Below are 57,671 nucleotides of genomic sequence, written 5' to 3' on the forward strand. Positions count from 1 at the left end.
TCGAATCGCTGCCTTGTCAACCGTTTATTTTGACTTCGGTTTTAAACCGAAAAACTGCCAATAAATTCAAATGGTTGCCTTTCAATTCCTGGTCCGCCTCGGTGGCGTTCCCCTCGAAAGAGATGCGCATTCTACAGAGCCCTGAGAATGTGTCAACGAGGTTAATCAATTAATTTTACTCTGTTTCGGTTACCCCCTATAACGCTGATCAAACCGCAATCAGAACGTTCATTTTTCAGGCCGAAATTACGCCGACTCGCCTGCCGAGCGGCGCGATTTTCTAAACAGTGCAAAAACCGGCCCCGACAACGCATAGATAAGGAACCCGCTAAACAGGACTGTTGCCGGATCAAGCGCGACAACCACAAACATCAGCACCACCAGGAGTATTGCAGCGAACGGCACCCGCCCCCGCATATCCAAGTCCTTGAAACTCTTATAGAGAATGTTGCTGACCATCAACACACCACAACCGCCAACGACGATGATCGTCATGAGGGTTAGCCAACTGGCCGGCTCCATCGCATGAAAACACCACACTAACCCGGCAACACACGCTGCAGCCGCAGGACTGGGCAGCCCCACGAAAAACTTCTTGTCCATGGAGCCGATCTGGGTGTTGAATCGTGCCAACCGCAAAGCAGCTCCCGCCACATAGATAAAGGTAATAGCCCAACCAACCTGACCAAGACTGTTCAGCGACCAGAAGAACGCCACCATACCCGGAGCCACACCAAAGGCGACCATATCCGCGAGACTGTCGTATTCCTCGCCGAACTTACTCTGAGTATTGGTCAACCTGGCAACCCGACCGTCAAGCCCATCCAGGATCATGGATACAAAGATCGCAATCGCGGCATTGTCGAATACGCCGTTTGCGGCGGAAACGATCGCGTAGAAGCCAGAGAACAGGGAAGCCGTTGTCAGCGCATTAGGCAGCAGGTATATCCCCTTGCGACGAACCGGCGCCCCCTCTACCAACTCTTCCTCGACAACTTCGCCGGACTCAATATCATGTTCATGACCAGAGGCGTCTGACCGTCCCCGAACATCTTTCTTTTCAGCCTGTGTTTCGGCCTGCTTCTTTTCATCAGTCATTCCAATCACTCCGGAAAGCATTTAGGCGGAGTATATACGAAAAACGCGGCCACCCGGGCCGCGTTTTCCAAACCAGTCCGAGGTACCGGATCAGTTTTTGTCTTTGTCCACGATCTTGTTCGCGGAGATCCAGGGCATCATGGAGCGCAGTTTTTCGCCAACGGTCTCAATCTGATGCTCGGCATTAATGCGGCGACGGGCCGTCATGGACGGGTAGTTGCTGCTGCCTTCCTGAATAAACATCTTGGCGTATTCACCGGTCTGGATGCGCTTCAAGGCATTGCGCATAGCTTCGCGGGATTGCTCGTTGATGATCTCCGGACCAGTCACGTACTCACCATACTCCGCGTTGTTGGAGATGGAGTAGTTCATGTTGGCAATACCGCCCTCGTACATCAGGTCAACAATCAGCTTCAGCTCGTGCAGACACTCGAAGTACGCCATTTCAGGCTCGTAACCGGCATCCACGAGTGTTTCGAAGGCCGCCTTTACCAGCTCAACGGTACCACCACAGAGAACAGCCTGCTCACCAAACAGATCGGTTTCAGTCTCATCCTTGAAGGTGGTTTCGATGATGCCGGTGCGGCCGCCACCGATACCGCTGGCGTACGAGAGCGCCAGGTTCTTGGCGTTGCCGGAAGCATCCTGGAAGATGGCAATCAGATCAGGGATACCGCCGCCACGGGTAAATTCGGTGCGCACAGTGTGGCCCGGCGCTTTCGGGGCAATCATGATCACATCCAGATCTTTGCGCGGCACGATCTGGTTGTAGTGGATCGCAAAACCGTGGGCAAACGCCAGAGTGGCGCCCTGCTTCAGATTCGGCTCGATCTCTGCGTTATACAGTTGGGCCTGGAACTCGTCCGGCGTCAGAACCATAACGACATCCGCTGCGGCAACTGCTGCGGGAACGTCACTGGTTTTGAGGCCATAGGCTTCCGCCTTGGCAATGGAAGAAGAACCTGGGCGCAGACCAACCGTTACATCCACACCGGACTCTTTCAGGTTGCATGCATGCGCGTGCCCCTGTGAGCCAAAACCGATGATGGCAACTTTCTTGCCCTGAATGATGGAAAGATCACAATCCTTATCGTAATAAACCTGCATGGAAAACCTCTATAATATTGTATTGGCCTTTTGGGGGCCGTCATTGTACAGAATGATGTCAGTGCCTGTTACAGGCTTAATACCTTTTCACCACGGGCGATGCCCGAAACCCCGCTGCGAACAACCTCAAGCACGCCCGAGGTACCCACCGCCTGAATAAAGCCGTCCAGTTTTTCACTGGCACCGGCCAACTGAACGGTATAGACCGAGCTGGTAACATCCACGATCTGGCCACGGAAGATATCAACCGTACGCTTGATCTCGGCACGCTGGGACCCAGTGGCCTTGAGCTTGACCAGCATCAGCTCACGCTCGATGTGGGAGCCTTCCGTCAGATCCACCAGCTTGACCACTTCAATCAGCTTGTTGAGCTGCTTGGTGATCTGCTCGATGACTTTGTCCGAGCCTGTGGTTGTTACCGTCAGGCGCGACAGGGTTTCGTCCTCGGTCGGCGCCACCGTCAACGTTTCAATGTTGTAGTTACGCTGCGAGAACAGACCAACAACACGGGACAGTGCACCGGGCTCGTTTTCAAGCAAAACAGAAATGATTCGACGCATGATCAGACCCTCTCCGTCTTGCTGAGCCACATGTCCTTCATTGAACCACGGGCCACCTGCATCGGGTAGACGTGTTCAAAACGGTCCACGTAGATATCAACGAAAACCAGCCGGTCTTTCATCGCCAGCACTTCTTTGAGCTTTGGCACCAGATCTTCCTTTCGGTCGATTCGGACACCAACGTGACCATAGGCCTCTGCCAGTTTGATGAAGTCCGGCAGGGACTCCATGTAGGACTGGGAGTGACGGGACTCGTAGTTCATGTCCTGCCACTGCTTGACCATACCAAGGGCCTGGTTATTCAGATTGATGATCTTTACTGGAATATCGTACTGACTACAGGTCGACAGCTCCTGGATATTCATCTGGATACTGCCTTCACCGGTAATGCAAAGCACCTCGTCATCGGGGAAGTTCAACTTGACCCCCATAGCCGCTGGCAGGCCGAAGCCCATGGTGCCAAGGCCGCCGGAGTTGATCCAGCGATTGGGTTTATCAAACTTGTAGTACTGGGCTGCAAACATCTGGTGCTGACCCACATCGGAGGTCACAAAGGCTTCACCATTGGTAAGCTTCCAGAGCGCCTCCACCACTTCCTGAGGCTTGATGACATCCGGGCTGGTCTCGTAACGCATGCCATGGAATGCCCGCCACTCTTCAATCTGCTTCCACCAGGCAGCAATTGCATCGGCGTCAGGCTTTTCCTTGCTCTCTTTGACGAGAGTGATCATTTCCTTAAGCACCGCATCCACCGGGCCAACAATGGGAACATCCGCATCAATGGTTTTGGAGATGGAGGCCGGGTCGATATCGATATGGACAATGCGGGCACCGGGACAGAATTTTTCTGTCGCGTTGGTCACCCGGTCATCGAATCGCGCCCCCACACAGAGGATAAGATCCGAATGATGCATGGCCATGTTGGATTCGTAGGTGCCATGCATACCCAGCCAGCCGATGTGCTGAGTATCGGAGGCCGGATAACACCCAATGCCCATCAGAGTGTTGGTAATCGGATAACCCAACATCCTGACCAACTCGGTCAGCTGATCCGTGGCTTTGCCGAGGATGACACCGCCGCCCGCATAAATAATGGGACGCTTGGCTGCCATGAGCATATCGACGGCTTTCTTGATCTGCCCAGCGTGGCCACGAATGGCCGGATTGTACGAACGGAGCTTGACCTTCTTGGGAAAGACATACTCGTAGCGCTCGTTTGGCGTTGTCATATCTTTCGGGATATCAACAACAACCGGTCCGGGACGACCTGTCGAGGCAATGTAATAGGCCTTGCGAACGATCTCGGGGATCTCTTCCGGATGACGGACACTCAGGTTGTGTTTCACGACAGGACGGGAGACACCGATCATATCGGTCTCCTGGAATGCATCTTCACCAATCAGAGTCGATGCAACCTGACCGCACAGGACCACCATCGGGATGGAATCCATGAAGGCAGTGGCAATGCCAGTGATGGTGTTGGTGGCTCCAGGACCCGAGGTTACCAGAACGGTGCCCGGTAATCCGGTAGCACGGGCATAACCGTCGGCCATGTGGACCGCAGCCTGCTCGTGACGCACCAGAATGTGCTTGACTTTGTCCTGCCTGAACAGCGCGTCATAAATATGCAACGCTGCACCACCCGGATAGCCATATATGTATTCGACCCCCTCATCTTGCAGGGACCGGATCAGCATATCGGCGCCAGACAATAACTCCACGATGTTCTACCCTCTTCTACGAGTGAATGAGCCGGGAAACGTCCCGGTTGCCTGGATGTCCGGACATCATGCTTCTTGTGAAAGCTGAACCGGATACTCCGCCACACCAGCTATTAAGAGGTTGTCTCCTGGCCAGCCGCCCTCCTGAGGGTTGCGGAGAACGGCCAATCAACGGGTTGCACGTAAGCAACAACCAGTCCGCGACCTGCGCGGGGCATTCAGTGTGGTAATTAACGGGGGATACTCGCTCGGGATTGCCTGCCGTATTGACCCCAGTCTTCAGGCAATCGGTAATTTTGACAGCGCTAAACTCCCTGTCAATAGCGGCGGCTGTTTTCTCTGCCCGTACCCACCGAAGGTCTGCCATACTTTGTGCAACTATTTGAACCAGATTGAAGAAACTTGCCTTTACAAATGGCATGATAAACATAGGCTAACATAGAGACGGGGCCGCTACGGGCGGAACTTCGACAAGGCTAACGCGGAATGAGCAACGGCATGAACAGAAAAACCCTCACCCTGGCAGTACTTCTGGCTGCGACACCATCAATGGCTTTCGCGGCTTCCGTGTATAAATGGACCGACGAAGACGGGGTTACGCACTTTGGCGATCGGCAGCCAACCGGACAGCAGGCGGAGTCCGTCAATATTCGCACCGGCAAATCCTCCGGAGGCAACCGGATGAGCCCGCAGGAACAATTGGAACAGCTCGAAACCCAGAAAGCCAAAGAAAGCGAGAAGCGCCAGGAAAGCGCCGTAGAGGAAGCGCGGCGCAAACAACGGGAAGCCAACTGCGAAACCGCACGCACCAATCTTAAGCTAATTCAGCAGAACAGCAGGATCCGTATAGAAGAGGAAGGGGAACTGCGGTATCTGACCCCCGAAGAAATCGAGGAGCAGAAACAGCAGTTTGAGAAAATCGCAGAGGAAAACTGCGGCGAACCTGCCGAAGGTTAATGCAAGAGACACTCTGGTTGGATCCGGACGAGGGAGAGCACAATGCTCCGCCTCGTCGCTCCTGACATTACGCTTTCAAGAACTCCAAACCATGATCTTTGACCGACCCACGAATGGTATCACCGGGCAGGAAGTCCCCTTGCAATAACCTCTGGGCCAGCGGATTCTCAATCATCCGCTGAATGGCCCGCTTCAATGGACGAGCACCGTAAACGGGGTCGTAGCCAACTTCCGCCAGCAACTCCATCGCTGCGTCGTCCAGCATCAACGACATATCCTGCTCTTTCAGGCGCTTGCCCAGAGCATTAATCTGAATCCGGGCAATGCCCTGAATCTGGCTTTCAGCCAGCGGATGAAACACCACCACCTCATCCACCCGGTTAATGAACTCTGGCCTGAAGTGAGTACCCACTACGTCCATAACGTCCTTCTTCATGGACTCGTAGTTTTCCTCACCCGCTTTCTGCTGAATGATGTCCGACCCCAGGTTTGAGGTCATCACGATGACGGTATTGCGAAAATCCACCGTTCTACCCTGACCATCTGTCAGGCGCCCATCCTCAAGAACCTGCAACAGAATATTAAATACGTCCGGGTGCGCCTTCTCAACTTCATCCAACAACAACACTGAGTAGGGCCGGCGGCGGACGGCCTCGGTCAGGTAGCCACCCTCTTCATAACCAACGTATCCCGGAGGGGCACCGATCAGCCGAGCGACGGAATGCTTCTCCATGAACTCAGACATGTCGATTCGAACCATGGCCTCCTCGGTATCAAAGAGGAACGACGCCAGGGCTTTGCAGAGCTCAGTCTTACCCACACCGGTCGGCCCCAGGAACAGGAAAGAACCATTAGGGCGGTGAGGGTCTGACAGTCCTGCACGGGACCGACGAACCGCGTTGGACACGGCCTCAACGGCTTCGTCCTGACCGATGACACGCCCATGGAGGGCTTCCTCCATTCGCATCAGCTTGTCGCGTTCGCCCTCGAGCATCTTCGAAACCGGAATACCCGTCCACTTGGACACCACTTCGGCGATTTCCTCATCGGTCACGCGGTTACGCAGCAGCTTCATCTCCATCATTTCCGCCTGGCTCGCCATATCCAGTTGGCGCTCCAGCTCCGGAATCCTGCCGTATTGCAACTCCGACATGCGCCCGAGATCGCCGGCACGGCGGGCATTTTCCAGGTCGATCCGGGCTTGTTCCAGTTGGCTCTTGATCTTCTGGGAACCATGCAGTGCCGCTTTTTCGGTATTCCAGACCTCTTCCAGGTCCGCGTACTCACGCTCGATACCGGAGATGACATCCGAGAGCTCAGAAAGCCGCTTCTTGGAGGCGGCATCGGTTTCCTTTTTCAACGCCTCCCGCTCTATTTTCAATTGGATCAAACGCCGCTCAAGGCGATCCAGCGCTTCTGGCTTGGAGTCCATCTCCATGCGGATCTGGCTTGCAGCCTCATCCACCAGATCAATGGCCTTGTCCGGCAACTGACGGTCAGCGATGTAACGATGAGACAACTTGGCCGCTGCGATGATGGCACCGTCTGTGACTTCCACGCCGTGATGAACTTCGTAGCGCTCCTTCAGGCCGCGGAGGATCGCTATGGTGTCCTCCTCGGTAGGCTCGGAGACCAATACCTTCTGGAACCGACGCTCAAGGGCCGCGTCTTTCTCAATATTCTCGCGATACTCGTCAAGGGTGGTGGCGCCCACGCAATGTAACTCCCCGCGCGACAGGGCGGGCTTGAGCATATTGCCGGCGTCCATGGAACCTTCCGCTTTACCGGCGCCGACCATGGTGTGAATTTCGTCGATGAACAGGATGATCTGCCCTTCCTGCTTGGACAACTCATTCAGCACAGATTTGAGGCGCTCTTCAAACTCACCCCGGAACTTGGCGCCCGCAATCAGCGAGCCCATATCCAAAGACAGCACGCGCTTGTTCTTGAGCCCTTCTGGCACCTCGCCGTTGACAATGCGCTGGGCAAGTCCTTCTACAATTGCGGTTTTACCCACACCGGGCTCACCAATGAGCACCGGATTGTTCTTGCGACGACGCTGCAGTACCTGAATGGTCCGACGGATTTCATCATCGCGACCAATCACCGGGTCCAATTTGCCAGCCTCGGCACGTTCGGTCAGATCAATGGTGTATTTGGAAAGCGCCTGTCGATGCTCTTCTGCAGACGCATCGTCAACCGACTCACCGCCTCTGACCTCATCGATGGCACGCTCCAATGCGGATTTGTCGACACCCTGCTCCCGCAGAACCCGCCCAAGGCTGCCCCGATCCTCTAGTGCGGCCAGCAGCAGCAATTCGCTGGAAATGAACTGGTCACCACGTTTCTGCGCCAGCTTGTCGGCAATATTGAAGAGCCGGCCCATATCGTTTGACATAGAGACATCGCCGGCAGAGCCCTGCACTTCCGGCAGGTTTTCAATCTCCCGGGCCACAGCCTGGCGTATCCGGGAAGGCTCAGCGCCCGATTGTTTCAACAGCGGCTTGATGGAGCTGCCTTCCTGGTCCATCAGCGCCTGCATCAGGTGCACGGGTTCTATAAAGTTGTGATCCCTGCCTACCGCTAGCGACTGGGCGTCGGCCAGTGCTGTCTGGAGTTTGCTGGTCAGTTTGTCGATTCTCATAATTCGGTCTTCCCAAATCTCTGTCACTGAACCGATGGGAGAATTCCATCGGCGACATTGCGTCTGCTTTGACAGTTAATGTAGGGGCGATTGGTGGGAGTTCAAGCAGACCGGACGGGAAAGTGTCAGAAAATTGACGAATGTCATGAGATGAATATCAGGCTTGCCATTCTCCCGGTTTGCCCGTCTCGACGATAGGAGAAAAAACGCTCACGATCGGTCACCGTGCAGAATTCACCACCGTAGACCTGAAGCACACCTGCCATTGCCAGCCTCTGCCGGGCAAGCTCATAGATATCCGCAAGATAATGGGTAGGATTTCGAGGGCTGGAAATGAATGCATCACCCGATTGGGAATCGCTCATCAGGAAAGCCTCCCTGACCTCGGGGCCAACCTCAAACTGCTCAGGACCAATGGCCGGCCCCAACCACGCCAGGACGGCAGCAGGATTACCCAGATACTCAACCGTTCGCTCCAGAACACCACCACACAAGCCGCGCCAGCCAGCATGGGCAGCGGCCACCTGGCCACTGGCGGGGTTACAGAAAAGCACCGGAAGACAGTCCGCTGTCATCACCACACATGCCACCCCAGGCTGGGAGGTCACACTGGCATCCGCGGTGACCGCACCCGACTGCGGCAACTCAACAACGTCAGTACCATGAACCTGGTTAAGCCAACCGAACGACTGAGCGCCGGGCTCAGCCCACTGCCCAAGCAGGGACCGATTTTTCGCAACATCATCGGGATGATCTCCCACATGCGTGCCGAGGTTCAGGGATTGCCACGGCGCCTGGCTGACCCCGCCCATTCTCGTCGTGCATGCGGCATGCACCCAAGACGGAGCGGGCCAGTCAGGGACAATCACCGGCAGTTCAGACGTCATGGTTCTCCAACTCCTTAACGTGCTTTCGAAGTGCGGCCAGCAGACCCTCGATGTCATCGGGCAGTGGTACCTCCCAAGTCAGTATCTCACCGGTTTGCGGGTGTTCCAATGTCAACTGGCGTGCATGGAGCGCCTGCCGCTGGAAACTGGCAAGCACGTCCCTCAGTTCGTCTGTTGTGCCTTTCGGCAGACGTAGCCGACCGCCATACTGAGGGTCGCCCACCAATGGATGTTTCACGTGGGCCATATGCACCCGTATCTGGTGGGTACGGCCGCTCTCCAGCTTACAGCGAACGTGGGTGTGCGCTGCGAAGCGCTCCACCAGGCGATAATGCGTTACCGCCGGCTTACCGGTGGGCACAACCGCCATTTTCTTGCGTTCACGGGGATGACGACCAATCGGTGCATCCACCGTCGAGCCTCCAGTAAGGGTGCCAACCACAATGGCTTCGTATTCCCGCCCCATGGTCCGGGTCTGCAACTGGTCGACCAGCGATGTATGAGCAATCAGGCTGCGCGCTACCACCATGATGCCGGACGTATCTTTGTCGAGACGATGCACAATCCCTGCTCTGGGCAGGTTCTCCACTTCCGGGGCATGGTTGAGCAGGGCATTGACCAGGGTGCCGTCAGCGTGGCCTGCCGCCGGGTGGACCACGAGGCCCGCAGGCTTGTTAATGACCAACAGGTGCTCGTCTTCATACACAATATCCAGGTCTATCGATTCCGCTTCCCAACTGACTTGCGCTTCCGGCTCCGCGTCCAGATCGAGCCGGTCGCCCAGCATTACCTTGTCCCGGGGCTTACAGGTTTTTCCATTGACCGTCAGTGCGCCGCTTTTGATCCAGCCCTGCAGTCGGGAGCGCGAGTGCTCCGGCATCAGTTCGGCCGCAGCCTGATCCAGGCGGCGGTCGCTGTGCTCCGGTGGAATGGAGAAGCTGGCGATAATACGGTTTTCAGATGACATTGAGCCCCCGGGGCCGGTATGAGTGTTACGTTTGAGTCAGAATTTCTGAATCCACGGCGCGTGCCACTGCACATGTGAACGGATCCCCGTTACAATGGCCGACGTTTCGAATTTTGCCATTATACGGGATTCCGGCATGAGATCAGTTGTCCGATTACTGCTAGTCACCACCGCAGCGCTATTCATCAGTGCCTGCGCATCGAACGATAAGCAGGAAGAAGTGCTGCCGGAACAAACCTATTACGAAAATGCCCGCGATGCGATGAACTCGGGCAACTTCAACGAAGCCGAGCAGAACCTCGACTATCTGGAAACCTACTACCCATTTGGCCGCTATGCGGAACAGGCCCAATTGGACCTCATTTATGCCCGCTACCAGAATCTTGACCTGGAAGGGGCCCGCGCGGCGGCAGACCGTTTTCTCAGACTGAATCCACAGAGCGATCACGCCGACTATGCGCTCTATATGCGAGGACTGGCATCCTATAATCTGGATATTGGCCTGGCTGCCCGCTACTTCCCGGTGGACGTTTCGGCAAGAGACCCCGGCGAACAGCGCCAGGCGTTCCGGGACTTTTCCGAGCTGCTGAACCGCTACCCCTCCAGCGAATACGCTCCAGATGCCCGCCAGCGCATGATTGCGATCCGCAACCGTCTGGCTGAACTGGAACTTTACGCGGCACGATATTACATCAGCCGTGAAGCTTACATCGCGGCGAACAACCGAGCTCGATACATTATCGAAAATTATTCAACGACGCCGTCCGTCGAAGAAGCCTTGATCATCCTGGCGGAAACGTTCCGTTTCATGGATCTGAAAAAAGGAGCAACGGATGCCGTGGCAATGCTGAAAGAGAACTTCCCGGACAGCGCCGCCTTCAATGAGAACGGAGAGTTCCAGCCAGACATACTCAAACGCGAGGACCGCTCCCTGTCTAGCGTGGTCACCTTCGGCCTGATGGGCGACGAATAACATTTGGCAGGGCTGCCCGAGCAATCAGGCAGCCCTACCGCAATCTACTTTCCACTTTTCCAGCCATTGGTAATCGGGTAACGCCGATCCTTACCAAACCCCCTTTCGGTAATTCTCACGCCTATCGGCGCCTGCCTGCGCTTATATTCGTTAATATCCACCAGCCGCACCACGCGATCGACATCCACCCTGTCGAACCCCTGAGCGACAATGGCATCGGCACTGAGATCCCGCTCCACGTAGAGATTGAGGATCTGATCAAGAACGTCGTATCCCGGCAGGCTATCCTCGTCTTTCTGATCCGGTGCCAGCTCTGCCGACGGCGGACGGGTAATGACCCGTTCCGGAATCACCTGCGAAACACTGTTGCGATACCAGGCGAGGCGAAAAACCAGGGTTTTGGGAACGTCCTTGAGCACATCAAAGCCGCCGGCCATATCCCCGTACAGGGTCGAGTAGCCCACCGCCATTTCACTTTTGTTGCCAGTCGTCAGCACCAGCGAACCGAACTTGTTGGACAGAGACATCAACAGAACGCCCCGCAGCCGGGCCTGCAGATTCTCCTCGGTGGTGTCAGGTTGCGTGCCCTCAAACGGGGCCGCCAATGTTTTCATAAAGGCATCGTACATCGGCTCAATGGAGAACACGTCGTATTGAACGCCCAGGGCCACGGCCTCGGCTTCCGCGTCTTCAATACTCATACCCGAGGTATAGCGAAAAGGCATCATCACCGCGCGTACCCGGTCGGCCCCCAGGGCATCCGCCGCAACAGCCAGAGTCACCGCTGAATCGATACCGCCGGAGAGCCCCAGAACAACGGATTTAAAACCATTCTTGTTGACGTAGTCCCGCACTCCCAGGACCAGGGCCTTGTAGACATTTTCCTCCAGCGACGGTTCGGCAACGGCAGGCTGCGGGATTGGCTGGCAATGATGCTCACAGACGAAGTCCACCGGATAGAGCCCTTCGCTGAACTGTGGTGCTTCGGCTGCAAGCACCCCGGAATGGTCGTAAACCACAGAGCCACCATCAAAGACCAGTTCGTCCTGCCCGCCAATCAGATTGACGTAGACAATACTCACCCGATTCTCAAAAGCCTTGCGTTCTACCAGAGCCTTTCGCCGCACCTGCTTGTCAATATCGTAGGGTGATGCATTGAGGTTGACGACCAGTCTGGCGCCTGCCGCGGCAGCGTCTTCCACCGGCCCCTCGCTCCAAATGTCCTCACAGATGGTAATGCCCACTGGCACCCCTTTGATATCCATGACCAGAGTATCCACGCCATTGGCAAAATAGCGCTTCTCGTCGAAAACCTGATAATTGGGAGGAAACCGCTTGAAGTAGCGACCGGTTATATTTCCCAGCTCAATGGCGACCGCAGCGTTGTAAAGTAGAGCGCCCTCCCGTATCGGAGCCCCCACGATGATGGCGGGGCCCAGATGCTCCCCGCGCAAGGTTTCCAGCGCGTCTGCAACGCGCACATCCATACTGGGTCTTAATAAAAGGTCTTCCGGTGGGTAACCGGTAAGACACAACTCCGGGAACACAACCAGATCCGCCTGATGCTCCTGTTCCGCGCGTCGGGTCGCCTCAATCACCTTTTGGGTATTGCCAGGGATATCGCCCACCAGAAAATCGAGTTGGGCCATCACTACCCGAAGTTTTCCGGGCCCCTGACCATCCTTTTGCACGGACATAACGCAGCTCCTGTAACTCATTGCCATTAAAAGGCTATTATAACCCCGCAAGACATCAGAATTCTCGCGGGATATCCACTGGACGATGGCGCAACCAACCACTCCTGATCAGCAGCCCATTACCGATACACCACCCTCAAACCAGAGGGGCCGGCTGTTTCGGGTCTATAACCACTACCGTGTAGTCGTCAGCGTTATACTGGTGGCGTTGCTGTTTGTGGACCCTATAAACTTCGACTCCCGCTTCCGGGCAATGGATTATTACCAGGCCGGGGTGGTCTGCTATCTCGCCATCAATGGCTTCATTGCCCTGACAATGCTGGCAGGGTTTCAGCCCAGAAGCCGCCATATCACAGTATCCATATTGATGGACATCCTGCTCCTGCATGGACTCCTGATTGCCAGCACCGGCATTACCAATGGCCTGGCGAATCTGGTTATCGTTTCCGTGGCTGCAGGCAACATACTTACCCCTACCAGGATCGGCACCTTCTACGCGGCGTTGGGTGCTATCTGTTCTCTGGGCATCTCGGCCTGGTCCGTGCTGGTGTTTGATGACTCCGCCGATGAAATTGTTCGCGCTGGCTCCCTGGGCATTCTCTATTTTGCCGCAGCGTTCATCCTCCAATACATATCCCGGCGCATGCTGCGAAGCGAAGCGCTTGCCAGTTCCCGAGCCCGCAGCATTGCCGAACTGGAGCAGATCAATCGCCAGATTATCCAGCGCATGAGAACCGGCATACTTGTTCTCGACCGGTTCGGGCGAATCCGCCTGGCTAATGCTGCTGCGGAAGAATTGCTGTTTGGCACTGCCACCGAGGACTCGAAATTACCCAGCCGGGGACGAAATCTGCCACGGCCGCTCCGAAGAGGCCTCGATGCCTGGCTGAAAGACCCTGCCCGCAGAACAGAACCTTTCCAGGCTACACAAACCTCGCCCGTGGTACAGGCCAATTTCACTCAGCTCGATCAGCAGCGCGGCGACCAGATCCTGGTATTTATCGATGACATGAGCAGGGTGACGCAACAGGCCCAGCAAATGAAGCTGGCGTCCCTGGGGCGGCTGACCGCAGGTATTGCCCATGAAATTCGGAACCCGCTGGGGGCCATCAGCCACGCGTCCCAATTGATGAACGAATCCCCCAACCTGGATGAGGGGGATCGCAAAATGCTGGACATCATCGAACGGCATTCCCGACGGGTTAACGGCATCATCGAAAATGTGCTTGACCTGTCGAGACGACGCGCTGCCGACACCGACCTCATTGACGTCGACAAATGGTTATCCGCGTTCCGCGACGATTACCTGCAAACCCAGAGTAACGAACACCAGAAATCCGACGAGATTCTGCTTCGCACCGAACGCAACCTACCCCTGGCGCGCTTTGATGTCAGCCAGATTGAACAAGTGATGGTCAACCTCTGTGACAATGGCCTCCGGTATAGTAAACAGACGACCGGCGAACGGCGCATAGAACTGTATGCAGGTGTGGCCGCCGATGGCGAGCGCGCCTACGTGGATGTTCGCGATTTCGGCCCGGGCATCGCTCCGGAGCACCGCGTGTCTGTTTTTGAACCTTTTTTCACAACCGACAAGAGTGGGACGGGACTCGGCCTTTATCTGGCTCGAGAACTGTGCGAGGCTAATCAGGCTCACCTGTCCCTGGTAGAGGACAACCAGCCCGGCTGTTGTTTCCGCATTACATTCGCCCACCATGGACGGATGATCTAACAAATCCGGAAGCCCGGTAGTCTGAATAACGACATGGAACCGATAACAATCCAATGACCACTCATACCGCCCTGATCGTAGACGACGAACCCGATATCCGGGACCTTCTGGAAATCACACTCAGCCGTATGGGAATAACAACCCTGACCGCGCCAGACATCACCTGCGCGAAGAAGCTTCTGGGTGAACACAAACCACAACTCTGCCTGACAGACATGAACCTGCCCGATGGCAACGGCATCGAGCTTGTGCAGTGGATACAGCAGAATACGCCCTGTACCCCTGTGGCTGTAATCACGGCCTACGGCAACATGGATACGGCCATTGAATCCCTGAAGGCCGGTGCCTTCGATTTTGTGTCCAAGCCGGTTGAGCTTCCGCGGCTTCGGGAGTTGGTCAACAGTGCTCTCCGGTTGTCGGAGGCCGAAGCCAACACTCAGGACACTGACGATGAACCGGGTCTGTTACTCGGCAAATCAACAGAAATTCAAAAACTCCGAAGCCAAACTCGGAAACTGGCCAGAAGCCAAGCACCCGTTTTCATCAGCGGGGAATCGGGTAGCGGTAAAGAACTGGTCGCAAGAATGATTCATTTGCAGGGTCCTCGCCGCGACGGTCCCTTTATAGCTGTCAACTGTGGAGCCATCCCCTCTGAACTGATGGAGAGTGAATTTTTTGGGCACAAAAAGGGCAGCTTTACCGGGGCCGTTGAAAACAAAGACGGCCTGTTTCGATCTGCCAACGGTGGCACTTTGTTTCTGGACGAAGTTGCTGACCTGCCTCTGGCAATGCAGGTAAAACTCCTGAGGGCAATTCAGGAAAAGGCTGTCCGCCCGGTTGGCGATACCAAGGAAGTTCCGGTGGATATCCGGGTACTCAGCGCGACCCATAAGAACCTTCCAGATCTGGTTCAGGAAGGCATTTTTCGGCAAGACCTTTTCTACCGGATCAACGTCATTGAACTGGCTGTGCCTCCTTTGCGGGAACGACCAGACGACATTTCCTTGCTTGCTCGCCACATTCTCGAAAGAATCGGTAAAGAATATGAATGCGAACCCGCCTCGCTAACCCAGGGCGCCATCGGGCGGCTCAAACAGTACGATTTCCCGGGCAACGTAAGGGAACTCGAAAATGTTCTGGAGCGCGCCTTTACGCTTTGCGATGCCGATCAAATTGATGCCGGCGATCTGCACCTGGGAAATGGTGTACAGACGGCGTCGTCCCCCACCCAGGTTATCGCGGAAGGCGAGGCCAACGATGACGAGACTGCCCCGGTGCCCGATGGCGAGATTGACCTGGAAAACTACCTGGAGAACATAGAGAGACAAGCCATCGAGAAGGCTCTGGAAGCCACCCGATGGAATAAAACGGCGGCCGCTAAGCGTCTGGGAATCAGCTTTCGAGCGCTTCGGTACCGCCTCAAGAAGCTGGGAATGGAGTGAACGGTATCTCAGAATTCTCTCGTCGGTAACCACCGTTCATTGATATACGGTAGAATTCATGTCGCTTTTCTACAGGATGTAAAAAAGCGCCCAGACCAAACCACCAACATGGATGTTGACTATGCGATACCTTGCCCGAACCAGGGGCTTCACCCTGGTTGAACTTATTCTCACGCTCGCGCTGGTCGCAATGCTCGCCGGAATTGCCAGCACCTCCTGGACTCGGCTTATCTCCTCAACGCGCCACACCGATGTGATCAACGACACTCGCCGGATGTTTGCCGTCGCACGATCCTACGCCGTCCACCAGAAAACCCTGACCACCGTGTGCCCGCTGTCTCCCGCGCTGAGGTGTACCGATGACTGGAATAACGCCGTCTCCGTCTTTCCAGACAGAAACAACGACAAGCGACCGGATGCGGGAAAAGTCCACCGGGTGTTCACGCTCACGAGGGGGCAGTCCAGCCTCTATTCCCGAACAGCCGGAAGAGGCTACTTCCAGCTATCTGCCAAAGGTATGAGTCACGGCACCATGGGAAGCCTTGTCGCGTGTTCTGCATCAACCAACGGAAGATTTGACATGAGTTACCTGGCCCTCAATATTGGCGGCCGCATTCGGACACTCCATGACGAAGACGGGGATGGGGAAATCAGACTTCCCTGGGGAACGATCATCACCTGCCCTGGCCCATGAACAAAGGCCCGATGGTTGCCCCCAGAGTGTGACCGAAACCTCATCTTCAGCCGCCGAATACCGCCCATACCGGATGTTCGACCGTTCATCGAATAGGCGATGCATATCTATGGCGCCTTTGGTTTACTAACCTGAGGCTTACCAACGGAATTTGGCATGTTGAAGAGAACCGCAGGTTTCACGCTCATAGAACTACTCATCACGATGGTCATTCTCGCGATCATTGCGACTGTTGCGCTCCCCGGCTTTGGCAGGCTGATAGAAAGCAATCGGCTGGTAACCGGCACGAACTTGCTGGTGTCATCCATTAAACTTGCAAGAACAGAAGCCATCAAACGCGGCACAAACGTCACGTTCAGTACCGATGGTGGCCTGGGGGGCGGTTGGTGTGTGCACGAAGGCGATGACGCCGGGGACTGCGCCAATGACCAGATTCGCGGGTTCGAGTCACCTGGTAATCTTACCTTTACTGAAAGCGTAGGCGATCTGGTGTTTGACCGGCGCGGGTTTCTTGTTCCACAAGCTGCTCAAACCTTTACCGTCGCTCCGGTCGGCTGTGCCAGTGGTGACATATCCTTCCGAAGGATCCGGGTAAGCCCGGTTGGACGAACCGAAGTAGATGACGGAGAAGTATGCCCGTGACTCCAACTATGACTCAGACATCTAAGCACCGCTCCGGCCTGGCTTCCCCGAGACACCAGTCCGGTCTTGGAATGATCGAGATCCTCATTACTGTCTTGGTCCTTGCCATCGGCATACTGGGCGTTGCTTCAACACAGGTCGTTTCCCTGCAAATGAACTCTCAGTCCCAGAGCCGGAGCCAGGCGGTCCTGCTCGCGGAAGACCTGCTGGACCGAATTCGTGCGAATTCCGACAATCCCGGTGACTATGCCCTGGCTCAGGACGACGCGCAGGGCGCTGATGGTGGTGGTTGCGCCACATCTTTCGTACCGGCAAATGCAACCGTTGCAGCCAACGACATTGCCGCCTGGGAAAACAGCCTCGCCTGCCTTCTTCCAGAGGCTGAGCGTACCGTTGCAGTCGATCCCTTAACCAACGTGGTTACAGTCACCATAGACTGGAACCAGAACGACCAGGCCATGAACCCTGTAGTAGTGAGGACTCAGATTTGATCATGTCAAAGTTCCGCGCTCCCTCTGCCCCCGATACTCGTCCTGGGGCCAGCCAATCAGGCCTGTCGCTGGTTGAGCTGCTGATTGCAACAGCTCTCGGCCTCATTCTTACGCTTGGAGTAATCCAAATTTATCTGAGCGGGAATGAGACCTATCGTCAGACGCAGGGCCTTGCCCACGCGCAGGAAAGCACCCGATTTGTTTCCGCCGTCCTGACACCGGATCTCCGTTCTGCCGGCAGTTTTGGCTGCCTTGCAGAAATGGGCAGACCACTTGACCAGGTTGTCGACAACCGCCTGAATGGCGGCCTGGCGGTACCACTGGATCAGGCACTCCAGGGCTGGGAGTACACGGGAACCGGCCCGGGAGATAGCGTCACGCTGGCAAACGCCATGGCAACGCCCGGCGCCGGTAACTGGGCCTCAGGAACCGCTGGTGCGAACCTGCCCGCCGATCTTGCGGGTTCCGTGATCACCAATTCCGATGTCATTATTGTCAATGCCCTGACTTCTATTGGTGTGCCGTTAAACCCCGCCGTTCCCCAGAATGGTAACAGTATTAACCTTGCTGACGACTCAGGAGTGGAGGCCGGATCCGTCGTTCTGGCCACCCGTGGCGATTGCTCTGAAGGCGAAATGTTTCAGAAGAGCAACAATGCCAATTCCAATTCCATCGTAATGGCTGGCGGCAATGTCAATCCGGGCAATAACGGTAATAACTTCAATCTGAATTACGACCCTCAAACCAGGGTCTATCAGTTTACGTCAATGGCCTATTACATCGGCCAGGGCACCAACGGAGAGCCTGCCTTATTCCGGCGCATGATGACACCGCTCCAGAACCCCCAGGAGCTGGTCTCCGGCGTTGAAACATTGCAGATCCTCTATGGCGAAGATACCGGTGGAACCAGCGCCGCGGATGATTATGTCCCCGCCGACGAGGTAGTCGACTGGAACACCATCGTGAGTGTTCGATTCTCGGTCATGACCCGCAGCCAGGACGAAGTGCTGGAAGAAGAAAATAATCGCAACTTTGACATGCTTGGCAGTGAAGTCTCCCAGGCAAACAACGGGGACCGACGTGTTCGGCTTATCTCCGTCAGCACCACTGCACTCAGGGGGAGAATGTAATGAAAGCGACCCGGAATCGAGTGAAGCCGCCTATGGTAGACGTTAGCCCTCATACTAAACGCCAGCGCGGAGCGACCTTGATCGTGGCCCTTGTCATGCTGCTGATCATTTCTCTGCTAGCCATCGGCGGCATGCAGGGATCCGTGATGCAGGAACGCATGGCGAGCAACGCTCACGACAGTGCGATTTCGTTTCAGGCTTCAGAAGCGACGTTACGACAGAGTGAAAACGATATTCTGAACACCCCAGGTACCCGTGTGACAGCCTTCAGCGAGGCAATGCTCGACAGCCCGTGGGATTGGGATGGCAACAACCCTGCCCGATCTGGCACCGGGGTCGCTGGTCCGGATGTAAGCGCACAACCTGCCTACCATCTCGCGCGTCTTGCGGATGTGTGCCCGATCGAACCCGGACAGCCCTGCTTCGAGCGCTACCTGGCAACGTCTCGGGCCCAAGGGGGAAGCGATGAAGCAGTCACAGTACTCCAATCTACGGTTTTGTTACCACCAGAGTAAATGACGGCGTGTGTTAAAAACCGTCGCCAGACAAACATCACAATGAATTGCTGACTCCAACTGGAGAGTTTGCCATGAAAACGTTCAAGACAGCATCACACAAGCGCTCGCGCTACTCGAAACTAAGCGTCTTCAGCACCAGCCTTGTGTTTTCAATCTGCACAATGCAATCCGCCATGGCACAGGTCAACCTGGCTCAGGTGCCACTGTTTCTGAAAGAATCTGTCGATTCAAACCTGGTGTTTGTCTATGACGATTCCGGATCCATGGCGTGGCGTTACATGCCCGATGACCTTGATGGGCATGGCGGCAACCGGTATTACTACTCCAGCCGTGTGAACAAGATCTACTACGACCCAACAATAACGTATCAGCCGCCATTCAAGCCAGACGGCAGTAGTCGTTATCCTGACTCGGATTATAACAACGCGTGGGTAAACGGGTTTGATCAATCCGATGGAAGGGATGATCTTCGTGACGATATACGTTTCGATAGTATCGGGAGCATCGAAGAAGGTTTCTACATGCAGTTCAACTCCTCCACGAGTTGCGACAGCAACCCCCGACAAAATGATTGTTACACCCCCGTTCTTCTCAATAATGCATCCGCCGAGATCAAGCAGAACTATGCGAACTGGTTTTCCTATTACAGCACGCGGACCCTGGCGGCCAAATCGGGGATCACGGAAGCCTTCTTTGATCTTCCAGACAATATCCGGGTTGGCTATGGCGCCATTAACGTCAACAACAACACCATTGATGGCGTAAACGACACAGATACCCTTGTCAGTGGAGTGCGCCCATACACAGCTGCTCGACGCCAGCAATTTCTAACCTGGCTTCACAACAAGAGTGTAAACGGCGGCACCCCACTGAGAACGGCACTCAGGGATGTCGGCAAGTACTATTCCCGTACTGACAATCGGGGCCCGTGGGGAGAAATTCCTGGCACCAATGACAGTACCGCACATATTGAATGCCGCCAAAGTTTCTCCCTTATTATGACCGATGGTATCTGGAACGGAAGCAGCCCCTCTGTCGGAAATGTCGACAATACGCCGGGACCGTCCTACACCAATCCGGACCCCGATGGCTCCGATTTCAACTACACAGCCGTGTCGCCATTTACCGACGGGCATTCCAACACTCTGGCGGATGTTGCGATGCAGTACTGGAAAAACGATCTGCGCACAGACCTCGGTAACAAGGTCCCCGTCACATCGACCGACCCGGCATTCTGGCAGCACATGACAACCTTCACGATCGGGCTAGGCGTCACAGGCGACATCAAGGAAGCCGATGCACTTGCTGCACTCGACCCGGACAACAACATCACCATCAACTGGCCCGAACCTGGCTCGAACCGAAGCCCTGCCAACATTGATGACCTGCTCCATGCGGCGATCAACGGTCGCGGTGGCTATGCCAGCGCGCAGAACCCGAAGGAGTTCGCCGACGAAATCAAGAGTTTCCTTGGTGATGTAATTGCTCGCTCACAGACATCTGCCTCATCCGCAGCTGTCAGTTCGGCAGTCTTGCGCGCTGACTCCCTGGGTTTCTTTGCGGGCTTCCGCAGTGAAGACTGGTCCGGCACTTTGTCAGGGTTCAGCTTCGACCAGGGCAAACAGCTCTGGGATGCCGAAGAAATTCTGCGACAGACGCTCCCGACAGACCGGAAATTGATCACCCACAATGGAAGTAGCGGCATTGATCTGGAATTCGCATCGGCCAGCTCTCTTTCTAACCTCTCGGCTGCTCAACGCGATGCGCTGAATGCCGACCCAACACTGAACGCCACTCAAGATAACCTTGGCCATAATCGACTGGCCTGGCTTCATGGCGACAATGACGCTCACGCAACTCTCCGAAGCAGGCAGGGCACTGACGCTGGAGGTAATACCGTCCTCCGGCTTCTGGGTGATGTCATCAACGCGAACCCGCAGTTCGTCGGTAAAACCAACTATGGGTTTGCACGCCTGGGTGGTACCGAAGGGAGCGAATACGGTTCATTCCGATCTACTAATACTTACCAAACCCGGATCGATGCACTGTATGTGCCTGCCAACGACGGCATACTGCACGCCTTCGATGGCGAAACCGGCAAAGAGCTCTTTGGCTACATTCCATCAGAACTGCTGCTCCCCTCGGGCTCAAATACATATGCCCGCATTTCAGAGCTGATGAAGCCCAACTACACCCACCGATACTTCATGGATGGCACACCACGAGTACAGGATGCCTATATTGATAAGGACGGAAACGGTTCCGAGTGGCGAACTGTGCTTCTGGGAACTATGGGCAAAGGTGGCAAAACAGTATTTGCGCTTGATATAACCGAGCCAGGCTCATTCTCTCCAGCAGATGATGTGCTGTGGGAGTTCCAACATCCGAATCTCGGATACGGAGTGACCGATCCGCAGATTTCCCGCCTCGACGATGGAACCTGGGTAGCCATTTTTGGAAATGGCTACAACGGGGCCAGCGGTCAATCCAGTCTGTTTGTTGTTGACCTGGAAACCGGCAATCTCGTCAAAGAACTCCAAACCGGAGCCGGTAGCGCTGCGAACTCAAACGGCCTTGCCTCCGCTACCATCACCAGTTTTCCGGAAACAGATGCCATCACCCGTTATGCCTACGCTGGCGATCTGTTAGGCAATTTTTGGCGATTCGACCTTACTGGAAACACTAACAAGTGGGACGCAACCAAAGTATTCACCGCCGAAAGCCCTGACGGTAATAGTCAACCGATCACTGTGGCTCCCCGGGTCGCGCTCAACCCCAATAACAGTGACGAACTCGTAGCAGCGTTCGGTACCGGTAGCTTCCTGCGAAACGGCGACGAAGGTGACTACGATGTCCAGACACTGTACGCCGTAAAAGACGATCTGACCGCGTCAGGGCTGGAACGAGATGACCTGGTGCAACAGACCATCACCAGACAGGAAGATGTCGTTGTGAATAGGGCGTCAGGGAACGGTACCAACAGCTTTACGGTCCGGGAAACCTCCAGCAACCAGTCGACAAATCAGCAAGGCTGGTACCTGGACCTTGCCTACAACTCAAACAAACAGGGAGAGCGAGTTATCAGCCGGGCAACCTTCCCGTTTGGTGTAAACCCGGATCGGGTTCGATTCACTACCGTCATCCCTGATGATGACCCCTGCGGAAGCGGGCGTACCGGGTTTATTATGGATCTTAAACTGACAACCGGCGTTCCTTCTGAGACCCCCGTGTTCGACCTTAACAGCGATGGCACCTTCAACGCGGGTGATATCGTAGGCGGCTATGCGCCAAGCGGCATCCAGGTGGGTTACGGCGGTGAAAACCGTACGATTGCGACCGAAGACGGCGACGCAGAAGTAGTGATACCGGGCCTGGATCCCAACCAGTTGTCACCGGGAGATCCATGCGAGGATGGACTCTGTGCCCGTTCCCTGGACTCAAGCATCGGCCGACAAACGTGGGAGCAGCTTCGCTAAGAAGCTGCCTTGGCCGATCACGAGCTAACTATCTTTTATTTGAGTAGCAGGAAAATACTATGATTACTCGCTTACTACTGAATCAACCACGCAGAGCTCTTGCCGTAGCCCTAATCGCATTGGCGGCAACAATGACAAGCGGCATGGCATTCGCCCAGGCGGACGATGAAGTCATGGAGGGCAATCCGATATCCCTCGAGAACGTTGTTTTTGAGGGAACCGTGAACTTTGTCCACCCCGATTCGTTCATGCTGGTCATTGACGACTATTCTTTCGTACTTGAGCGCGTCATCACGTTCAACGGTGGCACCTGGTCACGGGAACAGGTCGTCCAACGGCTCGCACAGGGTGATCGTCTTAAGCTGGAACTCGGAGGGATAGCGGACCAGAGATCTGGCGCTCGACTGGTGCAAAAAATTGAAGTTCTGAACTGACCATGCGGGAATGGCGACCACTAGTAAACTAAGAGGGATAACGATTTTGAAGACTCACTCGAACTCAGGTTTTACGTTGATCGAGATGATGATTGCGGTCGCGATCATTGCCATCATCGCAGCAATAGCGCTTCCTCTTTATCAGAGCCAGATGGAGCAAACCCGACGAACAACTGCGCAGGCAGACCTGCTAGAACTCACCCAATGGATGGAGCGTCGATACTCCAACGGTTTTGATTATCGCGATGGGGGTAATAATCCTGTTTTGCCATTCGATCAGTCGCCGCAGAACGGAGACGCGTTCTACGATATCAGCTTTGTGGGGAACGTAGCCCGGAATGCGTTTACCTTGCAGGCAGTTCCAACCGGACCTCAGACAGACGATGATTGTGGAACTCTTACGCTGGATGAACAGGGTAATCGCGGCGCAGACCAGGCAGCAGGGTGCTGGTAAACGAATATGACACGAACGATGCCATCACAATCAGACTTCGATGGCATCGATTCGCAATTCTTTAGGCATCGAGAAAACGATATTCTCCTCCCTGCCCTCAATCTCTTCGGGCACCTCGCCGCCAAGTTCCCTTAAACGCGCAATTACCTCATTGACCAGTATTTCCGGGGCAGACGCGCCAGCAGTCACGCCAATGGATTGCTTGCCCTCGAGCCACGTCGGATCTATTTGATTTGATTGGTCTATAAGATAGGCAGGCGTTCCCATGCGCTCTGCCAACTCCCGCAATCGATTGGAATTGGAACTGTTCGGCGAACCCACTACCAGCATTAGGTCACAGTCACCGGCCAACTGCTTCACAGCATCCTGACGGTTCTGCGTGGCGTAGCAGATATCGTTTTTGCGAGGGCCCTGAATGTCCGGGAACTTTTCACGCAAGGCATCGATGACTCGGGCGGTGTCGTCCATGGAAAGCGTGGTTTGAGTTACATAAGACAGCCTGGACGGATCTTTCACGACCAGTTCGGCAACGTCTTTCTCGTCTTCCACAAGATAGATATCGCCACCGTTGCCATGGTCATACTGCCCCATGGTGCCTTCCACCTCTGGATGACCATGGTGGCCAATGAGGATGCATTCACGCCCATCGCGACTGTACTTCATCACCTCGAGGTGAACCTTGGTTACCAGAGGACAGGTTGCGTCGAACACCTTCAACCCCCTGCGCGCGGCTTCATTCTGCACCGCCTGGGACACACCGTGGGCACTGAAGATCACCAGCTTGTCGTCCGGCACCTCTTCCAGCTCATCCACAAAGATAGCGCCGCGGTTGCGCAGGTTGTCCACCACAAATTTGTTATGCACCACTTCATGGCGCACGTAAATGGGCGCACCAAAGACATCCAGGGCACGGTTCACTATTTCGATAGCGCGGTCGACACCGGCACAGAAACCACGAGGATTAGCGAGTCGGATTTGCATAGAATTGCCCTGAGATATCAAACAAGTTTGCAGAAGCCTGCGGGAGGACCAAAATGCGTTTAGTGGGCCCGACCAACAGGCTCCACATCAATAATTTCCACTTCAAATGTCAGTGTACGCCCCGCCAGAGGGTGATTAAAGTCCACCTCGACCTGATCTCCTTCCACACGACTAACGACGCCCGGCAACTCACTCTGACGCGCATCCGCGAATGAGATCATAACCCCCTTTTCAAGCACCATGTCCGCGCTGAACTCACTCCGCTTGAACGTTTGCACGTTACTCGGATTATGCTGCCCAAAGGCCTTTTCAGGAGGTACTTCGAAGCTATTGCGGTCGCCCGCCGTCATACCCATCAGGTAGGCCTCAAAATTTTCCGGCAGGCTCTCGTCACCAATCTCCAGTGTTGCCGGTTCTTTCTCGAAAGTGGAATCAATGATCTCACCGTCACTGAACTTCAACGCAAAATGAAGCGTAACGCGAGTGCCCTGATCTACGGGAAGTTCTTTCATCAGCGATTGTCGCTCCTGTTGTCCGCATCCGGTTCCCGGGGCTTGCGGAATATATCCAGAATCATCATACCGGCACCAATGGTGATGGCCGTATCGGCGATGTTAAAAGCGGGGAAATGGTAGCCGTTCCAGTAAAAATGCAGGAAGTCGACCACGTAGCCATGAACAACACGGTCGTAAACGTTACCCAGAGCGCCGCCAAGGATTAATACGATGGCAATCGCCGACCAGGTTTCATGGCGCCGCAGGGATTTCAGCCATACAACCAGAACTACACTGACCACCAGTGCCAGGGAGACAAAAAACCAGCGTTGCCAACCTGCGGCACCGGCCAGAAAGCTAAACGCCGCACCGGTGTTGTGCAGCAAGGTCAGATTGAACAGTGGCATTACCGGTACCGGGTTGCCATAGGTCAGCATGGCCGTAGCCATGGCCTTGCTCCCAAGGTCCAGCACGATAACGAGCACCGCCAGCCAGAGCCAGCGGAGCTTGGAGCCGGTTTCTTCCGTATTGGTCATTACGCTTTCCACAAGGTGACGTCCATCAGGCGAACGAGCGGGACTCGCCCTGCCCTTCCACGTTGGTCACACAACGACCACACAGGTCGCCATACTGCTCACTCTGACCGACATCGGCCCGATGATGCCAGCAGCGTTCACACTTGGCGTGTCCGGCGGGGTTTACTTTTACAAGCAATCCCTCGTGGGACGTCGGCTCCGCGTCGCCGGCGTCAGACACCGGTGCTACCGTGGCTTCCGAAGTAATCAGCACAAAGCGTAACTCTTCACCAAGGTACTGCAGATCCTTGGCAAGGTCGCCTTCGCAGTAGAGAGTCACTTCCGCACTGAGGGAACCTTTGATTTCTCCCCTGCCACGAACCTCTTCCAGGCACTTATTCACCGCTTCTTTAACGCTGTAAATACGGCTCCAGTAATCACGGCCCAGTTCGGCGTCGTCCGGCAGTGCTGTCAGGCCTTCATACCAGGTTTCGTAGAACACGGTATCGCCACGCTTCCCGGGCAGGTGCTGCCAGATTTCATCGGCCGTGAAACTCAGGATCGGCGCAATCCAACGCACCAGCGCTTCTGCCACATGGAACAGGGCCGTCTGACAGGAGCGACGCTCGCGGCTGTCGGCCTGAGTGGTGTATTGCCGGTCCTTGATAATATCCAGATAGAACCCGCCCAGGGTGGCCTCGCAGAAGTTGTACACCTTCTGGTAGATGCGCAGGAACGCGTAATTCTGGTAATCCTCATGCAGCTCCGTCTGCAGCTGCAGGGCCTTGTCGACCATCCAGCGGTCCAGCGCGATCATATCCTCTGGCGCAACGGCATGCTGCTCCGGATCGAAACCCGTGAGGTTGCTGAGCAGGAAACGGGCGGTATTCCGGATACGACGATAACCGTCCGCAGTCTGTTTGAGGATGTCCTTGGAAACCGTCATTTCACCGCTGTAGTCGGTCGCGGACACCCATAGACGCAGGATATCGGCACCCAGCTCGTTCATCACTTCCTGGGGCGCGATCACGTTGCCCAGGGACTTGGACATCTTGCGGCCCTTACCATCGACAGTGAAGCCATGGGTCAGCACCTGCTTATACGGCGCCACGCCGTTCATCGCGATGGAGGTTTTCAGGGACGACTGGAACCAGCCACGGTGCTGGTCTGAACCTTCCAGATACATATCTGCCGGGAACTGACCCAGTTCGGTGCGGGGACGCAGCACGGATTCGTGGGTTACTCCGGAATCAAACCATACGTCCAGGGTATCCAACACCTTTTCATACTGGTCGGCATCACTGCCCAGCAGCTCAGTGGTATCGATGTCGTACCAGGCGTCAATACCGCCCTTTTCGATTTCCTTCGCTGCCGCCTCAATCAGATTCTGGGTATCCGGATGCAGTTCCTGCGTTTCCTTGTGGATAAACAATGTGATCGGCACGCCCCAGGTACGCTGGCGCGAGATACACCAGTCCGGGGATTGCCTGAACATGGCCTCGATGCGGTTCTGCCCCCAGGCAGGCACCCAGCGCACACCCTTGATGGCTTCCAGGGCGTCGTCACGGAGGTTTTCCTTCTCCATGCTGATAAACCACTGAGGGGTGGCTCGGTAGATCAACGGTGTCTTGGTACGCCAGCAATGGGGGTAGCTGTGGCTGAACTTCTCCGCCCGGACCAACTTGCCCTCGCGTTCCAGAGCTGAACACACCGGGTCATCCGCCTTGTAGACGTGAACGCCAGCAAACTCACCGGCGGCCTGGGTATAGGTGCCATCGGCCTTGACCAGGCTGATGGTATCAATGCCGTAGGCCTTCCCCACTTCAAAGTCTTCCATGCCATGATCGGGGGCCGTGTGGACGGCGCCGGTACCAGCGTCGGTGGACACATGGTCGCCCAGGACCAGCGGCACCTGCTTGTCATACACCGGATGATGCAGATCCAGTTTTTCCAGCGTGGCGCCTGGCACAGTCGCCAGTACCTCATAGTTCTCAACACCCCAACGCGACATGATGCCATCCACCATGTCCGCGGCGAGGATCATACGCTCCCGTCCATGTCCGGCATCGGTCTGTACCAGGGCATATTCCAGCTCAGCGTGCAGTGAAACAGCTTGGTTGGCGGGAATGGTCCAGGGTGTCGTCGTCCAGATAACAACCGACACATCACCCTCGCCCTTGTCGGTACCAAACAGGTCGAGCACGCGCGCCTGGTCTACGACCGTGAACCGCACATCGATCTGTACTGACGTCTTGTCCTGGTACTCAACTTCGGCTTCCGCCAGTGCAGACTGACCGACCACGCTCCAGTACACCGGCTTGAACCCGCGCACCAGATGGCCTTTGGCGACTATTTTGCCCAAAGCACGCACAATGCCCGCCTCGACCTTCGGGTCCATGGTCAGGTACGGCTTTTCCCATTCACCCATCACCCCAAGGCGGATGAAATCGGCCTTCTGGCCGGCGATCTGTTTGGTAGCGTAATCACGACAGGCCTGACGGAAGGTCTTGTAATCCACCTTCACACCCGCCTTGCCAATCTCCTGCTCCACCTTGTGCTCAATTGGTAAGCCATGGCAGTCCCAGCCCGGCACATAAGGCGCGTCGTAACCCATGAAGCTGCGGGATTTGACGATCATATCCTTGAGGATTTTATTGACCGCATGACCGATATGAATGCTGCCATTGGCGTAGGGAGGGCCATCATGGAGGATGAACTTATCCCGCCCCTCACGCTGCTTGCGCAGGTTGCCGTATACGTCCAGGTCCTGCCAGCGCTGGAGCATGTCCGGCTCGCGCTTGGCCAGGTTACCGCGCATGGGAAAGGCGGTTTCAGGCAGATTCAGAGTGTGCTTGTAGTCGCTCATGGTAATGGTGCGTAGCTCAGGTTGTTAAATGTCGGTCAACGTTCGGTGGCTGAGGAGCCATGGCCTGCAATCCAAGCCCGCGCATCGTCAAAGTCACGGGCAATCTGCTCCTTGAGGTCATCCACCGAGTCGAATTTCACCTCGTCCCGCAGGGCATGGCGGAAAACCACATCAAGACGCTGGCCATAAAGTGTGCCAGCAAAGTCAAACAGGTGCACTTCCAGGGACGGCTGCTTACCATCCACTGTGGGGCGCAGACCAATGTTGGCTACGCCGTCCAGAACACGGCCATCCTCAAGGGTTGCGCTTACCACATAGACCCCTTTCAGCGCCGGCATATGAGGTAACAGAATGTTCGCCGTGGGCGCGCCAATCTGCCGCCCCAACTGGCGGCCATAAACGATTCGCCCTCGGATGCGGTAAGGATGGCCCAGTAAATCCTCGGCGTCGTTGATCCGGTTCTCTGAAAGCACACCTCGAATTCGGGTACTGCTGACACGCTCGCCGTGCACCGTCACGGTACGGGTATTCTCCACCGTGAAGCCGCGTTGCTCACCCACTGCCCGCAACAGCGAAAAATCGCCGGCCCTGTCGCAACCGAAACGGAAATCGTCCCCTACCACGAGATGGCGAACTCCGAGGCCATCTATCAAAACGTCTTCAATAAAGCCCATACCAGAGTAACTCCGGAACCGCTCGTTAAAACGCAGGCACAGGACAACGTCGATGCCAGACGCCAGCAGCAATTCAAATTTCTGCCGGAACGGCATCAACCGTGGGGGTGCGTCACGGCCCTGGAAGAACTCACGGGGTTGGGGCTCAAACACCATCACCACGGAAGGCACGCCGAGCTCCAGTGCTTTTTCATGAACCTGGTCGATGATGGTCTGGTGCCCAAGATGCACCCCATCGAAATTCCCGATGGTGGCAACGCACCCGTTCGCGAGCGGAGCTTCGTCCTGCTGCGAAAGGCTTTTCAGGTTGGTCAGGCCCCGGATCAGACGCATGTAAAGCGAACCCTTGTTTGCCAGCGGTGTATGGTTTCACTGGTGAGAAAACGCGCGATTATAACCTACCTGTGGCGAAAATGTCTTACCCGAACCCCAGCCAATGCCAACACAATAAAGTACACCGCGACGCCCGAGACTACGAGAATACCCATATCCGTGGCCCGCTGGAGACCGCCTGCCATCAGCCACTGACCCACTGGCGGCTGTAGCCAGAGGATGACCGCAGCCAGGGCCGCATTGGCTAGTCCGATCTGAACCAGGAAGCGGGCCCACCCCGGCTGCCATTTCCAGGCGCCTTCACGGATAAGGCCACGCCACAGGAGCGCCGTGTTCAACCACGCAGACAGCGAAGTTGCCAACGCCAGCCCCGCATGCGCCAAGGGGAAAATCAGCGCCAGGTTAAATACCATATTGGCCACCATCGCGATAATGCCGATTTTAACCGGCGTTTTGGTGTCTTGCCGTGCGAAATACCCCGGCGCCAGCACCTTGATCAACATGAAGGCCAGCAATCCGGCGGAGTATGCTCGCAGGCTTTGGGCCGCCATGGTGACGTCGCGATCGGTAACTTCTCCGTAGTGGAACAGAGTCGCAATCAGTGGCTCAGCCAGAAGAGCGAGGGCCAACGCGGCAGGCAAACCTATAAGCAGCACCGCCCGCACAGCCCAGTCCAGCGTTGCGGCAAACTGGTCTGCCGATTCCGCTGCGTGTTTGCGAGACAGACTGGGAAGAATCACCGTGGCAATAGCGATACCGAATACACCCAGGGGCAACTCCGACAGGCGATCCGAGTAGTAAAGCCAGGACACACTGCCGGTCTGCAGAAACGACGCAAGAACCGTGTCCAGAAGCAGATTGATCTGGCTGACAGAAACCCCGAACAACGCCGGCACCATCAGCTTCATGATGCGACTGACCCCTTCGTGCCTGTAATCCACTTTTGGCCGCGGCATCAACCCTAACTGCATCAGGAAGGGTAACTGAAAGAACAGCTGCAACGCCCCGGCGATAAATACCCCCCAAGCCAAAGCGATGACAGGCGTTTCCATCAGGGGCGAGAGAAATATGGCCGCGCTGATCATCGCCAGATTGAGCAACACTGGCGTAAACGCGGGAACGGCAAAACGGTCGTAGCTATTGAGAATACTACCCGCAAACGCCGTCAGGGAGACCAGCAGCAAATACGGGAAGGTAATCCGCAGCATATCGCTGGCCAGGCCGAACTTGAGGTCGTCATCCAGAAAACCTGGCGCAAACACTGCGGTCAGAAGCGGCGCCCCCAGCATGGCAACTGCCGTCACGCCCAACAGAACCAACCCAAGGACGCCTGCGACCGCGTTAACCAAACGCCGGACTTCGGTGATGGACTCCTGCTGCCGATACGAGGAAAGCACCGGCACGAAGGCCTGAGCGAACGCACCCTCGGCAAACAGGCGGCGGAGAAAATTAGGGATTTTGAAGGCGACGAAAAACGCGTCGGCGCCCGCCCCGGCACCAAAATAACGCGCAATCACCATATCCCTTACCAAACCGAGGACCCGTGACAGCATCGTCATTGAGCCAACGACTCCAGATGACCTCAACAGCCCTGGTGGTTTGGGCAACGCCTTTGGTGTTTCTGTCTGCTCAGGTTCGGACGACATTCTAGGCCTGGACAATGGTTCGGTAGTTTCTGGATGTACCCGGGATGTAGCAGGCCATATTTCGGTAATTCCTTAGGGCCTTAACGGGACTCTCCGGCGATGAGCGGCGAGTTTACCACAGGGGCCGGAGATACCGGGATGAAATAGCGTTGAGCCTTGACATTTTGGGGCTTTGGCGGCATAGTTCCGCGTCATTTATTTCGACGCGCTGGTTTTGGCGCGCCCGCGATTTTTACGAATCGATTCACAACGAATTTCGGATTTCACAGATCTCAGGAGTTATACGGTGGCAAATACCCCGCAAGCCAAGAAGCGCGCACGTCAGAACGAGAAGAACCGCAAGCACAATGCCAGCCTGCGTTCCATGGCGCGCACTTACATCAAGAAGGTCCAGGCCAGCATTGAGGCCGGCAAGCCAGAAGAAGCACAAGCTGCTCTCCAGAAGGCTCAGCCGATTATGGACAGCATGGTCAACAAAGGCGTGTTCGCCAAGAACAAGATTGCTCGCCAGAAGAGCCGTCTGAGCGCCCGCATCAAGGCTCTGAAGAGCGCGTAACGCTTCTTCGGAACCTGAATGAAAAAACCGGCCTGATGGGCCGGTTTTTTTGTGCCTGCCGATTATCTTACCCGCCTACACAATCACCATGTTGTCGCGATGGACCATTTCTTCGTCAGAGATGTAACCCAGAACCTCTGTTATACGGTTGCTGGAGCGGCCAGCGATGGCTCTGGCTTCGTCAGCATCGTAATTGACCAGGCCGCGGGCGATTTCTTTGCCGCTTTCGTCGACGCAGGAGACCATTTCACCCCGACGGAACTGACCGGAAACGCTTTTTACGCCAACCGGTAAAAGACTGCGACCACCGCGGCAGAGGACGTTGACCGCGCCCTGATCAAGGGTGAGCTTGCCGCGGGTCTGGAGATGGCTGGCGAGCCACTGCTTGCGGGCGGCGATTCGACCCTGTTCGGGGAGCAGCAGGGTGCCGATGCTGTCGCCGTCGCGCAGGCGAGAGATGGCTTTTTCGATTCTGCCGCCGACGATGACGGTGAAGGCGCCGGATCGGGCAGCCAGGCGGGCGGCACGGACCTTTGTTTGCATTCCGCCGCGGCCCAGCACGCCAGCACCACCACCCGCCATGGCATCGAGCTCGGTGTCGCTGGCGCGCCGTTCGTCGACCAGCTGGGCATCGGGATTTTTGCGGGGGTCTTTGTCGAACAGGCCGAGCTGGTCGGTGAGGATGATCAATCCGTCGGCTTCGATCAGGTTGGCCACCAGCGCGCCCAAGGTGTCGTTGTCGCCAAAACGGATTTCGTCGGTGACAACGGTGTCGTTTTCGTTAACGATGGGCACCACGCCGAAATCGAGCAGCGCTCTCAAGGTGCTACGGGCATTGAGGTAGCGCTTGCGATCAGAAAGGTCATCGTGGGTCAGCAGGACTTGTGCGGTGTGCAAATCATGTCGTTTGAACTGGGCTTCCCAGGTCTGCACCAGCCCCATCTGACCAACGGCGGCTGCAGCCTGAAGTTCATGCAGTTGCTCAGGGCGAACTGTCCAACCCAGCCGGCTCATGCCTTCAGCCACAGAACCCGACGACACCACCACCACTTCAACGCCAGCAGTGACCAGCTCTGCAATCTGGTCCACCCACAACCCGAGAGCAGCAACATCCAGACCTCTGCCATCGTTGGTTAGCAAGGCGCTTCCGATTTTTATTACCAGGCGACGGGCATGACGTAATTGGGTGCGTGTACTCATTACATTCCAGCTCAGGGAGCGGACAGGCGGGGGCCTTGCTGGCGGATACGCGGTGAATACGTCCATGTACGCTCGACAAAAACATCCATGTTTTTGTCGATCCACCAGCAAGGCCCCCGCCTGTCCGACAATACTTTGGCAGTTAACTCTGACGACATAACCCGCTACTCAGGCGCGTAGACCACTTCTACATCGTAATCATCGTCATCGAAGTCGTCGTCATCCTGACGGGCTTCGCGGCGGATCTGCCGCTCGGCTTCAATTCTCGCTCGCGCCTCTTCGTCCATTTTCCGGCGGCGCGCAGCTTCGCGCTCGGCAAACTCGGGGTTCTCCGCTTCTTCCTGGGCCTGATCTTCTATCCAGCGCATGACAGCTTGAGTCAACGGCTTGGTGCCTTCGCCGCTGAGTGCGGAGATGCTGAATACAGGACCTTTCCAGTCAAGTTCATCGATGATGGCCCGACAGTGCGCCTCACGGTCTTCTTCAGAGACCATATCTACTTTGTTCAGAACCAGCCAACGCTCGCGACTGGCGAGGGTTTCGCTGAACTTTTCCAGCTCGTGCTCAATGGCACGTACGCTTTCCACTGGCGAAGAACCGTCGTAAGGCGCCACGTCCACGAGATGCAGCAGCAAGCGTGTGCGCACCAGGTGCTTGAGGAAACGGATTCCCAGCCCTGCGCCTTCCGCCGCACCTTCAATCAAGCCCGGAATGTCAGCAATGACGAAGCTCTGATGGGCCTGCACGCTGACCACGCCGAGGTTGGGCACCAGGGTGGTGAACGGGTAGTCCGCCACTTTCGGGCGGGCGGCTGATACGGAACGGATAAAGGTGGACTTGCCGGCATTGGGCATGCCCAGCAGACCGACATCCGCCAGCACTTTCAGCTCCAGCCTCAGATTGCGAAGTTCGCCCTCGGAGCCTTTTGTGGTCTGGCGCGGAGCGCGGTTGACAGAGGATTTGAAACGGGTATTACCCAGCCCATGAAAACCGGCCTGAGCCACTTTCAAGCGCTCACCGGCACGGGTCAGGTCCCCCAACACTTCGTGGGTATCCATATCCACAACGGTGGTGCCTACCGGCACCGGCAACACAAGGTCGTCGCCCTTGATGCCAGTGCAGTTGCGGCCGGAGCCTGGCTGACCATTCTCGGCTTTGTGTTTACGCTGGAACCGGTAATCGATCAGTGTATTGAGCGCACTGTCGGCCTCCAGGTATACAGAGCCGCCGTCGCCACCGTCACCGCCATCGGGTCCGCCTTTGGGCACGTATTTTTCACGACGGAAACTCAGGCAACCGTGGCCGCCCTTGCCCGCTTCTACAATGATGGTGGCTTCGTCTACGAACTTCATCAATCAACCCTTTGCGCCCTGCGCATAAACTAAAAAGCCCCGCAGCCTCATGGAAGCTATGCGGGGCTCCAGGTGACCCTGATATCAAATCATATCAGGGCCACCGAAGGTTCGACAGAACCCGAGATCGCCGCTGCTTACGCAGCCGGAACGATGCTCACGAACTTACGGTTCTCCGGACCCTTTACCTCAAACACGACCTGTCCGTTTGCAGTTGCAAACAGCGTGTGGTCCTTGCCAAGGCCAACGTTGTGACCCGGGTGGAAACGGGTGCCGCGCTGACGAACGATGATGCTGCCCGCGGATACAGTCTCGCCGCCGAAGCGCTTCACACCAAGTCGTTTCGACTCGGAATCGCGACCGTTACGGGTACTACCTGCTGCCTTTTTATGAGCCATTACAAGCCTCCTTATCTAAGGGGTTACTCGAGGGTCTTAGCCCTGGATACCCGTGATCTTGACTTCAGTAAACCACTGACGGTGGCCCTGACGCTTCATGGAATGCTTCCGACGACGGAACTTGATGATCTGGATCTTGTCGTGACGGCCGTGGCTAACCACTTCCGCAGTCACTTTGGCACCATCAACAACCGGTGCACCAACCTGAACTTTTTCACCATCAGCGATCAGCAGAACGCGGTCAAACTCGACGTTGCCGCCTGTTTCCACTTCCAGCTTTTCCAGCTTCAGAGTTTCGCCTTCTTTTACACGGTGCTGTTTACCACCGCTAACAATAACTGCGTACATTAACGTTCTCCGCGATTGACCCATCCCTGCTCTTATCCACCTGGTTCTAAGGGAAGCGCTTCGGCAACCCTATAGCAGGGAGCGCAGGTTGGGATGAGTTGGGCGCGTGATTGTACGAAAACCGCCACCGCTTTACAAGCCAAGTTGACACCGATCACTGCAATACCTAGCATTGCGGCACCCGCCTATTTTTTCCAACGAAAACACCAGACAAGGGATCGGACCAGCCGAATGACAGCCCAGCGTATTTACGACACCGTCGCGGACGACTTCAGCCGCGTCAACGATCTGATCATCAAACGGCTTTCATCTGACGTTCCCCTGGTCGAAAAAATCGCCCAGTACATAATCGAAAGCGGCGGTAAGCGCCTGAGACCATTGCTGGCATTACTTTCAAGCCGCGCGCTGGGCTATGAAAGGGACGATCACCTGAAGCTGGCCGCGGTCATCGAATTCCTGCACACCGCGACGCTCCTGCACGATGATGTGGTGGACACCTCAGACATGCGCCGCGGCCGCAGCACCGCCAATGCCCGCTGGGGCAACGCACCCAGCGTACTGGTAGGTGATTTCCTCTACGCCCGGGCCTTCGAGATGATGGTGGAGCTCCAAAACCTGAAAATCATGGACGTGCTTTCTCACGCCACGGCCGTGATTGCCGAAGGGGAAGTCCTTCAATTGATGAACGTTAAGAACCCGGACGTTAGCGAAGACAAGTACATGGAAGTGATTCACAACAAAACCGCCATGCTGTTCGAAGCAGCGTCCCACACCGGCGCGCTGTTGGCAGGCGCAGAGGAAGATCAGGAGCAGGCAATGAGCGCCTATGGCAAACACCTGGGCCTGGCGTTCCAACTGGTGGACGACGTACTGGATTATCGAGGTGATGCAGAAGCCATGGGCAAGAATGTTGGCGACGACCTGGCCGAGGGCAAACCCACCCTGCCACTGATTTACGCCATGGCCAACGGCAGTAATGATGAGAAGCAGCTCATACGGCAGGCTGTCCGCAAAGGTGGACTGGAGGACCTACCCAGTATCCTCGACATCGTAAACCGTTCGGGCGCTCTGGAATACACCATGGAACGCGCGAAAGCAGAAGCCCAGGCAGCCCTCGACTGTCTGAAAGACATTCCCGAATCTGACCACCGGAATGCGCTTGCGCTACTGACCGAAGTTGCGGTCGCGCGGGTCAGCTAATCATCCAGGAACACCCTTAGCCCTCGAAACCAGGCCCCAGCGCTTCCCGGTTGTGGGCCGATGTGAAATCCAGCCCTGGCCCCACCGGCACAATCTGCGTCGGATTGACCGTGCGCTGACTGACGTAGTAATGCCGCTTGATCTGCCGAATATCCACCGTATCCGCCACGCCAGGCACTTGATACAGATCCCGCAGGTACCTGGAGAGCGCCGGAAAGTCCGCAATTCGCTGACGATTGCATTTGAAGTGGCTGAAATACACTGCGTCGAACCGAATCAACGTGGTAAACAACCGCCAATCCGCCTCAGTCAACCGATTGCCAGCCAGATAACGCTGCCCTGAAAGGCGATCCTCCAACCAATCAAGAGACTCAAACAACGCCGCATACGCCTCTTCATATTTATCCTGGGCCGTCGCAAATCCGGCCTTATAAACGCCATTGTTCACCGTGTGATAAACCCGTTCGTTCACCTCATCGATCTCACCGTGAAGTTCTTCAGGGTGAAAATCCAGATCACTCCGAACGCCATCCAGCCCATCGAATGCCGAGTTAAACATGCGAATAATATCCGCCGATTCATTACTGACAATTGTCTGCTTTTGTTTGTCCCACAGCGTCGGCACCGTCACCCGCCCGGAATAATCGGACGCCGCTTTCAGATACACCTCGTACATGAAGCGCTTGCCATTGGCCGAGTCCCGATGCGCCTCTTCATCCGGCCGGAACTCCCAGCCACTCTCAAGCATATCCGGATGCACAACCGACACCGAGATATGCTTCTCCAGCCCCTTCAGTGCCCGGAAAATCAACGTTCGATGGGCCCAGGGACACGCCATCGACACATACAGGTGATACCGGCCCGACTCCGCTGTAAAGCCACCTTCCCCAGCGGGCCCCGGCGAGCCATCCGCCGTGACCCAGTTCCGGAACCGGGCGGCCTCACGCTCAAACTTGCCGCCGGTTTTCGAGGTGTCGTACCACTGATCATGCCATTTGCCGTCGACGAGAAGTCCCATAACCCTATACTCCTGAACCTGATGTTTTGAGAAGGCGGCTGCGATCTGACTCCGAGCCTTCAAATTTCTGAACAAGCCTTAAATCTTTAACAGGAAGAATACCGGCCACCCTGCTACGCTCTCAAACAATCAATTCTGGCCAACACATTCAGATAATTCGAACATGCACACAGCCATCACCATAGACGCCCTCAAAGTCCTCGATGCCATCGACCGCAAAGGCAGCTTCGCTGGCGCAGCCAACGAACTCTTCCGCGTTCCTTCGGCAATCAGCTACACCGTCCAGAAACTCGAAGAAGACCTCAACGTCGCCATCTTCGACCGCACCGGCCACCGAGCAGCCCTCACCCCAGCCGGTCGCTATCTGCTGGAAGAGGGCCGCACCCTGCTGGAAGCTGCTGAAAACCTGGCCCACACTACCCGCCAGGTGGCACAGGGCTGGGAAACCCGCCTGCGAATCGGATTCAACTCCCTGCTACCGGCCGAATGCCTGTTTCCCGCCGTAAAAGAGTTTTACGAACTCGGCGTGCCGGTGGAGGTGCAACTGGTGGAAGAAGTCTTCGCCGGCTCCTGGGATGCGCTGCAAAGCCGACGAATTGATCTGGTTGTTGGCGCCGACCAGATGAGCAAACCTGCAGGGTCTTTCACCACAAAACCGCTGGGAAACATGACGTTTGTCTACGCAGTCGCACCAGACCACCCTCTGACAAGGGCCTCTCAGTCTCTAAGGGAGGAGGATATTGCTCGCTTCCCCGCAGCAGTAGCCGCAGACACTTCCCGCTCCTTGCCCCCTGGCCACGCCGGCATATTCCGCCGTCAGCGAACCGTGACCGTTGCCAATATCGACCAGAAGATCGCCGTGCAAAAAACCGGCCTTGCGGTCGGATGGCTTCCGGAAGCACGCGTACGCGACCAGCTAGCAGATGGCAGCCTGAAAGCGCTCAGGGTTCATGAGCCCAGACAGGCCATCCAGCTTCATCTGGCCCGCCACGCTGAGGATCAGGGCAAGGCACTGATGTGGTTCTGGGAAAAGCTCGGAGACTCACCAGACATTGCCGCCTGGCTACAACCCTGAATGACAGCCAAAAATAGTCCTGACTTCACAACACAGGCCTCCCGGGCAAAACAGCCAACAGAATAGCGGCACAGTCGTTTATACTGCCCCCACGCAAGAACCTGTGAACGGAGCTCAAACCATGCGGCAGCTGTCGGAGCTGGATGCCTCATTCCTGTACCTGGAGTCCGAAACCGCCCCCATGCACATTGGCGGCATCTATCTTTTCGATGCCCGGGAGCGCGACAAACCCCTGGCCTTCAGCACCTTTGTCGCTTATCTGCGAAGCCGGCTTCATGTGGTCCCCCTCTTCCGCCAGCGCCTGAAGGAAATACCCCTGCGGCTGGGGCGTCCCTACTGGATTGACGATCCAGACTTCAGTATCGAGCGGCACTTGGCTTATGTGAACCTCGGCAACCACGGCAAAGTCGATAGCCTGATGGGACTGGCCTCGCGAATTCTGGAAGAACCGCTCAAACGGGATCGCCCGTTATGGCACATCACTTTTGTCGACGGATTCCAACTCGACGACGATGCAGACAGCAAAAGTTTCGCGCTCATCGTAAAACTGCATCATGCCGCCATTGACGCGTTCAGTGGCGAGGAAATCATTGGCAAACTTCTGGAATACTCACCAAAAGCGAGAGCGATAGAAACACCGCGCCCCTGGTACCCGCAGCCGGAACCGTCGGAAGAAAGGGTTATTCTCCAGACCGGTGCAAACCTGCTGCGCAAACCCTTGCAAGTGACGTCCCTCGCCATAAGTGCCGCCGAAGCCACTGCTCGCGGGCTCATACAAAAACAGATGCGAAAACTGCCATTGCCGTTCCCCCTGTTTTCCGCGCCTCACAGTCCGTTTAACCGCCAGATTACCGCCAACCGCAAGATCGTTTCGGCCAGCCTGGATCTGTCCCGGCTAAAGGCCATCAAGGCGGCACTCGGTGATGTAACCCTGAACGACGTCGTCCTCGGCCTGTGCGCTGAAACATTAAGCCGCTACTTGGCCAGGAGTGACGCCACAACGGAACGCTCGCTGGTAGCGATGACACCGATTTCCGTGCGGTCAAGCAGCCTTCGTAAGGCCACCGGCAACCAGATGTCCGCCATGTTACTGGATCTGGCCACCACCGAGCCCAATCCGGCCGAACGAATTCGGCGGATACACTGGAATGCGGTGGAATCCGAGCCCTACCGTGAAGCCATTGCAGCAGACAGGCTGACAGAACTCCTACCCTCCACCATGCTGGCACTCTCCGCGAGACTGTATTCCGAACTGCAGATTGCGCAACGGTATCAGCCGGTATTCAACCTTCCGATCACCAACGTACCCGGGCCGCAGGTACCGCTGTACTTACAAGGTTCACGGTTGGTGAGGCAGTTCAACTCCGCCCCGCTGTTCGACAGCATGGGATTGGTGATTGTCGCAGTGAGCTATCAGGGCAGTCTGACGATCAATTTCACCCTGTGCCCCGACGTAGTGGCTGATGGCGACTCACTGCCGGAACTGCTTGAAAGCAGCCTGAAATCGATCGAATCGGCGGCCGAGACTCTGCCACCGTATGAAGAAGACGCGCGCGAGCACCCTGACAGTCATCCTACTCTGACTGACGAGGCACTGAACATCATGGAAGGTGTTCTACGGAGAACGTTCAGGCGATTTCGCAACTGAACGACAGTGACGAGCGGCAGACAGAGTCGCCGCCCATCAGGATTGCATATTACTCGAAGGCCCAACGCAGGAACGCCCGCCTCTCTTCCTCATTGGCCTGACCCCAAAGCGACTTGAGCTCACCCAGGGTACTCACTGAGTCGGCGCTCGCGCCTCCGACACTTTCTTCTTTGCCACCAGAGCCGACGGGTGCCCTTGCAGCAGTTCGGGTGCCGGCAGGCTGGCCATCCCAGGCGCTGGCGGTGGCTACAACATTACCGGACCCATCAACCACATCAGCAGTGAAATTGTTGGCGAACGCCTCGGCATCGCTCTTGTTGGCGGGAGGCTCGAAACTGAAACGGTAGGTATCACCCGGTTGTGCGTTGATCATCACGGCCTGGGGCGCTGTTTCAACGACGTGCACTTTGGATTCGCCATTACGGACCACGCCACTCTTGGCCCAGATCGTCTTATAGGTAAACACAACCTGATTTTCGCCCGGTAAAAGCTCGTAATTCAGGGCCAGGTCATCCATTAGAAAGTTACCGAGTTTGCGACCATTCACCTGCTGCACCCGGATTTCGCCCGGGGATTCAAGAACGGCGGCCTGTGAGGAATCCACAGCGTCACCCTCCCAGGTTTGGACGTTGCTCATGGTAGAGCTGCATCCCGCGAGCAAAGCCACGGCAACAAGGGCCATTGCACCGAATCGTACTTTCTTGAAAAAGACTAAAACGTGATAGATACTCATGCTATATCCTTGTGCTGTTCGCCAGCGTCCACTGGCGGATAATCACTTGTGGTTGAAAGGCATTTTGAAGAGTGGCCGAGCCGAGGGCAAGACATGCAGCCTGTTTACAGTAACCCGATGACACTCCGGTTACGAAGAAGGCATCAAGTCTACCCAAAAAATGTAAAAAAATGTTGAATTCGGCAGGAATTGATTTAATTTTAAACAGTCAGAGAATTGAAATAGCGCCCACCCGGTGTCACAAATGCACCGAAGGGCTCAGGAGACAACATGGATACCCAACGTCGGTCCGGAGAAAACGGCCCCGCACCGTTCCGAAGCAGTCGGTTCTTCTGCGTCGGGAGCAAGTGGTATTTCACTACCCGGGAGGGCTTCGACAGCGGTCCCTTTGCCTCCCGACAACGCGCAGAAACCGGCCTCAGACGTTTCCTGCATGTTGTGCGACTTCTTCCGGAAGAGCAACAGGTCCACTGATCTGGACGGTCCTCCCGTCTCAGAACGATGTTCAGACAATGATCGGCATCAACCACCGGTCGATGGCGAGCAGGCACAGTAATGCCATGAAACCCGCCACGACATCGTCCACCATGATACCCAGCCCGCCCGGCAAATACTCATCCAACCAACTGATGGGCCAGGGCTTGAGCACGTCGAAAAGCCGGAACAATGTGAAGGCCATCAGAACGCCGTAAATGTTGTCCGGGAAAAGCCCCAGCGCAATCCACATGCCCACAAATTCGTCCCAGACGATGCCCCCATGGTCATGAACCTTGAGATCTTCTGCCGTCTTGCCACACAGCCAGATCCCAACCACGAAGGCCAGCAGGACAATCGCCCAGTAAGCGACGGGCGGCAACCAGGCAAAACAGAACCAGAGGGGAATCGCCGCGAGACTGCCCCAGGTACCAGGCGCCCTGGCAGCGGTACCACTGCCAAATCCAAACGCCAACAGGTGGACCGGATTACGAAGAAACCCTGGCGGCAGTAGTGCTTCAGTGAACTCCGGTTCCTGGAGGTTATTGTCGCTGCTCATGAATCAGTTCCTGAAATGATCGTACCCTCCCGCTGAGAGGTTCTCGATATGATCCCCCCAGTCAATGGTTACACCCTCCCCGGCAACGACCTTGCCAATAACGGTCAACTCACGCCGGACATCCTCGGGGAGAATAGACCAAACCTGTGGAGGCAGCGTAACGCATAACTCGTAATCGTCTCCGGCATTCAATGCCAGGCCAGCAGCAGACTGGCCCACAAGGCGCTCCAGGTGTTGCGACAGTGGCAGCCGACTCGCATCGATACTGGCCGCAACTCCAGAGGCCTCGAGGATATGCCCCAGGTCTGCCACCAGGCCGTCAGATACATCCACGGCTGCAGTGGCGTACCCACGCAGAGCGGCTCCAAGTGCAAGCCTGGGCTCAGGGAAGTGGTATCTTCGCAGGACCGACTGCGCATCCGACCCGGGATCATCCCTTTCAAGATAGCCCAATGCCGCTCCGGCCTCTCCCAGCGTTCCGGAAACACAGATGTAGTCCCCCACTTGTGCGCCAGACCTCAGGATGGCCTCACCTTTCGGTACCGTACCATGAACCTGCATGCTCAGGGTCAGCGGGCCTCGCGTAGTGTCGCCGCCAGCGAGCGACAGGCCAAAATGTCTGGCAGCGCTTGCCAGTCCGCACGCATAGGCGCTCAGCCAGTCCGGGTCTGCATCGGGAAGCGTTAACGCGAGAGTAAAACAAACCGGATCGGCCCCCATGGCGGCAAGATCACTCGCGGCCACGGCAAGGCTTCTCCAACCGAGCTTTTCGGGGTCATAGCGATAGGGAAAATGCACGCCCTCAACCAGGGCGTCCACAGAAAAAACCAGGTCCAGGCCTGACCCAACACGCTGAATGGCGCAGTCATCACCGGGCCCCAGCACAACCGCGGAGGCGTTTCCGACCTCGGCAATGGGGAAGAAATAACGGCGGATCAGCTCGAATTCACCCATCGCTCAGCGGGGACGGGTCTCGGCCAGTCTCAGGCGTTGACTGAGCTTGTCCAGAAGGCTGTTGACGAACTTATGGCCTTCGGTACCACCAAACCTCTTGGCCATCTCGATGCCTTCGTTGATCACCACTTTGTATGGAACGTCCAGTCGATGTTTGAGCTCGTACGCACCCAGGCGCACGATCGCCAGTTCGATGGCATCCACCTCATGGATCGGGCGATCCAGGAATGGCTCCAACAGACGATCCAACTCAGCCTGCTCCCGGTGAACGCCCCTGAGGAGATCGCGAAAATAGGCCGCATCCACTTTCGACATGTCATTGTCGACGATGAATTCGGATTCGATATCGGTGATCGAGCTCTTGCTGAAGTGGCGCTGGTAAAGGCCTTGCATCGCAAGCGCCCGAGCCCTGCGCCTATCGCCTGCCTTAGGTTGGCCCGCGGGGGCCGGTTGCGCGGCACTGTCTTCCGATGCGCTCATTATTCACCCAGCTTTTTGAAGAGGCTGACCATTTCCAGGGCCGTAATCGCTGCTTCGGCGCCTTTGTTACCGGCCTTGGTACCAGCACGCTCGATTGCCTGCTCGATGGAGTCGACCGTCAGCACGCCAAACGTCACCGGCACGTCGGTTTCGAGGCTAACCGCACCCAAACCACTGGAGGCTTCGCCTGCCACGTAGTCGAAATGTGGTGTGCCACCCCGAATAACCGCACCCAGTGCAATGATCGCGTCGTGGTTGCCGGTTTCCGCCACACGCTTGACCGCCAGCGGCATCTCATAGGCGCCGGGAACCCGCACAATCGTGATATCGGAATCGGCGATACCATGACGACGCAGGGTATCAACCGCACCCTCCACCAGGCTCTCAACCACAAAACCGTTGAAACGGCCGACGACCAACGCGTACTTACCACTGCAGTGAGTGAAATCGCCTTCTATTACTTTAATATCTGCCATGCATGGCTCCTTCATTGGCAACCCCGTCGTTACGATACGGGGCTGCCGGGGTTCATTATTCGGGTGTGTAGGGCACGTATTCCACGACTTCCAGCTCGAATCCGGAAATGGCCGAAAACTTGATGGGCGGACTCAGAAGGCGCATTTTGCCAACACCGAGATCCCTCAGAATCTGTGAGCCGGTACCAACGGTAAAATAGACACCGGAGCTGCCCTTACCCGCGGACTTTTTATCCTGCTCGAAAAATTCGTGGATACGATCTTCAAGATTGTAGCTGTCTTCGGCGCTATTGAGCAGGACAACGACGCCGCGACCTTCACTCGCCACCTTCTCCAGAGCATGATGCAATGGCCAGCTACGGGAATCTGCGCGGCGGGCACCGAGCAGGTCACGCAGAGTATCGGTGATGTGCACACGCACCAGCACCGGGTCCTCGGCCGCAATATCCCCCATCACCATGGCCAGATGGGTGGAACCCTGGATATTGTCGCGATAGGTGCGCAAGTTGAATACACCGTACTCGGTATCCAGGTCGTACTGCTCAACGCACTCAATGGTGCGCTCGTTCAATGTCCGATAGTGGATCAGATCCGCAATCGTGCCGATCTTCAGGTCGTGAGTTTCGGCAAATTTTTCCAGATCTTCACGGCGGGCCATGGACCCATCGTCGTTCATGATTTCGCAGATCACGCCAGCGGGCTCGCAGCCGGCGAGGGCTGCCAGATCACAGGATGCTTCGGTATGGCCGGCTCGGCTGAGCACCCCGCCCGGGTCCGACATCAGCGGAAAAATATGTCCCGGCTGAACCAGATCCGACGCTTTTGCATCGCGGGCAACAGCAGCCTGGACAGTTCGCGCACGGTCGGCGGCAGAGATACCCGTCGTTACGCCTTCAGTCGCTTCAATGGACAGGGTGAACTTGGTGCCAAAACCCGATGCATTCTGCTGCACCATCAACGGCAGGCCAAGCTGTTCGCAACGATGGCGCGTCATCGGCATGCAAATCAGCCCACGACCGAAGCGGGCCATGAAGTTGATAGCCTCTGGCGTACAATGCTCTGCGGCCATCACCAGGTCACCTTCGTTTTCCCGGTCCTCATCGTCCATCAGGATAACCATCTTGCCCTGACGGATATCGTCGATAATGTCTTTAATGCTGTTCAGTGCCATACCGTATTTGCATCCTGTTGGTCTGTCCGCCCGAGTGTCGGTGCCGGCAGCCATGAATTTAGTAACCGTTACCCCGGCGCGAGGATCAATCGCTGGTCCTCGCCCAGCTGACGGCGATCCAGCACTTTCCATTGCACCTTGTCCGCCATGGATTCCAGTGGCAGATTGGCCGTTGGCCGGCCAGTGCTGCCCAGGAACACCGGCGCCTGGTAGAGCCATAGCTCATCTACCAGACGCTCGCTGATAAATGTACCGGCCAGCGTTGGGCCAGCTTCCACCAACAGTTCGTTGATGCCCAACTCCCCCAGTGAGTCGAGCAACTCGCGAACATCAATTCCATTATCCTTCCAGGCCACACCCGTCAGGCCCACGCCCAACGCGGCAAGGTCCTGTGCCGGTGCGGTTGCCAGTGTTGGGGAGGCGCAATACACCTGGACATTGCCACCCTGCAGGATCGTAGCGCCCGGGGGCGTACGCGCGTCCCGGTCCGCGATCACGCGCAGGGGCTGGCGGGACGGCTCCGTGGCGTCACCAATGTCACCCAATTCAGTCCGACGAACGGTCAGTGAAGGATTGTCAGCGAGAACCGTCCCCACCCCTGTCAGAATGGCATCGCTGATGGCCCTGAGACGCTGGACATCGCGGCGGGACTCCGAGCCGGTAATCCACTGACTTTCGCCGGAGGCCATGGCCGTCCTGCCGTCAAGGCTCGCAGCCATTTTAAGCCGAACATAGGGCCTGCCAACGTTCATTCGCTTCATGAACCCGGGATTCAATCGCACGGCCTCTTCCGCCAGTAGGCCTTCCGTTACACGAATGCCTGCCTCTCGGAGCATATCCAGGCCGCGACCGGATACCGAGGGATTGGGATCCTTGGTCGCCGCAAACACATGGGCGATGCCCGCTTCTATCAGCGCTTTGGCACAAGGCGGTGTACGGCCAAAATGACTGCAGGGCTCCAGCGTGACATAGGCCGTTGCGCCACGGGCATCCGGCCCAGCCAGGCTGAGCGCGCGCGCTTCTGCGTGAGCCTCGCCTGCTCGCTCATGCCAGCCTTCGCCCAAAATCTTGCTGCCTCGGGCGATGACGCACCCCACCCGCGGGTTGGGATGCGTCGAATAGCGACCACGCCAGGCAAGCTGCACCGCCCGTGCCATAAACGCCGTGTCCTGAGCGTCGATCATGCCTGCCCTTCGGAAGAATGGTTATCCGCCAGGGCCTTGGCTACATCCACCGGGTCTTCGCCCGAGGTCGCTGAAAGGCGCTCGATCTCTTCCTTGAACTCGTTGACGTCCTGAAAGCTGCGGTACACAGACGCGAAGCGCACGTAGGCCACTTTGTCCAATTGACGCAACTCCGTCATCACTTCTTCACCGAGTTGCATGGACTTGACTTCACGCTCGCCGGTCGCCCGCAACCGGAATCGAATGCGATTCAGTGCCGCCTCAATTTCCTCGATGCTCACCGGACGCTTCTCCAGGGCTTTCATCAGACCGGCCCGGAGCTTTTCCTCATCGAAAGGCTGACGGGTGCCGTCCTGCTTGACCACTCGAGGCATCACAAGCTCAGCCGACTCGAACGTTGTAAAACGCTCACGGCAGGACAGACACTCCCTGCGGCGACGCACCTGATCACCCTCGGCCACCAGCCGGGAGTCGATTACCTTGGTATCCGCTTCACCACAGAAAGGACAATGCATACTCAGAAGCTCCTGCAAACCATCGGGCCAGGCAACAAGGCCTGCCCGAGGGCGCAATCAGGCTATTTAGCCGGCGTAAACCGGGAACCGCGAACACAGGCCTTCAACCTGCTCACGAACCCGGTCATTAACGGATTCATCTTCCAGGCTATCCAGGATATCGCACATCCAGCCAGCCAGATCACGACACTCGGACTCCCCGAAACCACGAGTGGTCACCGCGGGCGTACCGATGCGCAGGCCGGAGGTTACGAACGGCGAACGCGGATCGTTAGGTACTGCGTTCTTGTTCACGGTGATGTGCGCTCGGCCCAGGGCTGCGTCTGCATCCTTACCGGTGATGTCCTGCTTGATCAGGCTGACCAGGAACAGGTGATTCTCTGTACCACCGGAAATCACATCGAATCCGCGGGAGACAAACACCTCAGCCATGGCCTTGGCATTCTTGATCACCTGTTTCTGATACACCTTGAACTCGTCGCTCATGGCTTCCTTGAAACAAATCGCCTTGGCAGCAATAACGTGCATCAAGGGGCCGCCCTGGCCGCCAGGGAATACAGCGGAGTTAAGTTTCTTCTGCAAGTCGGCATCGTCACAGGCCAGGATCAAACCACCACGGGGGCCACGCAGGGTCTTATGGGTAGTCGTCGCAACCACGTGGGCATGAGGTATCGGGTCTGGATAAACACCAGCAGCCACGAGACCTGCCACGTGGGCCATGTCCACAAACAGGTAGGCGCCAACCTTATCGGCAATCGCGCGGAATCGGGCAAAGTCCAGCTCCTGGGAGTAGGCTGAGAAACCGGCGATGATCATCTTGGGTTTGTGCTCAACGGCAAGGCTTTCCACCTCATCGTAATCGATCAGCCCCGTGTCCGGGTTCAGGCCATACTGGACGGCGTTGTAGATCTTGCCGGAGAAGTTGACGCTGGCACCATGGGTCAGGTGCCCACCATGGGCCAGGCTCATGCCCAGAACCGTATCACCCGGCTTGAGCAGCGCCATGAATACGGCAGAGTTGGCCTGTGAGCCGGAATGCGGCTGCACATTGGCGTAGGCAGCACCAAACAGTTCTTTGGCCCGGCTGATGGCCAGGTCCTCGGCGATGTCGACAAACTCACAGCCGCCGTAATAACGTTTGCCGGGATAGCCTTCGGCATACTTGTTGGTCAGCGCACTACCCTGGGCTTCCATCACCCGGGGACTGGTATAGTTCTCAGACGCGATCAGCTCGATATGAGCCTCCTGGCGTTTCTCTTCCGCCTGAATGGCGTTCCAGAGCTCGTCGTCAAAACCGGCGATTTTCATATCACGATTAAACATGGATGCGCTGCCCCTATGTGCTTAGCTGCCCGAAAAAATGGGCCGCTATTCTATCTTACAAATGGGTAAAAAATCACCCTTTATGCCGTCCGCAGATACCGACACGCCGCCGCCTGCGCTTTTTGCTCAATTGCTATCCCCGGTTGGTTTCGATACCTTACTCGGTCAATATTCATTGGTTGCGGCTACTAGCTATTGGCGTTACGGCCATCGGTCAGGGCGATCCGGGATACGCTGTGAATACGTCCCTGTACGCTCGACAAAGTCATCCTTGATTTTGACGATCCCGGACCGCCCTGACCGACGGCCTTAGTCAGACACCATCAGTAATTCCAACACTTACACTCGCAAGAAGGATTCCGACACATGGCGCAATACGTATACACCATGAACCGCGTGGGCAAGGTGGTTCCGCCCAAGCGTGAAATCCTCAAAGACATTTCCCTGAGCTTTTTCCCAGGCGCGAAAATCGGCGTACTGGGCCTGAACGGCGCTGGTAAATCTACGTTGCTACGTATTATGGCCGGTATCGACCAGGATTACATTGGTGAGGCCCGCCCCCAACCCGGCATCAACGTCGGCTACCTGCCCCAGGAACCGGAACTGGACGACGCCAAGACCGTCAAGGAAATTGTCGATGAGGCGGTCTCGGGCGTCCATGACGCACTGGCGGAGCTGGATCAGGTCTATGCCGCCTATGCCGAGCCGGATGCCGACTTTGATGCCCTCGCCAAGAAACAGGGCGAACTGGAAGCCTTTATACAGGCTTCCGACGGCCACGATATTGAGCGCAAGATGGAAGTGGCTGCCGATGCCCTTCGCCTGCCGGCCTGGGACGCCATGGTGAAAAACCTCTCCGGCGGTGAGCGCCGCCGCGTGGCGCTGTGCCGTCTGCTGCTGTCCAGCCCGGACATGCTATTGCTGGACGAGCCCACCAACCACCTGGATGCCGAATCTGTAGCCTGGCTGGAACGCTTCCTGCACGACTACACCGGCACAGTGGTTGCCATCACCCACGACCGCTACTTCCTGGACAACGTGGCCGGCTGGATTCTGGAACTGGACCGCGGCCAGGGCATTCCGTTTGAAGGCAATTACAGCCAGTGGCTGGAAAACAAGGAAAAGCGCCTGGAAGTTGAAGCCAAACAGGAAGCGTCTCGCCAGAAGACCATCAAGCACGAGCTGGAATGGGTGCGCAGCAACGCCAAAGGCCGTCAGTCCAAGAGCAAGGCCCGCCTGGCCCGCTTCGAGGAAATGAGCTCCCAGGAATTCCAGAAGCGCAACGAAACCAACGAACTATACATCCCACCAGGCCCTCGCCTGGGTGACAAGGTGATTGAGATCGATGGCATCAGCAAGTCCTTCGATGACCGCCTGCTCTACGAAGACGTCTCGCTCAGCGTTCCTCCGGGAGCGATCGTTGGCATCATCGGCGGCAACGGCGCGGGCAAGTCCACGCTGTTCCGGATGATCGGCGACTACGACAAGCCCGATTCCGGCACCATTACCGTCGGTGAAACCGTAAAACTGGCCTACGTGGACCAGATGCGGGACCTGAACGGCGACAACACCGTCTGGGAGGAGCTCAGCGACGGCAACGATATTATCAAGATCGGTAACTACGAAACCCCGTCGCGAGCCTATGTAGGTCGTTTCAACTTCAAGGGCTCCGACCAGCAGAAGCGTGTGGCCGACTTGTCGGGCGGTGAACGCAACCGCCTGCACCTGGCGAAACTGCTCAAGGAAGGTGGCAACGTGCTGCTGTTGGACGAACCGACCAACGATCTCGACGTGGAAACCCTGCGTGCCCTGGAGGAAGCCCTGCTCAACTTCCCAGGCTCCGCTTTGGTGATCTCGCACGACCGCTGGTTCCTGGACCGTGTGGCCACTCACATCCTGGCGTTTGAGGACGATGGTGAAGTGGTCTACTTCGAAGGCAACTTCAGCGAATACGATGAGGATCACAAGAAGCGGAAGGGTGACTCTGCCATGGTGCCCCAGCGCATGAAGTATAAGAAGCTGGCCTGATGGCAAAAGCAAAAACCGCCTATGTCTGCTCCGAATGCGGTGCGGATTATTCAAAGTGGCAGGGGCAATGCACCGCCTGCCAGGCCTGGAATACGATCAGCGAGGTCCGCGGCATCAGTGGCGGCAACGCCAAGGGTGCCCGCGGCGCCCGCTTTGAGGGCTTTGCGGGCAGTCTCTCAGAGGTAAAAAGCCTGGACGACGTCAGCCTTGCCGAACAGCCGCGCATCAGCTCCGGCATGCAGGAGTTTGACCGCGTTCTGGGCGGCGGGCTTGTGGAAGGTTCCGCCATCCTGATGGGCGGCCATCCTGGCGCTGGTAAGAGCACCCTCTTGCTTCAGGCGGTCTGCCACCTGGCGTCCAGCGTTCCAGCCCTGTACGTCACAGGCGAGGAATCGCTGCAACAGGTCGCCATGCGCGCCAAGCGCCTGGGGCTGCCCACCAAAGACCTGAAGATGCTCTCGGAAACGAGTGTCGAGCGGGTCATGCAGGTTGCCGAGGCTGAAAAGCCGCGCATTCTGGTGGTGGACAGTATCCAGGTTATGCATGTCGCCGAGTCGGAATCCGCTCCGGGCAGTGTCTCCCAAGTTCGCGAAAGCGCAGCTTACCTGACCCGCTTTGCCAAGCAGACCGGCACCATTCTATTCCTGGTGGGCCACGTTACCAAGGATGGCAGCCTGGCTGGGCCGAAAGTACTGGAGCATATGATCGACTGCTCCATCCTGCTGGAAGGCTCCAGCGATAGCCGTTACCGCACCCTGAGGGGCATCAAGAACCGCTTTGGCGCGGTTAACGAACTGGGCGTGTTTGCGATGCTGGAACAGGGCCTGAAGGAAGTGAAGAACCCCAGTGCCATCTTCCTGAACCGCGGCGAGGAGGCAGCTCCCGGCAGCGTGGTGATGGTGGTCTGGGAAGGCACTCGGCCTATGCTGGTGGAGATTCAGGCGCTGGTGGATATGGCCCAGGGGGGATATCCGAGACGCGTTGCTGTGGGCCTGGATCAGAACCGGCTGGCGATGCTGCTGGCGGTGCTGCATCGCCATGGTGGCATGCATGTGTCGGATCAGGATGTGTTTGTGAATGTGGTGGGCGGCGTGAAGGTTAACGAGACCAGTGCGGATTTGGCGCTGCTTGCGGCCATCGTGTCGTCCTTCCGCGACCGTGCCCTGCCCCAGGATCTGGTGATCTTCGGTGAGGTTGGCCTTTCTGGTGAGATTCGGCCGGTGCCCAGTGGCCAGGAACGCATTTACGAAGCTGCCAAGCACGGGTTTACCCGCGCTTTGGTGCCTAAGTCTAATGCGCCTCGTAAGGCTATTGAGGGGATGAAGGTTATTCCCGTGACCAAGCTTAGTGATGCGTTGTCGGCTTTGGAGGAGCTTTGAGACTTGGTTTCTAGCCTGGTTTTTTGGTGCCGGGCAGGATTGGAAGGGCCTTTCCAAAAAACGCTTCAAGCACATCCATGTGCGCTTGGGCTCCGCCATCCATGGCTCCGCACATTTTTGGAAAGGCCCTTCCAATCCTGCCTACCAGCTTCGCAGTTACCTCCGGAAATCCCTAGCCTCAATCAATCAGGTGTGCAAACTCCCTCTCCAATAACGCTTGGTCCCCCAGATTCAGTTCCACCAGGCGTTTTAGGTGGGTCGCACTTTCAAGATCGATATATTGGCATTTGAACCCCAACCGCTCTTCCTCAATGTGCCGTAACTCCACCGCCATCACGATCCCGGTTTCGTGATCGTCGAGATGGATGATCACTTCGCAAGGCTGCTTCAGCGGAACCCTCCACTCCAACGGCCGCTTTACCAGTACGCCCTTCAGTGAAATATCCAACACCTCACTCACCCACACTTCGTCCTGCCAATGCAGTTCGCATTCGGCATCGAAGGAGATTCTGTGGAAGCGGCGTTTTTCGGGGGCTTTGGTTGGCAAGGGTTACTCCTGTTAACCGGTCTCGTCTGTTATGACTATAGACCGCACAGAAGCTTCTATCTAGCGCTAACACCAAACAGAGGCTCTGCGGAGCGTTAACGCAGAAGTCGGACAGAGGGCGGTTGTTGGGGCTTTCCAAAACCGTGGAGCGCCAGGGATGGCGCGACCGAGCCCTACATGGACGTATTTACGGGCGTGTTTTGGAAAGCCCCAATAACCGCCCGCTACTCCCAACCATCAGTCTTGCAGGTGATACTCCGGACTCAGCTCAGTCACCGCACGGATAAACGCCCCGGCGTGCTCCGGATCAACGTCCGGGGTAATGCCGTGCCCGAGGTTGAAGATATGGCCCGGGCCGGTGCCGTAGCGGGACAGGATATCGGCCACTTCCTGGCGAATCCGCTCCGGCGGCGCGTAAAGCATGGCCGGATCCATGTTGCCCTGCAGGGCAACCTGATCGCCAATGCGAGCACGGGCTTTGCCGATATCCGTTGTCCAATCCAGACCGACCGCGTCAGCACCGGATTCCGCTATCGACTCCAGCCACTGGCCGCCATTCTTTGTGAACAGGATAACGGGTACGCGACGCCCGTCGTTCTCTCGAATCAGGCCGGCGACGATTTTTTTCATGTAGTTGAGGGAAAACTCCTGATACGCCCAACTACTCAGCACGCCGCCCCAGGTATCGAAGATCTGGACCGCCTGGGCGCCGGCTCGAATCTGTCCGTTCAGGTAATCAATCACCGAGTCCGCCAAATGGTCCAGCAACTGATGCATTACCTCCGGCTGGCCGTACATCAGCTTCTTGGCCTCGCGGAAGTCCTTGGAGGAGCCCCCTTCAATCATGTAGGTGGCGAGCGTCCAAGGGCTACCAGAGAAGCCGATCAGCGGAACGCTGCCATTAAGTGCGCCACGTATGGTGGACACGGCATTCATCACGTAATCCAGGTCTACTTCCGCATTGAGTTTGGGCAACGCGGCTACGTCGGCAGCGGAGCGGACAGTGTTACGGAATTTCGGGCCCTCCCCAGTTTCGAAGTACAGGCCAAGCCCCAGCGCATCAGGAATGGTGAGGATGTCTGAAAACAGGATGGCAGCGTCCAGCGGGAACCGCTCCAACGGCTGTAACGTCACTTCACAGGCCAGCGGTGTGTTTTTGCACAGACTGAGAAAGTCTCCGGCTTTGGCCCGAGTCGCTCGGTATTCCGGCAGGTATCGACCTGCCTGGCGCATCATCCACACTGGCGTGCGATCAACGGGCTGACGCATCAGCGCACGCAGGAAACGGTCATTTTTCAGCTCGGTCATAGCATTCCCAGTCTGCTGTCTGTCAAAGTTTAGGAGGGCAATGATACCCGGTTTGTGGCAATAAAAAAGGGCGGCCCGCCGTCTGCAAGCCGCCCTTCCAACCCGGATGAAACCGGGGGCTGTCAGATATCCAGGTAATCCATGATACCTTCCGCCGCCTGGCGACCCTCCCAGATAGCCGTTACGACCAGATCCGAACCACGGACCATATCGCCACCGGCAAATATCTTGGGATTGCTGGTCTGGAAGCCGAACTCCACTTCCTCCGGAGCGCTGACACGGCCAGAGTCGTCGGTGTTTACCTTCAACTCGTCAAACCAGTCGGCCGGGCTCGGACGGAATCCGAAGGCCACCAGAACTGCATCGGCCGGAATCACTTCCTCACTGCCAGCGACCACTTCCGGACGACGGCGGCCGTTTTCGTCGGGCTCGCCGAGGCGAGTCTGAACCACCTTGACTCCCTCAACCCGGTCTTCGCCAATAATGGCGATCGGTTGACGGTTGAACATGAACTTAACGCCTTCTTCCTTGGCGTTGGACACTTCCCGGCGCGAGCCCGGCATGTTCTGTTCGTCACGACGGTAGGCACAGGTAACACTCGCTGCCTGTTGACGAATCGAGGTGCGGTTACAGTCCATGGCGGTATCGCCGCCGCCGAGCACAACCACTCGCTTGCCTTTCATATCGATAAAATCGTCGGCGTCTTTCTCAAACCCAAGACGACGATTCACATTCGAGACCAGGAAGGGCAGTGCATCATGAACGCCTGGCAGATCTTCGCCCGGGAAACCGCCTTTCATGTAGGTGTAGGTTCCCATCCCCATAAAGACAGCGTCGTACTCCTCGAGGATGTCGGCCATCATCACGTCCTTGCCCACCTCCGTGGACAGACGGAACTCCACTCCCATTTCCTCGAACACTTTGCGGCGACGGGTCATGACCGACTTCTCAAGCTTAAACTCGGGGATCCCGAAGGTCAGAAGGCCGCCAATTTCCGGGTAAATATCAAACACCACCGGCTTTACACCGTTGCGCACCAGGACGTCAGCACAGCCAAGGCCGGCCGGACCAGCACCGATCACTGCCACTTTTTTGTCGGTCCATTTGACGGCGGACATATCCGGCTTCCAGCCCAGAGCAAAGGCTGTATCGGTAATGTATTTTTCCACCGACCCGATGGTTACTGCGCCATAGCCGTCGTTCAGGGTACAGGCCCCTTCACACAGACGATCTTGGGGGCAAACGCGGCCACAGACTTCCGGCAGGGAGTTGGTCTGGTGACAGAGCTCAACTGCCCTCATGATGTTGCCTTCCGACACCAGCTTCAGCCAGTTCGGGATGTAGTTGTGTACCGGGCACTTCCACTCACAATACGGATTGCCGCATTCCAGGCAACGGTGCGATTGCGACGCGGCATTATCCTGGGTGAATGGATGGTAAATTTCACCAAACTCTTTTCTGCGCTTCTTTGCCGGTACTTTTTTCGGGTCGACACGCCCTACTTCGACAAACTGGAAGTCGTTACTCAGTCGTTCTTTCATTGTGACGCTCTCATCAGACTCAATTTCGACGCGGGCACTGCAGCAATGCCCTCTACCTGTTTCAACCGCCTTTACTCGGGACGCGCCCGGGTGCTGGCCAGCAGGCTGCGAAGGTTCGCCGCCTTGGGTTTGACCAGCCAGAAGCGGCCAATGTAGTCATCGAAATTGTCAAGAATATGCTCTGCCCACTCGCTCGCGGTTTCAGAAATATGCTCGCGGACCACACCGCGCAGGTGATTACGGTAGGACTCCATTTCCTCGCTGGATATCCGCTGAATCTCGACCAACTCATGGTTGTACTTGTCCACGAAGGTGTTGTTCAAGTCCAGCACGTAGGCAAAACCACCCGTCATGCCAGCACCGAAGTTGTGACCGGTGCTGCCAAGAACTGTGACCAAACCACCCGTCATGTATTCGCAGCAGTGATCGCCCACACCTTCTATCACCGCATGGGCGCCGGAGTTACGAACACCGAAGCGTTCACCGGCGGTGCCAGCGGCAAACAGTTTGCCACCGGTTGCACCATAGAGGCAGGTGTTACCTACGATCGAGGTATCCTGGGTTTTAAAGTCGCTTCCGGACGGTGGCCGAATCACCAACTTGCCACCGGTCATGCCTTTGCCGACATAGTCGTTGGCATCGCCTTCCAGAAGCAGGTTGAGACCGCCCACGTTCCAGACACCGAAGCTCTGGCCGGCGGTGCCAGTCAGATCCAGAGTGATGGGCGCCGAGACCATGCCCTGGTTGCCGTGCAACTGGGCAATCTCTCCGGACAGGCGAGCACCAATCGACCGGTCACAGTTGGTAACCCTGTAGGACCAGGTACCACCAGCCTTGCTGGCTATCGCATCCGCTGTGTCTTTCACCATCTGCTCGGCAAGCTTGCCTTCATCAAACGGATGATTGCGCTCCACCTGACAGGTGTTGGGCTTGTCCGCCGGAATGTGGTCGTTAGACAACAGACGCGTCAGATCCAGCTTCTTCTGGCGCGGGGTGTCGCCGGGCAGACGCTCCAGCAGATCAACACGCCCTACTAGTTCTTCCAGGTTGCGAACGCCCAGCTTGGCCATCCACTCTCGGGTCTCGGTCGCAACGAACCGGAAGAAGTTCATCGCCATTTCAACGGTGCCTTTGAAGTGTTCTTCCCGCAGGTGCTCGTTTTGGGTCGCGACGCCGGTGGCACAGTTGTTCAGGTGACAGATACGCAGATACTTACAACCCAGAGCCACCATTGGCGTGGTGCCGAAACCGAAGCTTTCAGCGCCCAGAATAGCGCCCTTGACCACATCCAGACCGGTCTTGATACCGCCGTCCGTCTGCAAGCGGATCTTGCCCCTCAGGTCGTTAGCGCGCAGCGCTTGCTGGGTTTCACTCAGGCCCAGTTCCCAGGGCGAGCCGGCGTAACGGATGGAGGTTAGCGGGCTGGCCGCTGTACCACCGTCGTAGCCCGAAACCGTGATCAGATCGGCATAGGCTTTGGCCACACCAGCAGCGATGGTGCCTACACCAGGCTCCGACACCAGTTTTACAGACACCAGTGCGCTCGGGTTAACTTGCTTGAGATCGAAAATCAGCTGCGCCAGATCCTCGATCGAATAAATATCGTGGTGCGGTGGTGGCGAAATCAGCGTCACACCGGGCACTGAGTAGCGCAGGCGGGCAATCAGGTCATTGACCTTGCCACCGGGTAGCTGACCGCCCTCACCGGGCTTGGCACCCTGGGCCACCTTGATCTGCATGACATCGGCACTGCGCAGGTACTCAGCGGTGACGCCGAAGCGGCCAGACGCCACCTGTTTGATCTTGGAACGTTTCTCCGTGCCATAACGGGCCGGATCTTCCCCGCCTTCACCGGAGTTGGAGCGACCACCCAAGGTGTTCATTGCTACCGCCAGGGCTTCGTGAGCCTCCGGAGACAACGCACCCAAGGACATGGCCGCCGAGTCGAAGCGCGGGAAGATATTCTCCACTGGCTCCACCTCGGACAGATCAATCGCCTTGATATCCTTGCGGAACCCAAGAAGGTCCCTAAGCGTGGACACCGGGCGCTCGTTTACCAGCCCGGCGTACTCCATGTACTGCCCGTAATCACCACTGGTCACGGCTTCCTGGAGCTTACCCACTACATCCGGGTTGAAAGCGTGGTACTCCTGACCGTGGACATACTTCAACAGGCCACCCTGGGTGATGGGCTTGCGATGCTTCCAGGCCACCGCCGCCAGCTGTTCCTGATCCTGCTGGAAATCAAAGAAACCGGCGCCCTGGATACGGCTGGGAACACCTTTGAAACACAGGTCCACCACATCATCTGCCAGGCCAATCGCCTCAAATAGCTGCGCCCCCCGGTAGGAGGTGATGGTGGAGATCCCCATCTTGGACAGGATCTTCAGCAGGCCCTTGTTGACACCCTTGCGATAGTTGTTCTTCGCATCAATGGGGTCCATCATCAGTTCGCCGGTGCGAATCAGGTCGTTAAGCACCTGGTAGGCCAAGTACGGATAGACCGCCGTAGCGCCAAAGCCAAACAACACAGCAAACTGGTGCGGGTCTCGGGCCCAACCGGTTTCAACCAGGATGTTGGAGTCACACCGGAGGCCTTTCTTGACCAGGTGATGGTGAACGGCGCCCGTTGCCATCATGGCATTGACCGGCAGCTCCCCCTCTTTCAGATCCTTGTCGGTCAGGATCAGGATCACCTTGCCGCTGCGGACTGCCTGCTCAGCCTCGTCGCACACGTTACGCACAGCTTGTTCAAGCCCCATTTCCGGGCTGTAGCTCATGTTGATCCGAGCAACTTCGAATCCGGGCCGATCATTGTTGGCGATCTTCAGGTACTTGGCCGGCGAGAGCACCGGTGTTGTCAGGATGATGCGGTTAGCGTGCTCCGGCGTTTCCTCGAACACGTTACGCTCCGCGCCAATACACGTCTCCAGGGACATCACGATGGACTCCCGAAGCGGATCGATGGCCGGGTTGGTCACCTGGGCAAATTTCTGACGGAAGTAGTCAGCCACGTGCCTGACACGGCTCGAGAGCACGGCCATGGGCGTATCGTCCCCCATCGACCCTAC

Annotated in this window: 51 protein-coding genes (1 of these 51 running past the window's edge); 19 read left to right on the plus strand and 32 right to left on the minus strand. The window is 56.7% G+C overall.

The window, feature by feature from the left end; translation table 11 throughout:
• Positions 1–246: 246 nt before the first annotated feature.
• The 4 genes from pssA to B3M52_RS19145 all read right to left on the minus strand — a co-directional run bounded on the left by pssA (position 247) and on the right by B3M52_RS19145 (position 4,486).
• A complete protein-coding gene (pssA, locus tag B3M52_RS19130; protein ID WP_036203693.1) occupies positions 247–1,098 on the minus strand; it encodes a CDP-diacylglycerol--serine O-phosphatidyltransferase in 852 nt (283 codons plus the stop codon).
• A gap of 90 nt (positions 1,099–1,188) precedes the next feature.
• On the minus strand, positions 1,189–2,205 hold the full coding sequence (ilvC, locus tag B3M52_RS19135) for a ketol-acid reductoisomerase (protein WP_007155057.1): 1,017 nt from the start codon (positions 2,203–2,205) through the stop codon (positions 1,189–1,191).
• A 68-nt stretch (positions 2,206–2,273) separates the two neighbouring features.
• Complete coding sequence (ilvN, locus tag B3M52_RS19140; RefSeq protein WP_007155058.1) at positions 2,274–2,765, minus strand: acetolactate synthase small subunit; 492 nt, start codon at positions 2,763–2,765, stop codon at positions 2,274–2,276.
• A gap of 2 nt (positions 2,766–2,767) precedes the next feature.
• Positions 2,768–4,486, minus strand: coding sequence for an acetolactate synthase 3 large subunit (locus B3M52_RS19145; RefSeq protein WP_075195695.1), 1,719 nt, complete (start codon positions 4,484–4,486; stop codon positions 2,768–2,770).
• A gap of 498 nt (positions 4,487–4,984) precedes the next feature.
• Between B3M52_RS19145 and B3M52_RS19150 the strand changes: the two genes are divergently transcribed.
• Positions 4,985–5,443, plus strand: coding sequence for a DUF4124 domain-containing protein (locus tag B3M52_RS19150; protein ID WP_036205671.1), 459 nt, complete (start codon positions 4,985–4,987; stop codon positions 5,441–5,443).
• 67 nt (positions 5,444–5,510) lie between these two features.
• Here the strand turns inward: B3M52_RS19150 and clpB are convergent, their stop codons facing one another.
• The 3 genes from clpB to rluD form a co-directional block, all read right to left on the minus strand.
• Positions 5,511–8,087 carry an ATP-dependent chaperone ClpB gene (gene clpB / locus B3M52_RS19155; protein WP_036203689.1) on the minus strand — a complete coding sequence of 859 codons (2,577 nt, stop codon included), beginning with the start codon at positions 8,085–8,087 and terminating at the stop codon, positions 5,511–5,513.
• A gap of 143 nt (positions 8,088–8,230) precedes the next feature.
• Complete coding sequence (pgeF, locus tag B3M52_RS19160) at positions 8,231–8,974, minus strand: peptidoglycan editing factor PgeF (RefSeq protein ID WP_075195694.1); 744 nt, start codon at positions 8,972–8,974, stop codon at positions 8,231–8,233.
• Complete coding sequence (gene rluD, locus B3M52_RS19165) at positions 8,964–9,941, minus strand: 23S rRNA pseudouridine(1911/1915/1917) synthase RluD (protein ID WP_036203682.1); 978 nt, start codon at positions 9,939–9,941, stop codon at positions 8,964–8,966. The genes pgeF and rluD overlap by 11 nt, the downstream gene beginning before the upstream one ends.
• Positions 9,942–10,077: 136 nt before the next feature.
• On the opposite strand from rluD, the gene B3M52_RS19170 reads away from it, so the two are divergent.
• Positions 10,078–10,914, plus strand: a complete 837-nt coding sequence (locus B3M52_RS19170; protein WP_041336829.1) for an outer membrane protein assembly factor BamD — start codon at positions 10,078–10,080, stop codon at positions 10,912–10,914.
• A 44-nt stretch (positions 10,915–10,958) separates the two neighbouring features.
• Here B3M52_RS19170 and B3M52_RS19175 read toward each other — a convergent pair whose 3' ends face one another.
• On the minus strand, positions 10,959–12,611 hold the full coding sequence (locus B3M52_RS19175) for an NAD+ synthase (protein WP_075195693.1): 1,653 nt from the start codon (positions 12,609–12,611) through the stop codon (positions 10,959–10,961).
• An 85-nt stretch (positions 12,612–12,696) separates the two neighbouring features.
• On the opposite strand from B3M52_RS19175, the gene B3M52_RS19180 reads away from it, so the two are divergent.
• From B3M52_RS19180 to B3M52_RS19225, 10 genes are all read left to right on the plus strand, one after another.
• A complete protein-coding gene (locus B3M52_RS19180) occupies positions 12,697–14,343 on the plus strand; it encodes a sensor histidine kinase (protein ID WP_075195692.1) in 1,647 nt (548 codons plus the stop codon).
• A gap of 53 nt (positions 14,344–14,396) precedes the next feature.
• Positions 14,397–15,785, plus strand: coding sequence for a sigma-54-dependent transcriptional regulator (locus tag B3M52_RS19185; protein WP_075195691.1), 1,389 nt, complete (start codon positions 14,397–14,399; stop codon positions 15,783–15,785).
• A 121-nt stretch (positions 15,786–15,906) separates the two neighbouring features.
• Positions 15,907–16,479, plus strand: coding sequence for a GspH/FimT family pseudopilin (locus B3M52_RS19190; protein ID WP_169052462.1), 573 nt, complete (start codon positions 15,907–15,909; stop codon positions 16,477–16,479).
• 156 nt (positions 16,480–16,635) lie between these two features.
• Positions 16,636–17,121, plus strand: a complete 486-nt coding sequence (locus B3M52_RS19195) for a GspH/FimT family pseudopilin (RefSeq protein ID WP_083637211.1) — start codon at positions 16,636–16,638, stop codon at positions 17,119–17,121.
• Positions 17,122–17,129: 8 nt separating this feature from the next.
• Positions 17,130–17,612 carry a type IV pilus modification protein PilV gene (gene pilV, locus B3M52_RS19200; protein ID WP_178380785.1) on the plus strand — a complete coding sequence of 161 codons (483 nt, stop codon included), beginning with the start codon at positions 17,130–17,132 and terminating at the stop codon, positions 17,610–17,612.
• Between the two features lie 2 nt (positions 17,613–17,614).
• Positions 17,615–18,742: a PilW family protein gene (locus tag B3M52_RS19205; protein WP_075195688.1), complete on the plus strand. Its 1,128-nt coding sequence runs from the start codon at positions 17,615–17,617 to the stop codon at positions 18,740–18,742.
• The gene (locus B3M52_RS19210) at positions 18,742–19,257 is read left to right on the plus strand and encodes a pilus assembly PilX family protein (RefSeq protein WP_075195687.1); all 516 of its coding nucleotides are present in this window, start codon (positions 18,742–18,744) and stop codon (positions 19,255–19,257) included. The genes B3M52_RS19205 and B3M52_RS19210 overlap by 1 nt, the downstream gene beginning before the upstream one ends.
• A gap of 74 nt (positions 19,258–19,331) precedes the next feature.
• The gene (locus B3M52_RS19215; protein ID WP_075195686.1) at positions 19,332–22,736 is read left to right on the plus strand and encodes a pilus assembly protein; all 3,405 of its coding nucleotides are present in this window, start codon (positions 19,332–19,334) and stop codon (positions 22,734–22,736) included.
• A gap of 59 nt (positions 22,737–22,795) precedes the next feature.
• Complete coding sequence (locus tag B3M52_RS19220; protein ID WP_075195685.1) at positions 22,796–23,170, plus strand: hypothetical protein; 375 nt, start codon at positions 22,796–22,798, stop codon at positions 23,168–23,170.
• A gap of 46 nt (positions 23,171–23,216) precedes the next feature.
• Entirely contained in the window at positions 23,217–23,624 is a 408-nt protein-coding gene (locus B3M52_RS19225) for a type IV pilin protein (RefSeq protein ID WP_083637212.1), read from the plus strand.
• A 30-nt stretch (positions 23,625–23,654) separates the two neighbouring features.
• Here the strand turns inward: B3M52_RS19225 and ispH are convergent, their stop codons facing one another.
• From ispH to murJ, 6 genes are all read right to left on the minus strand, one after another.
• Positions 23,655–24,605, minus strand: a complete 951-nt coding sequence (ispH, locus tag B3M52_RS19230) for a 4-hydroxy-3-methylbut-2-enyl diphosphate reductase (protein WP_041335403.1) — start codon at positions 24,603–24,605, stop codon at positions 23,655–23,657.
• Between the two features lie 59 nt (positions 24,606–24,664).
• Positions 24,665–25,117 (minus strand): FKBP-type peptidyl-prolyl cis-trans isomerase, encoded by a 453-nt coding sequence (gene fkpB, locus B3M52_RS19235; protein WP_075195683.1) that lies wholly within the window; start codon positions 25,115–25,117, stop codon positions 24,665–24,667.
• Positions 25,117–25,635 carry a signal peptidase II gene (lspA, locus tag B3M52_RS19240; protein WP_087148989.1) on the minus strand — a complete coding sequence of 173 codons (519 nt, stop codon included), beginning with the start codon at positions 25,633–25,635 and terminating at the stop codon, positions 25,117–25,119. The genes fkpB and lspA overlap by 1 nt, the downstream gene beginning before the upstream one ends.
• Before the next feature lie 25 nt (positions 25,636–25,660).
• A complete protein-coding gene (ileS, locus tag B3M52_RS19245) occupies positions 25,661–28,480 on the minus strand; it encodes an isoleucine--tRNA ligase (protein ID WP_075195682.1) in 2,820 nt (939 codons plus the stop codon).
• A 35-nt stretch (positions 28,481–28,515) separates the two neighbouring features.
• Positions 28,516–29,487, minus strand: a complete 972-nt coding sequence (gene ribF, locus B3M52_RS19250; RefSeq protein WP_075195681.1) for a bifunctional riboflavin kinase/FAD synthetase — start codon at positions 29,485–29,487, stop codon at positions 28,516–28,518.
• Positions 29,488–29,552: 65 nt separating this feature from the next.
• Complete coding sequence (gene murJ, locus B3M52_RS19255; RefSeq protein WP_075195680.1) at positions 29,553–31,133, minus strand: murein biosynthesis integral membrane protein MurJ; 1,581 nt, start codon at positions 31,131–31,133, stop codon at positions 29,553–29,555.
• Between the two features lie 286 nt (positions 31,134–31,419).
• Here murJ and rpsT point away from each other — a divergent pair, with 286 nt between their 5' ends.
• Positions 31,420–31,689 carry a 30S ribosomal protein S20 gene (gene rpsT, locus B3M52_RS19260; RefSeq protein WP_075195679.1) on the plus strand — a complete coding sequence of 90 codons (270 nt, stop codon included), beginning with the start codon at positions 31,420–31,422 and terminating at the stop codon, positions 31,687–31,689.
• A gap of 75 nt (positions 31,690–31,764) precedes the next feature.
• On the opposite strand, the gene proB is transcribed toward rpsT, so the two are convergent.
• From proB to rplU, 4 genes are all read right to left on the minus strand, one after another.
• The gene (proB, locus tag B3M52_RS19265; protein WP_075195678.1) at positions 31,765–32,889 is read right to left on the minus strand and encodes a glutamate 5-kinase; all 1,125 of its coding nucleotides are present in this window, start codon (positions 32,887–32,889) and stop codon (positions 31,765–31,767) included.
• A gap of 164 nt (positions 32,890–33,053) precedes the next feature.
• Positions 33,054–34,241 (minus strand): Obg family GTPase CgtA, encoded by a 1,188-nt coding sequence (gene cgtA / locus B3M52_RS19270; protein WP_075195677.1) that lies wholly within the window; start codon positions 34,239–34,241, stop codon positions 33,054–33,056.
• 137 nt (positions 34,242–34,378) lie between these two features.
• Positions 34,379–34,639, minus strand: a complete 261-nt coding sequence (gene rpmA / locus B3M52_RS19275) for a 50S ribosomal protein L27 (RefSeq protein WP_007155544.1) — start codon at positions 34,637–34,639, stop codon at positions 34,379–34,381.
• Positions 34,640–34,675: 36 nt separating this feature from the next.
• Entirely contained in the window at positions 34,676–34,987 is a 312-nt protein-coding gene (rplU, locus tag B3M52_RS19280) for a 50S ribosomal protein L21 (RefSeq protein WP_036203642.1), read from the minus strand.
• A 231-nt stretch (positions 34,988–35,218) separates the two neighbouring features.
• Here rplU and ispB point away from each other — a divergent pair, with 231 nt between their 5' ends.
• Positions 35,219–36,187, plus strand: coding sequence for an octaprenyl diphosphate synthase (gene ispB / locus B3M52_RS19285; protein WP_286750027.1), 969 nt, complete (start codon positions 35,219–35,221; stop codon positions 36,185–36,187).
• A gap of 16 nt (positions 36,188–36,203) precedes the next feature.
• On the opposite strand, the gene B3M52_RS19290 is transcribed toward ispB, so the two are convergent.
• The gene (locus tag B3M52_RS19290) at positions 36,204–37,205 is read right to left on the minus strand and encodes a glutathione S-transferase family protein (protein ID WP_286750028.1); all 1,002 of its coding nucleotides are present in this window, start codon (positions 37,203–37,205) and stop codon (positions 36,204–36,206) included.
• A gap of 163 nt (positions 37,206–37,368) precedes the next feature.
• Between B3M52_RS19290 and B3M52_RS19295 the strand changes: the two genes are divergently transcribed.
• Both B3M52_RS19295 and B3M52_RS19300 read left to right on the plus strand, forming a co-directional pair.
• On the plus strand, positions 37,369–38,280 hold the full coding sequence (locus B3M52_RS19295) for a LysR substrate-binding domain-containing protein (protein ID WP_286750029.1): 912 nt from the start codon (positions 37,369–37,371) through the stop codon (positions 38,278–38,280).
• 121 nt (positions 38,281–38,401) lie between these two features.
• Positions 38,402–39,928 carry a WS/DGAT/MGAT family O-acyltransferase gene (locus B3M52_RS19300; protein WP_286750030.1) on the plus strand — a complete coding sequence of 509 codons (1,527 nt, stop codon included), beginning with the start codon at positions 38,402–38,404 and terminating at the stop codon, positions 39,926–39,928.
• A gap of 49 nt (positions 39,929–39,977) precedes the next feature.
• On the opposite strand, the gene B3M52_RS19305 is transcribed toward B3M52_RS19300, so the two are convergent.
• Entirely contained in the window at positions 39,978–40,661 is a 684-nt protein-coding gene (locus tag B3M52_RS19305; RefSeq protein ID WP_286750031.1) for a DUF2057 family protein, read from the minus strand.
• 270 nt (positions 40,662–40,931) lie between these two features.
• Between B3M52_RS19305 and B3M52_RS19310 the strand changes: the two genes are divergently transcribed.
• Positions 40,932–41,135, plus strand: coding sequence for a DUF6316 family protein (locus tag B3M52_RS19310; protein WP_027830997.1), 204 nt, complete (start codon positions 40,932–40,934; stop codon positions 41,133–41,135).
• Positions 41,136–41,166: 31 nt separating this feature from the next.
• Here B3M52_RS19310 and B3M52_RS19315 read toward each other — a convergent pair whose 3' ends face one another.
• The 8 genes from B3M52_RS19315 to glyA form a co-directional block, all read right to left on the minus strand.
• Positions 41,167–41,694 (minus strand): phosphatidylglycerophosphatase A family protein, encoded by a 528-nt coding sequence (locus B3M52_RS19315; RefSeq protein ID WP_286750032.1) that lies wholly within the window; start codon positions 41,692–41,694, stop codon positions 41,167–41,169.
• 3 nt (positions 41,695–41,697) lie between these two features.
• Positions 41,698–42,648, minus strand: a complete 951-nt coding sequence (gene thiL / locus B3M52_RS19320) for a thiamine-phosphate kinase (RefSeq protein WP_286750033.1) — start codon at positions 42,646–42,648, stop codon at positions 41,698–41,700.
• 3 nt (positions 42,649–42,651) lie between these two features.
• Positions 42,652–43,128 (minus strand): transcription antitermination factor NusB, encoded by a 477-nt coding sequence (nusB, locus tag B3M52_RS19325; RefSeq protein WP_286750034.1) that lies wholly within the window; start codon positions 43,126–43,128, stop codon positions 42,652–42,654.
• Entirely contained in the window at positions 43,128–43,604 is a 477-nt protein-coding gene (gene ribE, locus B3M52_RS19330; RefSeq protein ID WP_286750035.1) for a 6,7-dimethyl-8-ribityllumazine synthase, read from the minus strand. The genes nusB and ribE overlap by 1 nt, the downstream gene beginning before the upstream one ends.
• A gap of 55 nt (positions 43,605–43,659) precedes the next feature.
• A complete protein-coding gene (gene ribBA, locus B3M52_RS19335) occupies positions 43,660–44,775 on the minus strand; it encodes a bifunctional 3,4-dihydroxy-2-butanone-4-phosphate synthase/GTP cyclohydrolase II (protein ID WP_007155555.1) in 1,116 nt (371 codons plus the stop codon).
• A 68-nt stretch (positions 44,776–44,843) separates the two neighbouring features.
• Positions 44,844–45,959 (minus strand): bifunctional diaminohydroxyphosphoribosylaminopyrimidine deaminase/5-amino-6-(5-phosphoribosylamino)uracil reductase RibD, encoded by a 1,116-nt coding sequence (ribD, locus tag B3M52_RS19340; RefSeq protein ID WP_036203617.1) that lies wholly within the window; start codon positions 45,957–45,959, stop codon positions 44,844–44,846.
• Positions 45,956–46,474 carry a transcriptional regulator NrdR gene (nrdR, locus tag B3M52_RS19345; RefSeq protein ID WP_007155557.1) on the minus strand — a complete coding sequence of 173 codons (519 nt, stop codon included), beginning with the start codon at positions 46,472–46,474 and terminating at the stop codon, positions 45,956–45,958. Before nrdR ends, ribD begins: the two co-directional genes overlap by 4 nt.
• 66 nt (positions 46,475–46,540) lie before the next feature.
• Entirely contained in the window at positions 46,541–47,797 is a 1,257-nt protein-coding gene (gene glyA / locus B3M52_RS19350; RefSeq protein WP_036203614.1) for a serine hydroxymethyltransferase, read from the minus strand.
• A 366-nt stretch (positions 47,798–48,163) separates the two neighbouring features.
• On the opposite strand from glyA, the gene ettA reads away from it, so the two are divergent.
• Complete coding sequence (gene ettA / locus B3M52_RS19355) at positions 48,164–49,825, plus strand: energy-dependent translational throttle protein EttA (protein ID WP_036203610.1); 1,662 nt, start codon at positions 48,164–48,166, stop codon at positions 49,823–49,825.
• Entirely contained in the window at positions 49,825–51,204 is a 1,380-nt protein-coding gene (radA, locus tag B3M52_RS19360) for a DNA repair protein RadA (RefSeq protein WP_036203607.1), read from the plus strand. Before ettA ends, radA begins: the two co-directional genes overlap by 1 nt.
• 178 nt (positions 51,205–51,382) lie before the next feature.
• Here radA and B3M52_RS19365 read toward each other — a convergent pair whose 3' ends face one another.
• The 4 genes from B3M52_RS19365 to gltB form a co-directional block, all read right to left on the minus strand.
• Positions 51,383–51,751 carry a PilZ domain-containing protein gene (locus B3M52_RS19365; RefSeq protein ID WP_036203604.1) on the minus strand — a complete coding sequence of 123 codons (369 nt, stop codon included), beginning with the start codon at positions 51,749–51,751 and terminating at the stop codon, positions 51,383–51,385.
• A gap of 237 nt (positions 51,752–51,988) precedes the next feature.
• A complete protein-coding gene (gene hemE / locus B3M52_RS19370) occupies positions 51,989–53,059 on the minus strand; it encodes a uroporphyrinogen decarboxylase (protein ID WP_075195670.1) in 1,071 nt (356 codons plus the stop codon).
• Between the two features lie 122 nt (positions 53,060–53,181).
• A complete protein-coding gene (locus tag B3M52_RS19375; protein WP_286750038.1) occupies positions 53,182–54,600 on the minus strand; it encodes a glutamate synthase subunit beta in 1,419 nt (472 codons plus the stop codon).
• 71 nt (positions 54,601–54,671) lie between these two features.
• Positions 54,672–57,671, minus strand: the 3' portion of a protein-coding gene (gene gltB, locus B3M52_RS19380; protein ID WP_036203599.1) for a glutamate synthase large subunit. 1,449 nt of this gene lie beyond the right edge of the window; only the last 3,000 of its 4,449 coding nucleotides appear in the window; its start codon lies beyond the right edge, outside the window — the gene reads right to left on this strand; it ends in the stop codon at positions 54,672–54,674.

It is taken from the genome of Marinobacter sp. UBA2688, assembly GCF_002352785.1.
Taxonomy (GTDB): domain Bacteria; phylum Pseudomonadota; class Gammaproteobacteria; order Pseudomonadales; family Oleiphilaceae; genus Marinobacter; species Marinobacter salarius.

What these genes read in the sequence shown, in the direction of transcription:
- pgeF (WP_075195694.1), bottom strand. Translation starts at nt 8,974, where the DNA reads ATGACGTCTGAACTGCCGGTGATTGTCCCTGACTGGCCCGCTCCGTCT.
- lspA (WP_087148989.1), bottom strand. Translation starts at nt 25,635, where the DNA reads ATGACCAATACGGAAGAAACCGGCTCCAAGCTCCGCTGGCTCTGGCTG.
- ilvC (WP_007155057.1), bottom strand. Translation starts at nt 2,205, where the DNA reads ATGCAGGTTTATTACGATAAGGATTGTGATCTTTCCATCATTCAGGGC.
- rpmA (WP_007155544.1), bottom strand. Translation starts at nt 34,639, where the DNA reads ATGGCTCATAAAAAGGCAGCAGGTAGTACCCGTAACGGTCGCGATTCC.
- ispB (WP_286750027.1), top strand. Translation starts at nt 35,219, where the DNA reads ATGACAGCCCAGCGTATTTACGACACCGTCGCGGACGACTTCAGCCGC.
- ribD (WP_036203617.1), bottom strand. Translation starts at nt 45,959, where the DNA reads ATGATCGACGCTCAGGACACGGCGTTTATGGCACGGGCGGTGCAGCTT.
- ribF (WP_075195681.1), bottom strand. Translation starts at nt 29,487, where the DNA reads ATGCGTCTGATCCGGGGCCTGACCAACCTGAAAAGCCTTTCGCAGCAG.
- cgtA (WP_075195677.1), bottom strand. Translation starts at nt 34,241, where the DNA reads ATGAAGTTCGTAGACGAAGCCACCATCATTGTAGAAGCGGGCAAGGGC.
- nrdR (WP_007155557.1), bottom strand. Translation starts at nt 46,474, where the DNA reads ATGCATTGTCCTTTCTGTGGTGAAGCGGATACCAAGGTAATCGACTCC.
- rplU (WP_036203642.1), bottom strand. Translation starts at nt 34,987, where the DNA reads ATGTACGCAGTTATTGTTAGCGGTGGTAAACAGCACCGTGTAAAAGAA.
- B3M52_RS19150 (WP_036205671.1), top strand. Translation starts at nt 4,985, where the DNA reads ATGAACAGAAAAACCCTCACCCTGGCAGTACTTCTGGCTGCGACACCA.
- B3M52_RS19175 (WP_075195693.1), bottom strand. Translation starts at nt 12,611, where the DNA reads ATGTCCGTGCAAAAGGATGGTCAGGGGCCCGGAAAACTTCGGGTAGTG.
- ilvN (WP_007155058.1), bottom strand. Translation starts at nt 2,765, where the DNA reads ATGCGTCGAATCATTTCTGTTTTGCTTGAAAACGAGCCCGGTGCACTG.
- B3M52_RS19315 (WP_286750032.1), bottom strand. Translation starts at nt 41,694, where the DNA reads ATGAGCAGCGACAATAACCTCCAGGAACCGGAGTTCACTGAAGCACTA.
- ribE (WP_286750035.1), bottom strand. Translation starts at nt 43,604, where the DNA reads ATGGCAGATATTAAAGTAATAGAAGGCGATTTCACTCACTGCAGTGGT.
- rluD (WP_036203682.1), bottom strand. Translation starts at nt 9,941, where the DNA reads ATGTCATCTGAAAACCGTATTATCGCCAGCTTCTCCATTCCACCGGAG.
- B3M52_RS19185 (WP_075195691.1), top strand. Translation starts at nt 14,397, where the DNA reads ATGACCACTCATACCGCCCTGATCGTAGACGACGAACCCGATATCCGG.
- B3M52_RS19300 (WP_286750030.1), top strand. Translation starts at nt 38,402, where the DNA reads ATGCGGCAGCTGTCGGAGCTGGATGCCTCATTCCTGTACCTGGAGTCC.
- ileS (WP_075195682.1), bottom strand. Translation starts at nt 28,480, where the DNA reads ATGAGCGACTACAAGCACACTCTGAATCTGCCTGAAACCGCCTTTCCC.
- ettA (WP_036203610.1), top strand. Translation starts at nt 48,164, where the DNA reads ATGGCGCAATACGTATACACCATGAACCGCGTGGGCAAGGTGGTTCCG.
- pilV (WP_178380785.1), top strand. Translation starts at nt 17,130, where the DNA reads ATGACTCAGACATCTAAGCACCGCTCCGGCCTGGCTTCCCCGAGACAC.
- hemE (WP_075195670.1), bottom strand. Translation starts at nt 53,059, where the DNA reads ATGACCGAGCTGAAAAATGACCGTTTCCTGCGTGCGCTGATGCGTCAG.
- ispH (WP_041335403.1), bottom strand. Translation starts at nt 24,605, where the DNA reads ATGCAAATCCGACTCGCTAATCCTCGTGGTTTCTGTGCCGGTGTCGAC.
- B3M52_RS19310 (WP_027830997.1), top strand. Translation starts at nt 40,932, where the DNA reads ATGGATACCCAACGTCGGTCCGGAGAAAACGGCCCCGCACCGTTCCGA.
- B3M52_RS19195 (WP_083637211.1), top strand. Translation starts at nt 16,636, where the DNA reads ATGTTGAAGAGAACCGCAGGTTTCACGCTCATAGAACTACTCATCACG.
- thiL (WP_286750033.1), bottom strand. Translation starts at nt 42,648, where the DNA reads ATGGGTGAATTCGAGCTGATCCGCCGTTATTTCTTCCCCATTGCCGAG.
- B3M52_RS19295 (WP_286750029.1), top strand. Translation starts at nt 37,369, where the DNA reads ATGCACACAGCCATCACCATAGACGCCCTCAAAGTCCTCGATGCCATC.
- B3M52_RS19180 (WP_075195692.1), top strand. Translation starts at nt 12,697, where the DNA reads ATGGCGCAACCAACCACTCCTGATCAGCAGCCCATTACCGATACACCA.
- ribBA (WP_007155555.1), bottom strand. Translation starts at nt 44,775, where the DNA reads ATGGCACTGAACAGCATTAAAGACATTATCGACGATATCCGTCAGGGC.
- B3M52_RS19205 (WP_075195688.1), top strand. Translation starts at nt 17,615, where the DNA reads ATGTCAAAGTTCCGCGCTCCCTCTGCCCCCGATACTCGTCCTGGGGCC.
- clpB (WP_036203689.1), bottom strand. Translation starts at nt 8,087, where the DNA reads ATGAGAATCGACAAACTGACCAGCAAACTCCAGACAGCACTGGCCGAC.
- nusB (WP_286750034.1), bottom strand. Translation starts at nt 43,128, where the DNA reads ATGAGCGCATCGGAAGACAGTGCCGCGCAACCGGCCCCCGCGGGCCAA.
- radA (WP_036203607.1), top strand. Translation starts at nt 49,825, where the DNA reads ATGGCAAAAGCAAAAACCGCCTATGTCTGCTCCGAATGCGGTGCGGAT.
- B3M52_RS19375 (WP_286750038.1), bottom strand. Translation starts at nt 54,600, where the DNA reads ATGAAAGAACGACTGAGTAACGACTTCCAGTTTGTCGAAGTAGGGCGT.
- B3M52_RS19215 (WP_075195686.1), top strand. Translation starts at nt 19,332, where the DNA reads ATGAAAACGTTCAAGACAGCATCACACAAGCGCTCGCGCTACTCGAAA.
- fkpB (WP_075195683.1), bottom strand. Translation starts at nt 25,117, where the DNA reads ATGAAAGAACTTCCCGTAGATCAGGGCACTCGCGTTACGCTTCATTTT.
- murJ (WP_075195680.1), bottom strand. Translation starts at nt 31,133, where the DNA reads ATGTCGTCCGAACCTGAGCAGACAGAAACACCAAAGGCGTTGCCCAAA.
- proB (WP_075195678.1), bottom strand. Translation starts at nt 32,889, where the DNA reads ATGAGTACACGCACCCAATTACGTCATGCCCGTCGCCTGGTAATAAAA.
- glyA (WP_036203614.1), bottom strand. Translation starts at nt 47,797, where the DNA reads ATGTTTAATCGTGATATGAAAATCGCCGGTTTTGACGACGAGCTCTGG.
- pssA (WP_036203693.1), bottom strand. Translation starts at nt 1,098, where the DNA reads ATGACTGATGAAAAGAAGCAGGCCGAAACACAGGCTGAAAAGAAAGAT.
- B3M52_RS19210 (WP_075195687.1), top strand. Translation starts at nt 18,742, where the DNA reads ATGAAAGCGACCCGGAATCGAGTGAAGCCGCCTATGGTAGACGTTAGC.
- B3M52_RS19190 (WP_169052462.1), top strand. Translation starts at nt 15,907, where the DNA reads ATGCGATACCTTGCCCGAACCAGGGGCTTCACCCTGGTTGAACTTATT.
- B3M52_RS19220 (WP_075195685.1), top strand. Translation starts at nt 22,796, where the DNA reads ATGATTACTCGCTTACTACTGAATCAACCACGCAGAGCTCTTGCCGTA.
- B3M52_RS19305 (WP_286750031.1), bottom strand. Translation starts at nt 40,661, where the DNA reads ATGAGTATCTATCACGTTTTAGTCTTTTTCAAGAAAGTACGATTCGGT.
- B3M52_RS19290 (WP_286750028.1), bottom strand. Translation starts at nt 37,205, where the DNA reads ATGGGACTTCTCGTCGACGGCAAATGGCATGATCAGTGGTACGACACC.
- B3M52_RS19170 (WP_041336829.1), top strand. Translation starts at nt 10,078, where the DNA reads ATGAGATCAGTTGTCCGATTACTGCTAGTCACCACCGCAGCGCTATTC.